The sequence below is a fragment of the Vibrio sp. 10N.222.55.C7 genome, from assembly GCF_041473335.1.
Lineage (GTDB): Bacteria > Pseudomonadota > Gammaproteobacteria > Enterobacterales > Vibrionaceae > Vibrio > Vibrio crassostreae_C.
The window spans coordinates 1-52,250 of sequence record NZ_JBFRSC010000045.1 but is presented as its reverse complement, the minus strand read 5'-3'; the positions used below and the strand labels follow the sequence as shown (position 1 = coordinate 52,250).

Genomic DNA, 52,250 nt, shown 5'->3' with positions numbered 1-52,250 from the left:
TGTGCTCGCACCCTGGGGTTTACACGCAAGTTACTACAAGTAGTGTAATAAAGGCTCCAGCAAAGCACTAGAGCCTTAAATACCATTAGAAATTGAATCTAATTAGTAGCCTCAAGCTCTTTCTCTGCAACCGACAGCATCTCAAACTCTTCCTCAGCGGTCGATGCGACCAATTTATTACGGCTATATAGGCCATAATAAGCACCACCAATCACAAAGAGTCCCATAGTCATAAAGAATGCAGATGGGTCAAAAGCATAAACACCCGTCATTGCAATAAGCGACAGCACTAGTGAAGTGCCGGAAGTCAGCATGCCACCCGGTGTTTTGTATGGACGGTGAAGCTCTGGTTGCTTGATACGCAACAATATATGACTAAGCGACATTAATGCATAAGACACTGTCGCCCCCACTACCGCCATCGCCAAGATCAGGTCGCCTTCTCCGGTCAATGACACAGCAAAACCAAACACACCCGGCACCACTAAAGCACGAGCAGGCACTTTGTTTTTGTTTGTAAGCGACAAGCTTTGAGGCAAGTAACCCGCACGAGACAATGCAAACACTAAGCGGCTATAACCGTAGATAATCGAGAAGAATGAAGCAATAAGTCCTGCAAGTCCTAGTATATTAACAGCCGTTGCAACGGTTGGATTACCGGTCAACTTCAAGGCATCGACTAGAGGAACGGCACTATTCGCAATCGCTTCAGAACCCACAGCGCCCGCAAGCAGCAGAACGACTAAGGTAGCGGTGACCAGTAAGAATAACATTGCGCCGATAATACCTTTGGGTACATCCTTGGCCGGGTTTTTCGCCTCTTCAGCAGCCAGTGGAACCCCTTCTACCGCAAGAAAAAGCCACATTGCAAACGGTAGTGCCGCCCATACACCATACCAACCAAAAGGAAGTAGTTCTGTGGCTTGTGCGGTTGCCGGAGCGATATCAAACAGATTATTAGCATCAAACTCACTAACCAATACGCCTGCTGTCATAAGAATTGCTAGTACGGCTAACCCACTGATGACCATCATGACTTTCAGAGCTTCTCCTACCCCTGCCATATGAATACCGATAAAGATGGCATAAAAGATCGCGTAAACAAGAGGACCATCGATACCCATTAGTTCATTCACCGCTGAGCCAATAAAAATGACAATCGCGGCAGGTGCAAGGGCATACTCAATTAAGACGGATAAGCCGGTAAAAAATCCCCCCGTTGGTCCCATGGCTTGTCGAGCAAAACTATAGCCACCTCCTGCAGCGGGAATAGCCGCAGACATCTCCGCCAAAGAAAGGACAAGGGTAAAGTACATCACCGCCATAGCAATTGCAGCAATAAGAAAGCCTCCCCAGCCAGCTTGACCGATACCAAAGTTCCAGCCTGCAAAGTCACCAGAGATCACGTATGAAACGCCTAACCCTGCTAGCAAAATCCACCCAGCAGTGCCCCTTTTAAGTTGTCTTTGCGCCAAATATTCCTGATGTTCTGACATTGTAAATCCCTCTATTTTTGTCTTTTATCCAATTAAAAAATTGCCTGTGTGCTTGTCTTCTAACTGCTCACCACCTTCTTCCTCGATACTCGAACGGTCTTTAAGGTTGACTCCTGAAAGCTCTAGCCGACGAGCTTCCTTCAATAGGTATACCGCTCGCTTACACGCATCTTCATAAGCCAACCCCTGTGGGCGAATATTAGAAATGCAGTTCCTATCAGAGTCTTTTGTTCCTCTTCTCGCCTGCCAAGTCAGGTACATACCCATGCTATCTGGAGAGGTCAGTCCCGGGCGCTCACCAATCAAAACCACCACCATCTTGGCTTGTAAGCACTCGCAAACATCATCTCCTATTGCCACTCGGCCCTGCCTCACAACAGTAATAGGAGCAACATGCCACGGCACTTCGTCTTCCCCTAATAAAGAAAGCAGATGCTCAATGACTGGATTTGCATGATTTTGAATGGCAATTGAAGACAAGCCATCAGCCACTACTATCGCGAGATCAAACGGGGGAGACTCTGAATGAAGAACGGCTTGCAACTGATTCCAACAGACGTCATCAAGCTCACGACCAAGATCCGGCCTTTGCAAATACATGAATCTGTCTGTCGCTTTGCTGTGCGCCTTAATTGGTGCCTGAGAAGTGTGTTGAATGACCGAGTTTGATTGAGCGATGAGCTCAACCAATGAATCCACATCTAAAGCACAATGAACGGCATCCATCGCCTGTGCATGGTCGAGTTGAAATGAAAGCAACTCTTTAGTTGGAACGCTATTTCCACTTCGACCCAGTGCAATACGTGCCGATGTAAAACCTTTAAGCTCGTGCCAAGGGTTTTGAGTTACCAACTTAGAAGCAGAATGTTTTGCCATAGAGACCACCTTACCCATGTGCGGGGCCTCCATTAAGTTGTGCTAGAGCGCCAGCAAATGAGCCGGAGAGTCGTTCATTTAGGCGCACATCTTTTACATCATCAAAAATCTGCATCTGAGTTAGCCACTCCTCAAACTCCGGCGCAGGTTTTAAACCCAACACCTTGCGTGCATAAAGTGCATCATGAAACGAGGTTGTTTGATAATTGAGCATGATGTCATCGGAACCCGGAATCCCCATAATGAACGAGCACTCAGCGACACCGAGCAATGTCAGTAAGTTATCCATATCATTTTGATCGGCATAGGCATGGTTGGTATAGCAGATATCACACCCCATCGGCAGGCCAAGCAATTTGCCACAAAAATGGTCCTCAAGCCCTGCTCGAATAATCTGTTTTCCATCAAAGAGATATTCAGGGCCGATAAAGCCGACCACGGTATTAACCAACAATGGATTAAAATGACGCGCTACGGCATAAGCCCGTGTCTCACAAGTTTGTTGGTCCACACCATGAAAAGCATTGGCAGAGAGAGATGTTCCTTGCCCTGTCTCAAAGTACATGACGTTACTTCCAACGGTGCCTCGGTTCAGCGAAAGCGCCGCTTCGTTTGCTTCTTTAAGGATCGAAAGGTTAATACCAAAGGTGTCGTTCGTACCTTGAGTGCCACCAATAGATTGAAAGACGAGATCCACCGGAGCGCCCATCTCAATCGCTTCAATCGTGTTTGTAACATGGGTTAATACGCAAGATTGGGTCGGGATCTGGTAGTGTTGAATGACCTCTTCCATCAGATTCATCAACTTAATTGCCTGTGGTACATTATCTGTTGCGGGATTAATGCCGATCACAGCATCACCATTGCCATACATCAAACCATCAAAAATACTGGCGGCAATGCCATTGAGAGAATCGGTTGGATGATTGGGCTGTAAACGGGTGGATAAACGACTAGGCAAGCCAATGGTGTTACGAAACGCAGTCACTACCCGACATTTTTTGGCGACTTGGATCAAATCCTGATTACGCATGATCTTACTCACTGCAGCCACCATTTCTGGAGTTAAACCAGGACGCAGCTTTGCAAGCGTGAGACTATCGGCTTCATCACTTAGCAGCCAGTTCCGAAAGTCTCCCACTGTAAGGTGATCAATCGCTTTAAACGCCTCTCTATCATGGCTATCAATGATTAAACGAGTAACTTCATCACTTTCATAAGGGATCACCGCTTCATTTAAAAACGTCTTTAGGGGCAAGTCTGCCAGTGTCATCTGAGCTACAACACGCTCTGCAGCAGAAGTCGCAGATACACCAGCCAAAACATCCCCTGAACGCTCTGGCGTAGCCTTTGCCATCAGATCTGCTAACGACTCAAAGTTAAAAACCAGGTGTCCTTGTTGTCGGCGATAAGCTGCTGTCATAAATTCCCTCTTCATAAACTGGTTCAGTTCTTGCTCAATAACCTTTTGTATATATGAGTAATTAAGCGATTTTTGAACCGAATGAATATCAAGAATCGGCAAACATAAAAAAGCATTAATAAACATAAACTTAAAGACACACTGTACTAATATGGGTCACATGGGTAGGTCATGGAATGATGAGAAAGGATGAAGAATTGATGCGTTATGCACCTAATTTGTGCACATTCAACACATTTGATGCAAATCAGCAGGCAGCCAGCCTCTTTAACTGGCAGCAAGAATATGACCAACTGAGTCAAGGAAGTTTTCTAGGTCAGATCCGTGAACGAAAATTTTCTCACGTGCACCTATTTCGAGAAGACAGCAACCGAAAACTCAAGCAGCAATGTCGTATTAATGAAGGGATTTGGTTAGGGATCAGTGCTAACGATAGACCTTTACACATCAATTACGCACAAGGTAATCCTGATAGTATTTTGATCCGTGAGGCTGGGGCGGATTTTGAGCTACTTACGCCAGAAACCTTTTCTATTTATGGGTTAGTCATAAGCCCTTCACTGGTTGAAATGATTCAGCAACAGCTAGAGATTGAATCATTAAACAGCAAGAGCCACTTTCTTGGTTGCTCTCAACACTACACCCAACAAATAAAAGCTTACTTGAGCTTACTACTCTCCCCGAGTCAATCTCGCTGGTCTTTTCAAACTCATCAATCCATTGTTCAAGATATGTTGGTCGAATTGTTCGCTCAATCGTCTAATCAAAATATGCAAAAAACCAATGCCTCACAGCGTGAGAACACAATGCGTCGAATTAGGCAGTACCTAGATAACTCGCAGTACCGTAAACCCGTCACCGTGTCTGAACTGTGCGATGCGGTTTATGTCAGTCGCCGTACGCTGCAATACACCTTTGAGTCCTGTTGTGACATATCACCAAAACAATTTATACAAAATGTACGTCTCAACCAGGTACGGCGCATTCTGCAAAATCCGAGCGAACAACGGTGCATCAATGAAATCGCCTTTGACTTTGGTTTTTTTCATCTGGGATATTTTTGCCAAAGCTACAAGCAGTTGTTTGGTGAGTCGCCCATGCAAACACGTTCTAATGTCTAAAACCCAAAAAGTGTCGAGGGACAACTTGAAAAAATGTAGTTAGACGATATGAAAGACGAATAGATTAGTTGACTATCCTGCCTCAAGATCACAACGCATGAACTTCACTTCAAGTGCCTGCCGCCATCAAGGTGCAAAGTCCTTCCTGTCATATAGTGACTAGCCAAAACAAACTTAATGCCATCTATCACTTCTTCAAAGCCTGCCTCTGCGGGAATCAGTGCTTTTTTCAGAGCTTTGGTTTTGTACGCCTCGTCATCATGTTCATTGAATTTTATCATGGCAGGAGAGACAGTATTGACTTTCACCTTGGGAGCCAACATCGCTGAGAACGACAGCGTCAGGTTGTTGAGTGCAGCTTTACTGGCCGCGTAAGCGATGTGTTTTTTACTGCCTTTTTCCGCAACGTAATCACTGATGTGGATGATGTCCGACGTTTTATCGCCAGACATTAATTGGTCTTTGAGCGTTAAGTTAACCAGATAAGGCACGGTAGCGTGAACCGTCATCATCTGGTTCATGATTTGTAATGCGTTTTCACTGGGATTTTTTTTGTTCTCCGGTTGCCAGTCGGAAGCGTTATGGATGATGGCTCGAATCGCCTTATATTCTTGACCAACATAATGCAAAAAACCCTCTAAGCTACTTTGTTGATAAAAATCTACCTGTTGCAAGTCGGCTCCACTGTCGCGCAGTATTTTCAGCTGGGGATAGTCGCTTCGGTAAGTGCCAACGACTTTGTATCCGTCAGATATAAGTTGCTGCGCCAGAGCGAATCCTAAACGCTTCCCCACTCCAGTTATTAGAATCGTTTCACTCATCGTAAAAACTCAGCTCTAGTTTGAGGGTTAGTTTTGAAACTGCCACCAAGCGCGGTTGTGGTGGTTTCAGAGTTAGCGTCCATAACGCCTCTCGATTTAACGCAGTAGTGAGTTGCTTTAATCGTCACAGCCACATTTTCTGTTTCAACCAGAGCCTGTATTGCGACCAAGATTTGTTGAGTAAGGCGTTCTTGAACCTGCGGACGCTGAGCAAAGAATCGAACAATACGGTTTATTTTAGATAGCCCAAGAATCTTGGATTCTGGGATATAAGCCACTTGTGCTAAACCATCGATGGTGATGAAGTGATGTTCGCACGTCGAAGTTAAATCTATATCCGATACCTTAACCATTTCATCAACTGACATTTTGTTGTCGATAACACTAATTTTTGGGAAGTTATTGTAGTCGAGCCCTGAAAATATCTCGTGAACGTACATCTTTGCAATGCGATGAGGTGTTTCAGCGAGACTGTCATCGGTTAAATCCAGCCCGAGCGTACTGACAACTTCCGTCAAAAGCCCTTTGATGCGGTTGTACTTCTGGTCGGGGTTCATTTCGCTCGATGTCATCGGGGTTTCTAGTCCCTTTTCGAGCAAAGCTTCTCTTACTTTTTCAGCTTCTGTGGTTAGCATTGAGTCGCTCCTTATGAGTTAATCTTCAAGTTCTGCTTCATAGCTCAGGGTGAGCGAGACGGAATCGGCGAAACGTAGAGCATGAGGCTTGTCAATTCTCACCTGAGCGTATCGGACCCATGAATGGTCGATACAAATACCGAGTACGTCGCTGGTTAACTTTTCTAAAAGCAGAAACCGTCCAGATTCAACATGTTCAATAATTTTTTTGCAGATATTTTTGTAGTTAAGTGCGTTCTCCACATCATCAGAGAGGCAAAGGTTGTTCGCGGGATAATGGATCTCCGCATTTATGACGATGTCTTGCTGCTTGGTTTTTTCTTCTTCGTTGAAGCCGATGAAGGTTCTTAATCTGAGATTTGTGATGGTGATAATCGCATTGTGATTCATAACAGTTTCCGATCCTTAGAAGGTAGAGTGAGTTACGTGCCTATTAGAGGAAAAGATCAATAAAGCTCAAGCGTTCTGTTTAAAGCAGTTACTGGGACTAAGTGAAGCTGACCTCGAACGGTATAAGTTCGGTTTTCTGACTCAGCTGATCGAAGTTGTTCCAGAGATGCTGAAAAGAGATGTCTAGAGTGGGATGACGTTCTTGCGCGGCAACATCAACTAACGGTCGAAGCACAAAAGCGTACTTAGTGATTTCACCTCGCGGCAGCTCTACTCCATCGATAGTGCCCACTTCGTTACCGTAAAGAAGGATATCGATATCCATAGTGCGCGAAGCATATTCTTTAGTCTCACGCTTTCGGTCATTTTCTAATTCGATTTGATGCAGAACCTTAGCCAGTTCAGCGATAGAAAGGTCACATTCAAACCCTACGACTAGGTTTAGGAAGTTGTCCCCTTCAAAACCAACTGGCTCACAATCGTAGAAATTAGAAATGTTCAGAGGTGCAAAGCGGCTATTCAATGCTTTGAGAGATTCTGTGATGTGATGTTCGCGGTTAATGTTGCTTCCGATGCTGACATAGACGGTGGCCATAATGTTTTCTCCCTTTTAACGAGCCTCTTACGTTGTAAGTCGCTAGGAAGATCAGCTATGCATCCGTTTGATGGGGGAAGGGTAAAGGAAAATATCCCGAAACTAATATAGAGATCGGTTCTAAGTTGGAAAGGGGGACTTTCGAACTAGGAAGTACCACCGGTAAAAATTCAGCTTATGAAGGTTCTGGACATAAATGAGTTTCGAAGAACCAAGTATTAGCAAATCACGAATTAGCATCAGTATGGAAAGTCACTAAGCTCACTGTCCAGTATTGTTTTTACACAAATCTGACATTGATGAATGCCATAAGCTATCGATATAAACATCAATATATTGTATTATTATATCCGTATTTATACTTATTAGGATTTTCTATGTTGATTCACGAATTTTCGAATAAGGACGTTACCGCTGAGCATGTAATTTTAGCTCAAGCAATACTAGCAGGGACTGCTCAAGGTGATAAAAATAAAGCACAGCGCTTTATGATTTTTGTAAATGAGATTCCAGATGCGCCGACTGTGCAAAACCTGATTCCACGCTTTAGTCAATTTATGAAGCGCTTTAAAGCCAGCTGACATTCAGAATACGTTACACAGGGATGTGTAATTAAGATCACCAATTCCCCCCTAAACACTACCTACTTTTAAACTCTATCTGACCCTATGCTCGCTCTATATCTAGCCATTGTTGTCGGAGGACAATAGAGTTTGATCAATTTTAAAAACGTTTCTGGACACTTCCATGTCAGTGAATCTACTAATTTAGATATTTACGAATTACTTCGAGTAAGGCGAATCGTGTCATAGTAGCTCGTCATACAAAACTTGCACCACAAGTAAATACATGCTATACAGAAGTTAATTTACACAACATTTTTGTTGGGAAAGGGTTTTGTATGATTCCAGATTTTGACAGTACGGGAAATTTACCAGAAGGGATCCACTTAGCTTCTATGGAAGAGCTAGTAGATCGCTTTGCCTATAACCCTAAGCGAGCATGGCTGATTGATGGTTTGAAGCTATTAATATGTGCTTTGCAGAAAGCTAACTGTCCGGTGGTATACATAGACGGGAGTTTTGTAACTTCAAAAGAGATTCCAGGTGACTACGATTTATGTTGGAGCCTTGTTGATGTGATTGAAGAAAAAGTAGATCCAGTACTTTTAGATTTTAGCCCTAAGGGGCGAGCAACAATGGAGCAGAAGTATCGCGGTGACATTTTCCCTGCGGAGCTTCCGGAAGGTGGTTCTGGCAAGTTATTCGTAGATTTTTTTCAGACGGATAAAAATACAGGCGAAAAGAAAGGCATTGTGGCGATTAAAATTGGAGGTTCATTATGATTAAGAATAACAAACAACTAGCATTAACAAGAAAACGTATCGAAGAGTTTTCTGGTGCTATTGAAAAGTTACAAGCAGAAGAACCAAGATTTTCTCCACTTTTAGCAAAAGCTCAGATTGACGCTTTAATTTGTCAACGAGACGAGTTAGTTCAGCAAGCCGAGGAATACGAACATTTATTGTCAGGTGATCTAGTCGTTTTTGATGTAAATAGCCTTTCTGATTTACCAAAATCTTTAATCATGGCTAGAATTTCTATGGGGTTAACTCAGAAAGACTTGGCTGAAAGACTAGGGATGAAAGAACAGCAAATACAGCGATATGAGAATACTGAATATAACTCAGCTAGCTTCAAAACATTAGTATCCATTGTAGAGGCACTAGATCTAAAAATTACTGAAGACGTATTTTTGCCTAAAGAATCTAGAGAGCAAAATATTCTTCTATCTAAATTAAGTGATGCTGGCTTAGATAAAACGTTTATTGAAAAACGCATTGCACCAAGAGATGTGATGCCATTTGATTACGGCTTATGGGTACAAAAGACCGTCGAGAAATTGAGCTCTGTTTTTGGTTGGACAAAAGAATTGCTACTTGGTGATGCACCTCTAGTTATTGGACGCGATGGTTCAATGGTTGCTCGATTTAAAATGCCAGTCGGAGCAAATGAAGCATATACAAGTGCTTATACCCAGTATGCATATTCTATTGCCAATATAGTAGCTAATAATTGCACTCTCGACATAAAAGCAATTCCGCAAGAGCATAATGTTGTTCGCGAGTCTATATTAGAAACCTACGGTGAGATTACATTTGAGTCTATTCTATCTTATGTAACTAGCTTAGGAACCCCAGTAATTTCATTAAATGATTCTGGTGCTTTTCATGGCGCAACCTGGCGTATTCAAGGCAGAAATGTAATCGTGTTGAAGCAAAAATCGAGACACACCTCTAAGTGGATGTTTGATTTATTGCACGAATTATATCATACAAGCCAATCGCCTGAACAAGAAGAGTTCTCTGTTGTCGAGTTAAGCGAAACTAGTGATGAAAGACGTAACGATCAAGAAGAAATTGACGCTAATAATTTTGCAGCTAAGGTTCTTCTTGGAGAGAATGCTGAATCATATATTGAAGAATGTTTTAAAAATGCAAATGGGAAAATTGCATGGCTAAAGGGTTCTGTAACTCAAGTTGCCGAGAAGTATCAATTAGACTGCGGTGTTTTGGCTTATCAAGTAGCTAATAGGCTCGATGCAATTTCAAAGAAAACAGGAAATAAAGTTAACTGGTGGGGAGCCGCTCATAACTTACAAACAAACACATGTGAGCCTAATATCTTATGCTTTGAAAACTTACTTTCTCATATCAACATCGAACAATTAAACACAGAAAATAGAGAGCTCATTGAGCAAATATCTACCGAATAATTTAAAGGTCAGCATTGGGATGCTGACCTTTTTTTATAACGCTTTATAGACAGACTTTTCCATATATGAGACTGAAGTACGGATTAGATTAACTTGGGCTATTGGTGTTCTGGCTAGGTCATCCAATCATTGGGTCTGAGAAGCTTTGGGGCACAAACGTTTTAGAGTCGTAGCACTAAGGTGTTCTTGTCCCGAAGCGACCTTATCAACATAAAAAACAGGTGAATGATCAGCACACCCGAAAGAATCAAAGCGATACCAATCACCGCGTAAATATCGGTTTTGCCCGTATACCAACCAAGACAACACGGCGACCAACAATATAGGTGCCCCATACTCGACGCACAAAAAAGCGCGAGAGACGGATGTCATTCTCGCGCTTTTTAGGACCGTATAACTTGAAGTTTACGGTTAGATCTTAGCAGTAAACGTACGGCTAATTACATCTTGTTGCTGCTCACGTGTTAGCGAGTTGAATCGTACTGCGTAACCCGAGACTCGGATGGTTAACTGTGGGTATTTTTCTGGATGTTCGACGGCATCCAACAACATGTCACGGTTAAGCACGTTCACGTTAAGATGTTGCCCACCCTCAATACGAATCGATCCTGCACTTTCCTCGTGGTGGAAGTAACCATCCATTAGTGCTGCTAGGTTCACTTTTTGGCTTAGGTCATCTTTACCCAGTGCATTTGGTACGATTGAGAAGGTGTAAGAGATACCATCTTTAGCGAACTCGAATGGCAGTTTGGCAACTGAAGAAAGTGAAGCCACCGCCCCTTTCTCATCACGACCGTGCATTGGGTTTGCGCCCGGGCCAAATGGCATACCTGCACGGCGACCATCTGGCGTGTTACCGGTTTTTTTACCATATACAACGTTTGAAGTAATCGTAAGGATAGATTGAGTTGGAACCGCTTCACGGTAGGTGTTCATTTTCTGAATTTTCTTCATAAAACGTTCAACCAAATCACAAGCAATATCATCGACACGTGAATCGTTGTTGCCGAATTTTGGATATTCGCCTTCAATCTCAAAGTCGACAGCGATGCCATCTTCGTTACGTACTGGTGTGACCTTCGCGTATTTGATCGCCGCTAACGAGTCAGCAACAACCGACAGCCCTGCAATACCACAAGCCATTGTGCGATGAACATCGCGATCCATTAATGCCATTAACGATGCTTCATAGCTGTAACGGTCATGCGAGTAATGGATCACGTTCAGCGCAGTCACGTATTGCGTTGCAAGCCAATCCATCATGTCATCAAAGCGAGGCATTAAGCGGTCAAAATCGAGAATTTCATCTTCGATACGAGCAACTTGAGGACCAACCTGCATGTTAGATTTTTCATCAACACCACCGTTAATGGTGTAAAGCAACGCTTTAGCAAGGTTTGCACGAGCACCAAAGAACTGCATATGTTGGCCAACCACCTGCGGGCTTACACAACACGCAATCGCGTAATCGTCGTTATCAAAATCCGCACGCATTAGATCGTCGTTCTCATACTGAAGTGATGAGGTTTCGATAGACACTTTAGCCGCGTATTGTTTAAACGCGATAGGCAGTTGTTCAGACCATAGAACCGTCATGTTCGGTTCTGGCGCTGGGCCCATCGTGTGCAATGTGTGCAAGTAACGGAAAGTCGTTTTGCTAACGAGTGTACGACCATCAACACCCATACCAGCCATTGCTTCTGTTGCCCAAATTGGGTCGCCAGAGAACAATGAATCGTATTCAGGAGTGCGTAGAAAACGAACCATACGAAGCTTCATGATGAAATGGTCAATCAACTCTTGCGCTTGTTTTTCATCAATCAGACCAAGTTTAAGGTCACGTTCGATGTAAACATCTAGGAAGGTTGATGTGCGGCCTAGCGACATCGCAGCACCATTTTGAGACTTAACCGCAGCTAAGTAACCAAAATAGGTAAATTGGATTGCTTCTTGCGCAGTTCGAGCAGGAGAAGACATATCAATGCCGTACTTCAAACCCATTTCTCGCATTTCATCAAGGGCACGAATTTGATCAGTAAGCTCTTCACGTAGACGCAATGTCTTATCTAAATCACCACCCGTTTCAAGCATCTTCTGAGTTGATTTGAACTGCTCATTTTTGTCTGATTTTAGGAAGTCGATACCGTACAAAGCAAGACGACGGTAGTCGCCAATAATGCGTCCACGACCATAAGCATCTGGCAGACCAGTAATAATACCAGAACGGCGACATGCTTTAATTTCGTCGGTATAAAGATCGAACGCTACTTGGTTATGCGTTTTGCGGTACTCAGTGAAGATCTTTTCGATTTGTGGCTCTAATTCACGACCGTACACTTCGCACGACGTTTTCACCATTCGAATACCACCATTGGCGATGATGCCGCGTTTCAGTGGTTTATCGGTTTGTAGACCCACGATTTTTTCGAGGTTTTTTACAATGTAACCGGCATCGTGTGAGGTGATAGTGGAAACGATATCAGTATCAAAATCGACAGGGGCATGAGTGCGGCTTTCTTCTTTAATACCTTCTAGCACCGACTCCCATAGCTGTGTCGTCGACTCCGACACGTCCGCAAGAAAAGACTCATCGCCTTCATAAGGGGTGTAGTTTCGCTGAATAAAATCACGTGCATTAACGGATGTTTGCCAGTCGCCAGCTTGAAATCCCGTCCAAGCTTCCATCATATCGGTTGTCGGAATAGTCATAATGACCCCCTAAGTTATTGATAAACAGATAATATCTATGATTATTTATAATCATTGGTTTCTGCTGGCTATACTAAACCGACCAATCTATGAGTAAAGTGAGCTGTTTTCATAAAATACATGCACAAAATGCATTTATTGGAATTACTATATTATATTCAATACCTTAAGTTGAAGGCTAACTACTCTAGATTCCAATTAGTTTGTTCCTTCAGAAGTAGGAAATAGACTCTTAGTGACTCACCGACGTTGAAAACAGGTTAATGACCACCACACCAGACAGAATCAAAGCGATGCCAATGACCGCGTAGATGTCTAGCTTTTGCCCGTAGACCAACCAAGACAACGCCGCGACCAACACTATCCCTGCGCCACACCAAATCGCATACGCCACACCCAAAGACATGGTTTGAACCGTGAGAGACAACAGATAAAAAGCAAAGCCATAACCGACGAGTACTGCGGCGGTAGCAGGAAGGGAAGTAAATTGCTGCGTTTTAGGCAATAAAGAAGTCGCGACAACTTCAAGCACGATGGCAAGTGACAGCATCACTGGAGGCGGAAGAGATAAAAGCATGTTTGAGTCCACAACATTAAATACGGCGCTCAGAATATTGTAGTTTTATTTCCAATTCATGTGATTTTCAGTAAGCAATTATTATGACGTACCTTAAAAATTCTTAAGTGTGACTTTCGGTTAACACGAGGAACCTAAATGCTCTATTATTACAAATACGTAATAATCATTTTCTATTTAAGGGGATTATCAAAACATGCACTCACACCTATACTAGCTCCAACAAAACGAGAGAGCGGAAACAATTAAGCTCAACTACGCTTAACGGGTTGAATTTAATTGCACAGTTATCCGCTGTACTGACATATAGGAAACATCCAATGACAATCGAAATTAAACCTGGTCAAACTCATATCAAATCAAAAGCAATGGTTGCATGGGCAGCTGGCGAGCCACTAAAAATGGAAGAAGTTGATGTACAACTTCCTAAAGCTGGTGAGGTTCTAGTTCGCATCGTTGCTACTGGTGTTTGTCACACTGACGCATTCACATTATCAGGTGACGATCCAGAAGGTATCTTCCCTTCAATTCTTGGTCACGAAGGTGGCGGTATCGTTGAGATGATCGGCGAAGGCGTTACAAGTGTTGAGATTGGCGACCACGTTATCCCACTTTACACAGCTGAATGTGGCGAATGTAAGTTCTGTAAATCTGGTAAAACTAACCTATGCCAAGCCGTTCGTGAAACGCAAGGTAAAGGCCTAATGCCAGACGGTACAAGCCGCTTCTCTATCAATGGCGAAACAATTTTCCATTACATGGGTTGCTCTACTTTCTCTGAGTACACTGTACTTCCAGAAATCTCTCTAGCGAAAGTAAGCAAAGAAGCACCACTTGAAGAAGTTTGTCTTCTAGGTTGTGGTGTAACAACAGGTATGGGCGCGGTACTTAACACAGCTAAAGTTGAAAAAGGCGACAACGTTGCTGTATTCGGCCTTGGCGGTATCGGTCTTTCTGCAATCATTGGTGCTCGCATGGCTGGTGCTAACCGCATCATCGGTGTTGACATCAACGAGAGCAAATTCGAGCTAGCAAAACAACTTGGCGCGACTGACTGCATCAACCCAACTAAATTCGACAAGCCAATCCAAGACGTTATCGTAGAGATGACAGACGGTGGTGTTGAGTACTCTTTCGAGTGTATCGGTAACGTAAACGTGATGCGTCAAGCGCTTGAGTGCTGTCACAAAGGTTGGGGCGAATCAGTCATCATTGGTGTTGCAGGTGCTGGCCAAGAGATCGCAACTCGTCCATTCCAACTAGTGACTGGTCGTGTATGGCGTGGCTCTGCTTTCGGTGGTGTTAAAGGCCGCTCTGAGCTTCCAGAAATCGTAAACCGTTACATGGCGGGTGAGTTTGGCCTTCAAGAGTTCATCACTCACACAATGGGTCTGCAAGACGTAAACGAAGCATTCGACCTAATGCACAAAGGTGAATCTATCCGTACTGTTCTACACATGGATAAGTAACACATCTTGGCCTCGATTCTTTCGAGCATCGAGGCCACAGCTACAAATGAATAGCAACAAACTGTCTTCACCACCTCCTGCCCGGTGGGTGGTGAAACTTTATGTAATATAGACAAATTTACTCCCAAACCATCAACCTAACGGAGCACAATAGATGACAATCGAAAACATTAGCCAAGCAAAGGTTGCTGGTGGTTGGCACAAACAATACACCCACTTTTCTGCAACGCTTGACTGCAACATGCGTTTTGCGATTTTCTTGCCACCTAACGCAAGCAAAGAAAACCCAGTTCCTGTTTTGTATTGGTTGTCAGGCTTAACCTGTACCGATGAAAACTTCATGCAAAAAGCCGGCGCTTTCAAAGCCGCGGCTGAGCAAGGCATCGCGATTGTGGCACCAGACACTAGCCCACGTGGCGAAGGTGTTGCCGACGATGAAAATTACGATCTCGGCCAAGGTGCAGGCTTCTATGTGAATGCCACTCAAGCGCCATGGGACAGCCATTACCACATGTACGATTACGTGGTAACAGAGCTCCCTGCATTACTTGAGTCGTTCTTCCCTGTTACATCCGTAAAATCGATTTCTGGTCACAGCATGGGCGGACATGGTGCCCTAACGATTGGCATTAAAAACGAAGATAGCTACCGTTCTATCTCTGCATTCAGCCCAATCACCAACCCAATGCAATGCCCTTGGGGACAAAAAGCCTTCAACCAATACCTAGGCTTGGATATTGAAGAGTGGAAACACTACGATGCCTCTGAGCTTCTAAAAACCAAAGGCACTAAACTGCCAATGTTGGTCGACCAAGGTGAAGCCGATAACTTCCTGATTGAACAGCTTAAACCTGAGCAATTAGTCGAAGCCGCTAAGGTAACCAATGCCGATTTAGATCTACGTATGCAGCCTGGTTACGACCACAGCTACTACTTCATCTCTAGCTTTATTGATGAACACATTGAGTTCCACGCTGCTTACTTAAACAAGTAGCCAGATGAATTTAGCCCGCACTTTGTAAACGCAAGGTGCGGGCTTTTTTATGCCTACTGATTTTATAACGGTTGCTTTTATAACTGCTTAATACGCTGCTTTAACGCTTCTAAATCTATATCATTGCCAACAATTCGTAATCGAACATACTCTTCAGTCATCGCGTCGCACGTAATAGCAAAATCGACACCCGAACATGTCTTAATACCGATACTCTCAAATAGCTTTGAAAGGTGAGTTCCTCTCTTTTTCAACAACATAATGGGCGTCGATATTGACGTGCCAACCACCTCAATATTGTTCTCAGACAACAAGCCGATCATTTGCTGCTTAAAGTATTCAGTTTTGCTGCGGTTCATTTCTAAGAAGTGTTTTGCATTGGGTAAGGTCGCCGATGCGATTTTTATTGAGGGGTAAGTCGGCGTAAACACACTCACCGCAGCTTCGATTGCAGAAGTCAGGTTTTCACTGCTGGCTAAGTAACCGAGTCGAATCCCAGCGAGCCCTAAACCTTTAGAAAAGGTTCGTAAAACTATTAAGTTGTCCAAGACTAAGGTCTGATCGAGCATAGACTGCTCAGGGGTCAGGTATTCACCATATGCCTCGTCGACAATCAAAATAGCGCCAGAACGCTCACATACTCTCGCTATCTCGACCAGATAAGCTCTGTCGTAGATTCGACCCGTTGGGTTGTTGGGATTATCGATATACACCAAGGCAGGATTTTGACTGCTTATTTTTGATGCCAACACACCGAACAGATCCGACTTGTTTTGATAATCAAACATGTTGATGGACTGGTACTTCCCGCCCACCAAAGTGAACTCTGATACTGCTTCAACAAACTGAGGGCCAATGCCTATCATGGTGCGATTGTTGTGATCGATAAGTTTATTGAAGATAAGTTCTAGCGCCCCAAGAGAGCCCGTGGTGTACGTAATACGACAATCTTCAATCCCAATAAACTGGCGAGTCAGATAAGTCAGCTCCGAAAGCTCCCTGTGGCAATAGTACTTATCAATACCGTAGATAATATCTTTGATCACATGTTCAGGAATTTCTGGTGCGCCAAATGGATTGGAGCCAAGTGAACAATCGATACAAAATGAGTGATCGACATAAGAATGGTATTCGCCACTTAACCGTGGATTTAAATGCATAAGAAAACGCTCAAAAAATATTCATGCGCTATTCTTATCGTACTGAATTTTATCTATATAGGTCATTTCGCGACAGTTCTTCGCCTTGTTTCGAGAGACTGGTTAAAAACCAAGATTGGTTCAAATAACGAATTCTCTTAAGCCATAATCAAGAGTTAAGCACTCGTGTTTACATTTCGAGTTAACCGAACCGCTTTCTTTGCGCTAGATTAAGCTGAGATAAGATAGGGTAATAACAGAGCTTGCATCTTTACTCTCCCTAGTTACCATAGCCCCATTAACATCCCCCATATTTTGAAGGTTGCTATGAAAGCAATTAAGACTCTTTTCTTCCTGATGGTTTTATTGAGCGGTCTGTTTACCGCTTGGCTGTTTATTCCAATTCCAGCGACCATGGACAAGCAAACGCTCGACGTTCCATTAACGGAACCATTCAAGCTTGTTGCGTATCGCAGCAACCCGAATGATGCGAGCAAGCCGCTGACTTACCACTACTATGTGATTTCAGATGTGGTTGGTGTAGACGACATGGACCCATTCCTGATTACCACGGACCAGTTCGTGAAGCTTGGCGAATTCGACGAGAACACATTCAACCTTACGGTTAACGGCAAGATTGATAGCTACACCAACGATTTGTGGATCAAGAAATCTGATGGCAAGCTTCAACACTGGTACGTGAGTATTAACGCGAACTATATTCGTTAAAATCGAACTGCAATAAACCTCATTTTAAAACTGCGCTTTGGCTTCCAAGCGCAGTTTTTTTTTCTAGCAACACCCTCCACTTATCCCGACCCGTTCGACATAAACTGCATTGCCTACTTTTGATTCACTGCTGCCCTTGCTCTCAAGGTGTTATAAGCTCTTTAGATACGATAAGCTCAGACCATGCTCGACGCCCAATAAATCAAAATAATAAAGGATCACCCGTGGAATTTACGCTCGACAAATTTAACGGCATCATCATTGACCCAGCAACAGCCCCTCACGATGTTGACTCATTCAATGCCGAACTCAGCGAGATCACCGAATTTTCAAAGCAGAATAGCAAAGGCATTATTTGGATTAGCTTACCTATTTCACTCTCGCACCTTATTCCGGTGGCGACTGAGCTTGGCTTTGTGTTTCACAACTGCTTAGAAGACGAGATTACGCTGATCCACAAATCCGAGATTGTAGAGTTTGTGCCTTTCATTCCGACCCACACCTTGGGTGCTGGTGCGTTAATCACTAACGAACACAATCAAGTTCTGATGATCAAAGAGCACGGCATGACGGGCTACAAATTACCGGGCGGTCATATTGAGTTGGGTGAAGGCATTGAAGAATCGGTGGTTCGTGAAACCTTGGAAGAAACCGGTATCGAGGCAACGTTCGTTTCTGTGGTTGGCATGGCGACAAGACACCCGTATCAATTCGGTAAATCAAACCTCTACTTTATTTGTCACCTTATCGCTCAAACTCAAGAAATTGCGATTCAAGACACTGATGAAATTGCAGAAGCTAAATGGATAGATGTTGAAGAATATATTAACAACCCCGACAGCTACCCGTTTAACCGCCAATTGGTCGGCTCTTTGATAGGCAAACAAGGATTAGAACTTACCCAACTAGAAGGCAACTATGGCCCGAACCATAAGCCAGAGATCTTCTTTTCGAAAAACTAAAGCGATTCAAACATAAAAACGCCAAGCTCATAAGAACTTGGCGTTTTGCTTTTCATTTTACTTATATTGTTTAAGCCATCTCGTTGCTAGTGACTTCCTAATTAGACTGTTCTAGAACCTATCTATTTTAGAAAAATCCTAGTGGGTTAGTATCGTAGCTGATCAACAGGTTCTTAGTATTTTGGTAGTGATCGAGCATCATCTTATGTGTCTCACGGCCGATGCCCGACTTCTTGTAACCACCAAACGCGGCATGAGCTGGGTAAGCGTGGTAGCAGTTCACCCAGATACGGCCGGCTTCAATGTTGCGACCCATTCGATACGCGAGGTTTGCATCACGCGTCCACACGCCTGCACCCAAGCCATATTCGGTATCATTGGCTATCTCGAGTGCTTCTGCTTCATCTTTAAACGTCGTCACCGCGATAACAGGACCGAAGATCTCCTCTTGGAATACTCGCATCTTGTTGTGCCCTTCCAACATTGTTGGCTGGATGTAATAACCATTACCGAGATCATCAGATTGCTGCGCAACTTCGCCACCTGTCAGCACTTTCGCACCCTCTTGACGACCGATTTCAAGGTAACTCAGAATCTTATCGAACTGCTCTTTTGAAGCTTGTGCGCCAACCTGAATATCAGTATCTAGCGGGTTACCTTGTTTAATAGTTTGAGCACGCTCGACCACCTTGGCGATGAACTTGTCGTACACCGATTCATGGATCAGCACACGTGATGGACAGGTACACACTTCACCTTGGTTGAAGAACGCCAGCAACATGCCTTCGACACACTTATCAAGGTATTCGTCTTCATGGTTAAAGATGTCTGGGAAATAGATATTTGGAGACTTACCGCCAAGCTCAACCGTTGATGGAATCAAGCTTTCAGCCGCACATTTCAAGATGTGGTGACCGACTTCTGTCGAACCGGTAAAGGCCAATTTCGCTAAACGATCGCTGGTTGCTAACGCTTGACCCGCTTCGTTACCAAAACCATTGACGATGTTGACTACGCCTGCAGGTAGAAGATCAGCGATCTTCTCCATCATCACTAAGATCGATATCGGTGTTTGCTCCGCTGGCTTCATCACAACACAGCAACCCGCAGCCAGTGCTGGCGCCAATTTCCAAGCCGCCATTAAAATCGGGAAGTTCCAAGGAATGATCTGCCCCACCACACCGATGGGTTCTGGGAAGTGGTAGCTCGCGGTGTTTGAATCTAGCTCGGCTGCGCTGCCTTCTTGCGCCCGAATACAGCCTGCAAAGTAACGGAAGTGGTCAACAACTAACGGGATGTCTGCCGCTAGAGTTTCACGCACAGGCTTGCCGTTTTCCCACGTCTCCGCCACCGCGATTTCTTCTAGGTGCGCTTCAATGCGATCGGAAATTTTAAGTAGGATATTGGAACGTTCTGTCACACTGGTCGCAGCCCAACTAGCACGAGCCGCATGCGCCGCATCGAGTGCCAAGCTAATGTCTGCCTCTGTTGAACGTGCCACTTGGCAATACACCTGACCATTCACTGGGGAAGTGTTATCAAAATACTCGCCGCTGACAGGCTTCACCCACTCGCCACCGATAAAGTTATCGTATTGAGCTTTAAAGTTCACCACTGCGTTGTCACTACCCGGCTGTGCGTAAATCATAGTTAGATCCTTCTTCGATTTGATATTCGTTATTGAGCTAGAGCTGTCTTATTTTTGTGGCGGCTCCCCTTGAGAAAAGAACTCATGGCGAGACGCCCATGTTTATGCTTTCTGTTTAAAACACTGATACTTCGTGTTTTCTTCACAACAGTAACAACGCAAATCACACGCCAGAACTTCAAAACTTGTTGTTAATAAATTGTAAAACCATGATTACCAAACGTTTACAACCCAAAGTGAGTTGGCATTGAACGGACGTATGGAAACCACTCCAATGTTCAACTGTTCCAATTTGGTACACTCTCACTGTTACGACATGGAACAGTCATGCACCTTCAACAAGCAAACACCTCAGATTGGCTTTCATCGTCTTGGCACCGCAGCACAGAAGCGGGGCTAAAACAGAGACGACTTCCCGAAGATATTCGCCTGCCACAGTCGATTCTGAAGCAGCGACGTCATCAATCATCGAGCTTGATTCAAATCGTCGAACGTAATGCACTGCCTCTGTTCAACCAGATGTTTGCACGTACCGACAGTCGTTTGATCTTGACCGACATTGAAGGGGTGATTCTGGCTAGTTGGGGACAAGAGCGGTTTAAGGAGAAACTGACTTCGATTGCACTCAGCTCTGGTGCGTGTTGGCAGGAGCAACTCAAAGGCACCAACGCCATTGGCACCGCGATAGTAGAAGCTAAACCAGTATCCATCATTGGTGAGCAGCACTTCATCCACCAGCATCGATTTATCAGCTGTTCAGCAAGCCCTGTGTTTGATCACCAAGGGAACATGGTTGGCGTATTGGACATTACCAGTGAGCAGCAACAGCACGACAGTTCGGTGCAGCTACTGGTTCAAAATATGGTTCAGCTTGTTGAAAACCAGCTACTGAGCCACATCCCACAAGGCACCACTCGCATCGACCTCGCATGTGAGAAATCGTTATTACACAGTGGTTGGCAAGGGGTTGTAATAGCCAATGAAGCTGGTGAGGTGGTGGCACACAATCAGGTCGCCTCTCAACTATTGGATCAAACCTCGATCGTCGGTGAGAGTATCGATACCCTCTTCAACCGAACCTCATTAGACACGCCTTTTGTATTTGAGAAACAACACCTCAAACAACCAACCACCAAACGCACGCGCTCCATTTCAGCATCGTGTGATTTGCACCATGGCGAGCAACAAATCGAACACGCTTGGCAGCAAGCCAACAAGGTAATCGATAAAGGGATCAGTTTGTTGATCTTAGGAGAAACAGGAGTTGGCAAAGGCGAGTTTGTTAAAGCGCTGCACAAGCAAAGCCAGCGTAAGTCTTCGCCCTTGGTAGCGGTAAATTGTGGCGCGCTGCCTAAAGACCTTATCGAATCTGAACTGTTTGGTTACGCGCCGGGCGCCTTTACGGGAGCAAGCCACAAGGGCTTCCAAGGTAAGATCCGCCAAGCGGATAAGGGAATTCTGTTTCTAGATGAGATCGCCGACATGCCATTAGAGGCTCAATGTCGATTGCTGCATGTTCTGCAAGACAAATCCGTTGTTCCTGTGGGTTCCAATCAGAGCTACCAAGTCGATTGTCAGATCATCGCTGCAACTCACAAAAACCTCGAGCAGTTAGTCGCAACAGGTGAGTTTAGGCAAGACCTGTATTACAGACTCAATGGCTTAGCCTTCACCTTGCCAAGCCTACAACACCGACAAGACAAGCACGCTTTAATCGAGCACATTCATCGTAAATACGCCGAAGACGAACAGACAATCTGCCCGCACTTGATGAGCTTACTGTGCGCCTATTCTTGGCCGGGTAATATCCGCGAATTAGACAACTTACTTAAGGTTGCTGCTCTATTAGCAAGTGATGAACCCCAACTCACACTCGAGCATGTGCCCAGCCACCTTGCTCAACATCTCACGTCATTAGCACACGATAATCAGCATCAGCTAATGACTTCTAATGCCATAAAAGGTACAGCGAGTAACGATTTAAGAAGCACCGTTGAAGAAACCTTGCTGCAAACCTATCAAGCCAACCAAGGCAACATAAGTAAGACTTCGAGAATACTCGGTATCAGCCGCAATACCATTTATCGAAAATTGAAAAGCTTGGGAATCCTCCAATAGGAAGATGAACCTAAGCTACTCAGAACCCAGCTCCACAAGTTGATTGAGCACTTCTTTATCCAATACCGGGTGATGCTTACTCGCTAGGATAAGCACAATATCGACCGAAGGCAACGGTGGCATATCATCAAGAATTTTCAAATCTGAAGTCACGCTTAGCTTACCCATCGCACCAATCGCTAATCCTGCTTTCACGATTGCACGCTGCGCTGAAGCGGTATTGCTACACGCCAATAACTGATAAGGCGTGCCCTGCTTGGTTAAGCCATTCACTGCCGCTGCGTGGTACTTACAATCGGTCTGAAACAAGGCTAGTGGGACTGGTTTAGACTCATCGAATGCATAGTCAGGGCTGCTTATCCAAACACCCACATCATGTGTAAGCCAGTAACCCTCTTCACTATCAGGCGCTCTGGTGACAATCGCCGCATCTAAACGGCCATCATCTAACCACTCTCTGAGGTTAATACTTGGTAGGCTAAATATTTGAATGGAACAGGTAGGTTCTGCTTGCTGTAACAGGCGAATCACTTTTGGAAGAATGGTGTCGTTGTAGTCTTCAGGGCAGCCGAGTCGCAGAGGTTGTTTGTCTTCATAACGCTTTACTTGCTTGAGGGCGGTGTTGTGGAGGGCGACCAACTGTTCGGCATGAGAACGCAGCGCTAAGCCAGCTTCAGTCAGTATTAAATTACGTCCTTCTTTCTGGAAAAGAGTGACGTTGAGTTCTTCTTCCAACTTACGCATCTGAGCACTGAATGCCGATTGGGTACGATTTATCTGTTTCGCTGCACGAGTGAAACTACTGGTTTCCACAAACGCGAGAAAGCCTCGCAAAGCATCAATATCCATATTGAAATCACCACCCATCGTTTTTATTAATGTATTGCATCAAAATTATCCGTTAGTGCTCCGCAATACAATCCCCTAAGCTCAAAAGCATACTCACCAAACGCAAGGAAGCAACGATGCAGCTTTATATTGGAAACCAGAACTACTCAACTTGGTCACTGCGCGCATGGCTAATATTCGACAACTACAACCTGAATGCAGAAGTCATCAAGCTCAAGCTGTTCACCTCTGATTTTTACGACACTCTGGCGAAAGTGACGCCAACGGCCAAGGTTCCAACCCTAGTTGATGGTAATGTTGCGGTGTGGGATTCATTGGCGATTCTCGAATACGTTAACGATGCCTATTTGGACGGTGCAGCGTGGCCTAGCTCAGTGAAAGAACGCGCCCATGCCCGAGCAATTTCCGCCGAGATGCACTCTGGGTTCTTTGCCGTCAGAAATGAAATGCCGATGAACTGCCGCGCACAACGAAAGCTCACACTGAGTGAAGACGCACTGAAAGACATCGCTCGTATTGATGCAATATGGTCTGCACAAATGGAACAATACCCAGAGGGATGGTTATTTGGTGAATGGTCGATTGCCGATGCGATGTTTGCACCCGTCGCATTGCGCGTAGAAACCTATGGAATACAACTTTCCGAAAAGGCATCGCAGTATCAACAACGTGTGCTTAACAGTCCATCAATACAAAAATGGCTGGCAGAGGCAAGCTTAGAAACCGATGTGGTTGAAGAAGATGAGGCGGGCAAGCCAGTATAAAATACAAGACACCCTTCCAAAGCTCACTAGTCTGTGAGCTTTTATCTAAACCTTATTAATTTGGTCGATTGTGATCGCCTAATCACAATGTGCAGATGTGATTGTTTATATTCAAAGAAATTCAAATAGTTAAGATAAACATCATGTTACGAGCAACGATCGCATTACTCAGTATTACTAGCTTCGCCGTATCTGCCAACGCCCATCTTCCTTCTGGAGAAGAGTGGCTCAACCATGCGACTGAAGGGCTTGCACCTTACTGGTTGATGCCTAGCGCTCAAGGGGATCCGATAGGCAACTTCCCTACTTTCCGCTGTGATGACGGTACCTTGCTCGATGTTTCTGATGTGTGCCATGAACTAAACAAAGGCTGGATCACGCCACACTTTGGCAAAGAGTTTACGCGGATGAAGTCACGTCAAACTTATGCCTATGGCGTGCTCTACCACCTTAGTGGCGATAAGCAGGCTTTAGCGCTTGCCAAGCAAGGAGCCTACTACATCATTGACCAGCTAGAAGATAAGCAAAACGGCGGCTTTATCGGCTACACAAAAGAGGGAAAAGTAGGCCAGAATTGGCAGCAGCGTACTTCTCAAGATCAAGCGTATGCATTAGTTGGCCTTGCCATGTACTACTACCTGACTCAAGACAAAAAGGTAGAAGAAGCACTCATCGCACAACAAGCTTTTATCTTTGATAAATATCGACTTAGCGACAACAGCGGTCTTGCTTGGGTACTTGCGGATGGTGAAGATGGCAAAGCCACACAGCGTGAACTGGTCGCACAACTTGATCAGATTAACGGTTACATGCTGTTAGTCGCTCCCCTGCTAAAAGAGCCCACCAAGACAAGATGGCTTGATGATCTAAGTTGGCTGACACAAACCATGGTCGAGCACTACCACTCTGAAGATGAACAACGCTTCTACGGGGCCATTCACAGCAAAGCCGCCAAGATGCCGAATGCTAATCACAACGATTTTGGGCACACCATCAAAGCGTATTGGATGACTTACCTTACAGGCCAAACATTGAATAACTCTGAATGGAAAGAGTTTGGCATCAAAGGGATGAAACACACTCTCGTTCATGCGCAATATCAGAAAAATTTCGTGAGTGTATCCCAATATTATGGCGAAGAACTTCAGAAAGCGTGGAAAGGACAAGAGATAACTGGCTGGCAAAGCAGACCAAACACAAATTGGGCTTCATCATGGGAATGGGCGGAGCTTGATCAAGCAGCAATGACGGTTTCACTTGTCGATGATTCAATGAAAGACGTCCTGCAATACACCCTACCCACTTTTCATGATGTATGGGTCGACCATAAATACGGCGGTGTCGGGCTTGAGCCAAAACGCACCAAAGCTTTCCATTGGGGCAACGGTTATCACCAGTTTGAACATGCGCTGATTGGCTATCTATACGCACAGCAAGTTGACGCGAAGCCAGCAGTATTGCATTACGCAAGGCCGACCAACAGCGAGATGCCAATGGAACCGTATTACTATCAAGGCGATGTGGTGGAGCTATTGAATAAAGATGACGGAACGCAGAAGGTCAGTTTCAATAACATTCGACCTTAGCGTTGGTTGTTTGTTCTAAATGGACTTGAGATTCAGGGCTACGGGGAATGGACAAGGTCAAAGAGTTAGCACAATAGTGATGTCGCAGACCAAACAAAAGCCGCTGTTGATGATCAGCGGCTTTCTTGATGGAGATAAGCGGAGGTTAGTTGTCCAACCCTTTAATTGGGTTCATCGAGTGATAAACGGTGTTCACGTCACCAGTCATCGACAATGAACTCAAGTCATCAATGAAGAAACGGCTGGTCATTGTGTGCTTACCGCCATTGATAAAGATTTCGATCACTGACTTATCAACATAAACCTCGATGATTTGCTTGGTGCTCAACCTCGGTGCTTTTCTCACTGAGCCAAACTCTTCCGCGTAGAGCTGAGACATCTTACTGCGATCAAGCATGAACTCCTTTTCTGTAGCACTGAATACGATGTTATCACCCGCAACGTTAGTAAGTGTAAACTCAAACTCGTCAGTATCCGTTTCGAGCTCAACCATGAAGCTGGTTGTATCCAATTCAAGAGCATTTTCAACCACCACAGCTTCACCCTGTAGCGCTTTCAATTCAGGTAAAGCAGACTGAACAAGATAGCCATCTTGGATTTGAAGTTCGCGTGGTAACGACAACATGCCCGCCCACTGATACTCATTAGATGGTGTATCAATCTCAGGCAGACCAATCCAAGCAATCAGAATACGGCGGCCTGTATCATCTAAATAAGTCTGTGGTGCATAGAAATCGAAGCCATAATCTGGCTGCGCAATATCTTGGTGGTTTTCCAGTTCTACCGAATCGAGATTTAAGCGGTCACCGACGATATAAGCCACCGAGTAGATATTTTTGAAATCGTATGCATTTTCGCTAGACACACCTTGTGGAGAAAACAGCATCACCGACTGATTCTCTATTTCAAAGAAATCTGGGCATTCCCACATATAGCCAAGGTTGTTGTAACGAGTTTGAATTGGACCTTTGTGCTGCCAATTCATCAGGTCTCGGCTGCAATATAGCGCCATAGAGCCAGTATTTTGAGGCGTTTGAGCACCCACAACCATCAGATAATCGCCGCCCTGTTTCCACACTTTTGGGTCGCGGAAATGTTCGGTGTAGTGATCGTTTTCGATAACCACGCCGTGCTTTTCTATTTTGCCGTCAGCAGTCATCTTGGCAAAACATTGAGTTGGCACTCGCAACCAATTTCCGTCGCGCTTGTTACCTGTAAAAAACAACAATGCATTGTCGTTTTCAACCAATGCACCACCAGAGTAAACACCGTGAGAGTCGTAATCTTGGTCTGGGTGCAAGCCAATGCCGTGGTCTTCGAAATGAACGAAGTCTTTGGTAGAAAGGTGGTACCAGTACTTCATACCATGGACGGGGCCAACTGGCGTCCATTGGTAAAATAGGTGGTGTTCACCATTAAAGAAACACAGACCATTCGGATCATTAAGCAGACCAAACTTAGGCGCAATATGGTAGCTTGGATAGCCAGAGTCTTGTTTGCGAAGCTCTACCATCGCATCAATACTCTCTAGAGAAATATCTTCTATACGGCGATATCTTTGCTCTACTGTCCAGTTCGAGTTCAAACTCATACACTCTCCTCTACGGCATTCGTATTTGAAGAGTCTTTTTGAATAAACTGAGTAAGAGCTTCTTGCGTTGGAAGTGCGGTCATTGCGCCTTTTTGCGTGGTCGCCAGTGCACCACACCCATTCGCCCACTGAATTGCAGAATCGACGACTTGTTGATTGTTCCACTCATCATCTTGAGAAAGCTTTGCAAGCAAACCGCCAACAAAAGCATCGCCTGCACCCGTGGTATCCACTGGCGTCACTGAGCGACCTGAAATCAACACACCTTGGTTTTCAAATACTCGCCAAACGCCTTTCGCGCCCTGCGTAACCAGAACAAGCGTGTTGTTAAGATCTGCAATGTTAGCCAAGCCTTGTTCCATCGAAGTTGAATCGGTTAAGAAGTCCAGTTCTTCTTCTGAGAATTTAACCACATCCGCCAACTCAACCGCTTTCATGACCACAGACTTAATTTCAGATGGGTTTTGCCACACTTCATCACGAAGGTTTGGATCGAAGCTGATGTAACCGCCCGCGGCTTTCATACGTCGGATCGCTTCGAAGGTACTGCTTCGGCTTGGTTCATTAGCCAAAGAGATCGAGCAGACGTGTAGCCACTCGTTTTTCTTAAATTCGGGAATGTCTTCAACAGACATAAACTGGTCGGCACTTGGCTTAACCATAAACGTAAAGCTACGCTCGCCTTGGTCATCAAGATCGACCACCACGGTTGACGTGCGTTGTTCAGGGTCCTTCACCAAACGCTCGGTATTCACACCTTCCTTTTGCAGAGTCACTTCCATAAAAGTGCCAAACGGATCGTTACCCACTCGGCCAAAAAATGCGCTTTTGCCTAAAAGGCGAGAAATCGCTACCGCGACATTAGCAGGCGCACCGCCCGGACATTTCAATAATGTCGCGTCAGTCTCCGGAATGAGGTCGACGACGGCGTCTCCAGTTACCCAAACTTGATTCATCTTTCTTACCTTAAAACTGAAAATCATGACAACCGAAAGCGATGGCAATCGAAAGCAGTAGCAACCAAAAGCAAGGTGACACTTCACGCTGTCATGTAAAAATATAAAAAGGCTAGCTAAGCCAAATCACCTAGCTAGCACCCCAAAGCTTAGGAAATGAAGTGAAAAGGGGGGCTTCACTTCTAGGGAGAAACGTTAAGCTGTTGCTTTAATGTTTTGCTTGCTGCGCTCGCGCAGACCTAAAACAACGGTCAGAGCAAAGGCAGTCACGAACGCGATAATCATACCTACCACGTAGTAGCCAATCTTTTCTGGTGATATTGAGATGATGCCAGGAATACCCGCCGCACCCAGTGCTTGTGCTTTCACATTGAACATCGTGATAAACGCGCTTGAAATCGCAGCGGCACAAACCGCAGCAATGAATGGATAGCGAAGCTTCAAGTTCACACCGAACATTGCAGGTTCAGTAATACCAAGCAAGCCAGTCACACCAGAAGGAATCGCGATACCTTTCATTTTCTTATCTTTACTCATGAAACCAACCGCCAGTGCCGCTGCACCTTGTGACACGTTAGACATCGCCGCGATAGGGAAGATGAACGTACCGCCAGTCGTTGCGATATCCGCAAGCAGCTGAGTTTCAATAGCAATAAAGCTATGGTGCATACCAGTGATAACAAACGGCGCATAAATCAAACCAAACACCGCACCGCCAATGAAGCCAGCACTGTTGTATAACCAATTTAGGCCGTCACCAAGCAGGAAGCCGATATCACGAGTAAATGGACCAACAATCGTGAATGTTAACAAACCAGTTATGAAAATCGCCAATAGCGGCGTTAGCAAGTTATCCAGAACCGAAGGAATAACTTTACGCAGCCCAAGCTCAACTTTCGCTAGAATAAACGCAGAAACAAGAACGGGTAGTACTGAACCTTGATAGCCTACTTTCTCGATTTCGAAACCTAAAATGTTCCAAACCGGAATGCTGCCCGACACTGATGCGCCACCGAAGCCCCAGCCGTTAAGCAAGTCTGGGTGAACCATCAACATACCTAAAGCCGCGCCAAGGTATGGGTTACCACCAAACTTCTTACTCGCTGAAAATGCTAATAAAATAGGTAAGTACACAAAAGGAGCATTAGCAAATGTATTGATCATGTTTGCTAAGTCGGTCAAACCCGGATTAGCGTCGATTAAAGATTTGCCATCAATGAATAAGCCTTGAGCCGTCAATAGGTTGTAGATACCCATCAACAAACCACCAGCAACAATCGCCGGAATGATTGGTACAAAAATATCAGACAGGCCTTTCACCGCGCGTTGCAGGATATTTTGGTTGTCAGCACCTGCAGACGCCACATCGTTGGTCGACATTTCCGTCATTTCAGTCAGCTTAGCCAACTCAGCATAAACTTGGTTTACGATGCCTGAGCCAAAGATGATCTGATATTGACCTGCCACTTTAAACTGGCCCTTAACCCCTTCTAGGTTATCAATCGCCTGTTCATCAATTTTATCTTGGTCTGCAACCGCAAGACGCAGACGAGTCGCGCAGTGTGCGAGTGCGGTGATATTACTTTTACCACCTAATAGAGAAAGCAGCTCTTTTGCTATTTTTGGATAATTCATTACATACCCCATTGGATTATCATTTGAGCTTTTGAATTTTCGGGAACGTTTGCAAAACAAATTTTGCCTAGAAATAACAAATGATCAAAGATAACTGCTCAATAGTGTGAGAATGATCTTCAAATTATCTCCCTAGGATAAGAAGACAGGGTTAAAATCCCCTAATAACAGGTAAATTTGATGCTCTGTTTGCAAACAATCCCAAAACTAAAATTACAATTGGATAATGAATAATGGCTAGTCTTCATGATGTCGCTCGTCTCGCTGGAGTTTCCAAGTCGACGGTTTCAAGAGTAATCAATGATGAGTATGGCGTAAAAGACGCGACCAAGGTGAAGGTGCGTAAAGCGGTTGAAGAGTGTGGCTATCTCCCAAACCAAGTCGCTAAAGACTTAAAGTCCCAAAAAACCAACCTGGTTGGCGTGATTGTTCCTAGGGTTTCTTCCCATGCCACCTCTCAGGGTGTCGATGGTTTAACCGCCGTATTAGAGCAAGCGGGCAAGCATGTATTATTAGCGAGCACACACCAAACACACCATAAAGAACTTGAATATATTCAGATATTTAATCAGAAGCGTGTTGAAGGAATCATCCTGTACGCGACCCACCTCGACAACCAATTAGTCAAAGCGATTCAAAGCTCTGCCGTACCCGTGGTATTGGTTGGTCAAGACGGGTCAATGTTTAACATCCCAAGCATTGTGCACGACGACACTCGCGTAGGGTTTGAAGCGGGTAATCGCCTCATAGCGAAAGCTTGTAAGCATATGGGATTCATCGGTGTGCAAGGTGATGATATTGCGGTTGATAAGATGAGATCGGAAGGCTTCGCTCAATCGCTTCAATTTAACGACCTCACACTGCAATTTCACGCCCGTGGCGACTTCACCATAGAATCAGGTTACCAACTGGCGAAGCAGTATCTCAAGGAGCACACCAAGCTCGACGGCCTATTCTGCGCCACTGACCGTATCGCAATCGGTGCGATCAGAGCAATTCAAGAAGCGGGCCTCGTTCCAGGAAAGGATGTCTTGGTACTCGGCGTGGGTGATGATGAACTTGCTTCAGTATGCACACCAACGCTGTCTACGTTTAACTATGCGTTTGATAAAGCGGGAGAAAATGGAGCCAAGCTGCTACTCGACCGTATTGAGAAAAAAGGCTTTGAAATGAGCAAGATGGTGTTGACCTTCACCACTATTGACCGAGAGTCTTGCTAGCGATTTATTTCAGAGATCAGGTTATCCCAAGATAAAAAATGCCAACCTTCGAGTTGAAACGATAAGGTTGGCATTTGGTGATGCGACTATCACATCATGAGTAACACTCTCTATCTAAACGATATATCAAGCAATTAGAACCAAGTTTCCATCTGCAGTGCAAACAGAACCTCGCCGCCCTCTCCCATCGTTGCAGCATCTGCTTCAGTGCTGATCGAGTAACCATTTAGGTCTTCACTCCAATCCACATAGCTCACAGCGAAACGCAGTTCTGGTCGGTCAAAGAAACCAGTGCTAGTTGAAAGCTTGAGTGTTGGTGCAACTGTCGCTTTGTAGAAACCGCCGCTCGCTTGCTCTGTCGAGTTGTCTAAATCCATGTATTGCAATGAACCTTCGTAAACCATCTCAAAGTTCTCTGTGAACTCTTGAGCTAATCGAACGTTTAAAGAAGCCCATGTGAACTCGTCATTCTTCTTCAAACGGTCTTGGCTATGCTCTGCCATTAATGCAGGTGCTAAGCGCCAGTTGTCGCCAATGCGAGTGACACCGTAGCTAAACAGGCGAACGGCTTTCGCGTCATCCAGTAGATCACCATTTGAACCGATGCCTTTTAGCTCTGCACCTAGGCCACTACCCACTAACATACCCGTTTTAGAGAAGCCTTCGCTCAGACCAAAGAAGTTGTCTCCATGGTACGCAAACATTGCGTGTACACCGCTTTCAGCTGCGCCATTTAGGCGGCTATCGTTGTCTGCTGAGGTCATACCGCTCAACATCACTTGCCATTGGCCAATACGGTTATTCATGGTTGCAATGTAGTTTTCTACATCTGTTGACGAGCTATCAATCTCACCAAAATCTCGGCCATAAATAGAGAAATTCGCTTTCCAGTTGTCGCTCATCTGAACGTCATAAACGCCCGCACCAGTACCTGATAAGAAGACAATATCCGAATCGAAAAAGTGAATATCAAAGTTGTCGCGATCGAATCGTTTACCCGCCCAAAACGTTGCTTCAGAAAACGCTTCAGATTCAGAGAACATGCTCAGACGGTTCAGTTCTGAATACACTTGTCGCACATTCAACTGGCTTTCGCTGGCAGTCCACTCGTTATTTGTCTCAGTACTGTCGGCCAACATGATGCGAAACAAAGCACTAGAGCCATCGTCTGCAAATCGCTTATGAATCAAGTTCGCTTCAACGTAATGATCATCTTCAACACCAAGACGTCCAATTGGAGCTCCAATGGCACCCGCCGCTGTCATGTAAGGACCAGTACCTGTCGCGCCGTTTAGGTCGTCGTTGATCAATAACCCAGAGCGAGCATAGCCGTGAAACTCAAACGAAGAAGCCTTTTCATTGGCCTCGGTAGAGACCTGCTCTGTTTGTGCAACCCTTTGTTCTAATTCATTAATACGTTGCTCTAATGCTGCAACGTCTTCACTTGCTAATACCGATGTAGTCATTAGCCCCATTGTTACAGCAACCGCTAAAATGTGTCGTTTCATTCTGATGTTCTCACGTTAATTGTTTTGGATTATTTGCAAACGTTCCCAAAACAATTCGTAAGCACATTTCGGCTTATACTTTTGATGTATAAGCTCTATATCGAAGAAGAAATAGAAATCAGTCGTGTTGATTACTTCACTTTTGTATCTGAGTGGATGATAGATCGATAATTTAGGGAACGTTACCGAAAATGCATAATTCTGATAACTTTGTCACAAGTGAAATTGATTAATGGGCGAAAAATAGTGTATCGCGCACATTAGATATCTCAGAAAAATAGAGAGAAAATCCAGTACGAGAATTAGGAAAGGCGCTAGAAAATGCAACAGGTTGGCTATAAAAATTAAAGCCTGAGAAGCGATTTTTCAGGCTTTAGAAAGGCGTTCATTGATAACAATAGGTCGTTTTTTGAAAAGTGTATGACATTAACTAACGTGACAGTTTATAGAAGAATAAAGCGTTTAAAAGACTACTTTCTCTTACCCTGCTCCACCAACTTTTCATTCCATGCCGTATTGCCGTCACGCTTAGAGACATCGTACTCCGCACAGAACTGAGATATGGTCATATTGTTATCGCCAGTGGCAAGCTTGAGAGCCAACTGAACTTGTTGAAGCTTGCTTTGCAGTCGCAAGATTTGACCAGCATTTGGGCTTTTCTCTTTGGCGTATTTTAAAGCCGCATGCTTACGTTCTGCCGCGCCCGCTCGGCGATCTGCTTCTGATAACAGATACTTGAGTTGAGCAACACTCTTGCCTTTCTTGAAGGCAGGATCAAGCAACTCAACGCATTCATCAAACGATGGATCGATAACGTATGGGTCAACTTTATGAGCTTGTTGGCGCATCCATTCGAGTGCGAGTTTTTCATCTGACATAATTACATCTTTACCAAAGAAACAGCCCTATATGGTATCGCTCAATAGCAAACCGCTGCAATAACAAATTGAGTGACTTTACGCCTTTTTACACTGTGCCGATTGACTAATTTAACAATCACAGCTCCAATAGTTGGCTTTAACGCATCACAAACAGCTCTTCGTGGTAGTGCTTTTCAATATCAAATTGATAGGTGTCTAATTCTTTTTTCAGTGATGTAGAGAACAACTCCGGCCCGCAGAAATACATCTCGTACTCGTTGAGGTCGCCACATTGATTGACAATTCTTCCGGCGTTTAGCCGCGGTGAGTGCAAGGTATCTATCACGGTCAACTTCACACCAACCGCGTGTGCTAGGTGCCACAACTCATCGATTAATTGCTTATCAACACCGCGAGTACAATAAAACAGTTGAATACGAGGATGATCTCGTTCTGTTTTGAGCGCTTCAAGTGTTGCAAAAAACGACGCTATCCCGACACCACCAGCAACCCAAATTTGTGGCTTGCTTAGGTCAAAATAAAGTCGACCATAGGGTCCTTCAACCGTAACCGCATCGCCCGCTTTCACTCGTTCATATAGGCCATTAGTAAAATCACCCAGCTCTTTGATCAAAAAGCGCAGCTCTGGATCATCACTGCCAGAAACAATGGTAAACGGATGCGGGTCTTCATTACCGAAACGCAAGTACGCAAACTGCCCAGCTTTGTGACCTTGCCAAGATGCCTCCGGTTTTAACACCAGCTCCATCACTTCAGCTTGTGGAAAATAGCGAGTCGAGATAATCGTCGCTGAGTGACGATTACGACGCCCAACCAAGCCCAACAAACTGTAAATCGCTGCGATAGACCCAGCCAAAGCAAATGCCACAGTTAGATAATAAATAGGTTCTCCCCAATACGCTCGTTTAAGCAGGATTACTGAGTGGAAAGCGATAAACAGGTACGCAACCGACATCAGACGGTGCGACAATTTAAACGGTTTGTACTTCACTGCCGCCCATAGTGACGCCACCAGTAAAATGAGCAACAAGTAGAAGCCCCACTCGCCAATACTCTGAGCAATACCGCGTAATTCATTGACCCATAACTCCCATCCAGTCAAAACAGCTTGCGGCCCTGAACCATCGTGTCGAACAGGCTTATCTAACACACCAGACACCACCAATGACTTAGGTATTTGGTACCACAACCAGTGTGTCACACCCAGTGCAACACCACCGATACCGAGCCATTTATGGACTCGATATGCTTTATCCATACCTTTCAGCCAATTCTCAACCATAGGCAAACGCATCGCCAAGATCATTGTGATGGACATTAACACCAGAGACAAAATACCTGAGTACTGAATCATGGCTGAGCGCCATTCAAAGACATCGCTTGAAGCGAATAATTGCGGTTCCATCGCAAACCAAAAGGCTGACATTGTGGCAATCATTGCCCAAATGATATTGCGGACTGTTTTCATTTGTTAACACTCATAAAGACGACATCATTACTTTAGCTCCTGTGATGTAAAGGGACGTCAACGTACGTAAATCTATGCAAAGGATCTCGTTCATTGTGCTGTAACAGAGATAAAAGAGACAAACTGCCCACGGCCAATAAGCGCTCTTTGATCGATAAAAGCGGATTCTTCGTACATATAAGTCCGTTAGTGAGCATGCTCGAAGATAACAATAAATGAGAAGAAGAGAAGATATGAAGGACATGACCCTTTCTAAACAAGATATCCAAACAATGGACCCGCGCCACCGCATTCGTTTGGTTAACTCCCTATCTGGATTTAAAAGCGCCAACCTAATTGGTACTTGTGATAAACAGGGGCTTGAAAACCTTGCGATAGTGAGCTCTGTCATTCACCTAGGGTCTGATCCCGCGCTGCTTGGTTTTATTGTTCGCCCAGATAAAAGCCGACGTCATACGCTAGAAAACATCCTAGAAACTAAGTACTTCACCGTTAACAGCATTGGTGCTGACTTTGTTAAAAAGGCCCATCAAACCTCGGCTCGCTACCCTAAACCAGTCTCAGAATTCAACGCGGTCGGCTTAACGGCCTATTATGACGACACATTCCCCGCTCCCTTCGTCTTGGAGAGCAGTTTAAAGATAGAGTTAGCGTTCAAAGAACAGATAACAATCGAAAGCAATCAAACGCAAATGTTGATCGGTGAAGTTATAACGATTCACGCACCCAAACGCGCCGTGATGCCGGATGGCTACCTTGATTTAGAAGCGTTGGATTTGGTCACGGTATCAGGGCTTGATAGCTACCACGTAACTCAAAGACTGCACCGATTAAGCTATGCAAAACCACAACAGCCACTCTTTCCACTCACTCGTGAAGGTAACCCAACTTCATGGGAAGCTTTCGAACTCAATCTAAACTAATTTTGTTCGGCAATTTGCTATCAAAAGTGCTAACGTCCTTTAATTCCAAGAGATGCATCTCACACAGGCGCATCTCACTGAGCACACTATTGATTCTTACGTCTGTTTCCAAGGACCCTTTTGAAGTTAACTCACTTTAAATACAAAACGCGCGAAGGCCCAGACTACCGACATGGCGATCAGGTGTCATTCATGGACATCAAACAAACCTTCGGTACGGGCAGCATTCGTGTGGGTGCTTGGGTGACGAAAGAAGAAAAAGAGTTGGCCGCAAATCTGATATTCGATTCGCTAGCCGACTTGGCTTACATCTTGGCTTTGCCACCAGAAGCGATTGGCCTTCGCGGCACATTAGGCTTAGCGTTCGGCAGTGGCGGCAGAAAAGGCTTAGCGTTCGGCAGTGGCGGCAGAAAAGGCGTACAAGCACACTATGCCCCGAACCAACGAGAATTAGCCCTCGCGAAGAATGCCGGAGCTGGCGCGCTCGCTCACGAGTTTTGGCATGCATTTGACCACTATATCGCTGAGAAAGCGTTTGAAATCGGCGATACCTCTGGCCCTCGCAAGCAGATCCTGTTCGCCAGCGACTGTTGGTTGCACGATAGAACGGTGCGACCTCATCCATTAAACGAAAGTTTGATGTCTCTGTTTGATGCCACACTGCTTAGCGACAATAACTTGGACAAACACGATTATGTGGCTCGCAGTGTGATTGCCGACAAAGCGATGTCTGCCCGTTACTTCTCACTACCCACAGAGATGATGGCGCGCGCTTTTGAATCCGTGATTGAATCGTGTTCCGATATCAAGAACGCTTATCTAGTGGATGGCACAACCAAGCCTGATATGTACCCCGTGTATCCTGATATGGCGCACCGAGAACAGATATACCAAGCCCTGCAAGGTTACTTCGCACCATTAGGCCGATCTTTGAGTAAATAGCATTTTGAGTCAGTAACTCTCTGCATATTTACAATGAATGACATGTACCATAAGTTGATCATGTGTAAGCTCTGATATAACATGTACAACAAGCGGAACATGTAGAATAGTTAATTCATGAATGATTAACTATTCTGTGTATATAGAAAGATTAAACATATCCAAAAACAACAGGGTAAATAAGTGATGAATATTGTTTCTTTTACTGAGGCCAGAAATAGCCTTAAGTCTGTGCTCGATAGAGTGGTAGACGATTCTGATGTTACGGTAATAACCAGACGAGATTCAGAAGATGCAGTGGTCATGTCTCTTGATCATTTTAATTCAATGCAAGAAACCTTGTACCTAATGAGCTCGCCTAAAAACGCTGAAAGATTGGCTGAATCTATTGCTCAACTCGAAGCCGGAAATACAACCGTTCGAGAATTGAATAATGACGAATGATCGAAAGATTGTATTTACAGATAATGCTTGGGAAGATTACCTATACTGGCAAACCCAAGACAAGAAAACGCTCAAGAAACTAAATAAGTTGATTGAAGCCGCCAAAAGAACGCCCTTTGAAGGGATTGGAAAGCCGGAGCCACTAGTCGGCAACCTGTCTAGCTTTTGGTCAAGACGAATCGATGACAAGAATCGATTAGTGTATAAAGCAGATGACGATAACTTTTACATAATTGCTTGTCGTCACCACTATTAAAAGCAGTAAGCAGCACATAGAAAGAGCAGTAATGATCAGTTGGCCATCTTTGGTAAAACTCGACGGTGACGATGAGCTTATTTACGTCGCGTCAGAACAAGATTTTCAGGCAGAATGCTCAGACATGATCTTGGGTGAAGATGATTACCTCATCGATTCTGAAGGTGACAGTTACGCACTTCAATCGAACTCAAATCAACTGTCGCTAGCGAAACGAACTGAGCAGTATTCAGTAGAAAGCGTGACTAAGCTGATACGAAATCATGAGTTCCAGAAAGCCGAAGTGTGCCTGATGAAGATCCACTTCCTGACGATTGAAGAAGCGATTCAGTCTTTGGCTTTTGAGCCACGTTAATAGTTCATTTAAAAGCTAATAAACGAAACCTGTTAAAACAAAAACAGCGCCAATTTAGGCGCTGTTTTTCGTTGTTGTCTTGGCTATTTCAAAAAAAGAGTTAATACATTAAGCGATAAAAATCTGAGCCAGTGCATAACCTAAGCAACATGCGCCGACCACACCAATTAAACCAACCGACATGAATGAGTGGTTGAAGTACCACTTACCAATCTTGGTAGTGCCAGACACATCGAAGTTAACTGTTGCGATGTCTGATGGGTAGTTCGGGATGAAGAAGTAGCCGTAAACCGCTGGCATCAAGCCGATAAGCAGTGCTGGATCTAATCCTAAGCCAAGGCCAACCGGTAGCATCATACGTGCAGTTGCTGCTTGAGAGTTCACCACAACCGATACGATGAATAGCGCTAGTGCGAACGTCCATGGGTAGTTAGTCACCATTTCCACGATGCCAGACTTGAACTGAGGCATTGCGTATTGGAAGTAGGTATCCGACATCCAAGCGATACCGAAGATCGCAATCGCCGCCACCATTCCCGATTTGAATACCACACCGTTTGGCACATCTCGCGGGTCAGTTTTAGTCGCCAGCAAAATGATACCGCCGAAGCAGAGCATCATCATTTGGATGATCACCGACATCTTGATTGGCTTGTCGCCGTCTACGATAGTTCTGATCTCAGGCACCATCGCCACGATAACAATCACGACAATCGACAATAGGAAAATCAATACCGCATTGCGAGCCGAAGTAGGCAGTACTTCATCCAAAGACGTTGCTGTGGTGCTTTCGATACGCTTTTTCCACTCAGGATCTTTTAGACGCGCTTGGTATTCAGGATCATCGTTCAGCTCTTTACCGCGTTTCAAGCTATACAAAGAAAGTAAGAACGTACCAAACAACGTTGCAGGCACCGTCACCATCAAAATAGAAAGCAGAGTAATAGAATGTTGAATATCAGAAAGCTGCGCGAGGTAATACACCACAGCAGCTGAAATTGGCGAGGCAGTAATAGCCAGTTGAGACGCTACAGACGCCGCCGCCATTGGGCGCTCAGGACGAATCCCGTTTTTCAATGCCACATCACCGATGATAGGCATGATGGAATACACCGCGTGGCCAGTACCCAATAGGAAAGTCATCGAATAAGTCACAAACGGGGCTATCAAGGTGACGCGTTTCGGGTTCTTTCTCAGCACCCTTTCCGCCACTTGCAGCATGTATTTTAAGCCACCAGCCGCTTCGAGTATCGAAGCACAAGTAACAACGGCGAGGATGATCAACATTACGGTGACAGGTGGAGACGTTGGTGGCATCTTGAAGACAAACACCTCGATTACCAAACCAATACCAGAAACAACACCTAAGCCAATACCGCCATACCGAGACCCGATATAAAGGACGACTAATAAAAATAGAAACTCAAAATACAACATAAGCAACCCTGCTAAAAATGTGGACTAATGTTATTTTCTCCCTAAGCTCAGCCATTTACTTATTGCTTGGTCACACTATGATTGCAGGCTCCCGTTAATTGTTTTTTATAAGATTATGGTCACGCTAACACGCCTGTAAGTTTATGAAATGTAATAAGAAGCCAGGCACAAGACCTAGATTTGTTATGTGGGATAATCACAATTGTTTCTATTAGATCTGGATGGCCTATAAAACACAAGGCTCATAACTGAACGATATTATTTCAACCACAATCAATCACATTTAAAGTCATGCAGAAGCATATTGCCGAGCCGATTGGATATATTCTTACTGAACGTTGACTCGCCTATCACTAGACACTATGTCAAAATACCCGCCCTCACGACGACAACACAGAAAGAACCACGTATATGAATTTTCAAGCTGCTATTTTTGATATGGATGGACTGCTGCTCGACACCGAGCGACTTTGTATGCAGGTATTTGAAGAAGCATGTCACGCGCAAGGTGTTCCGTTTTTGCAGGATGTTTACCTAGGCATCATTGGCTGTAACGCAAAAACCATCGAACAGATTTTTCGAAACGGTTACGGTGAAGGGCTAGATTACCCAGCGCTGAATAATGAATGGCGCACCCGCTACAGTGCAATTGTTAAAAACCAAGCAATCCCAGTAAAAGATGGCGTGATTGAACTGCTTGAATGGCTAAAATCGAATGACATTCCAATCGCGGTGGCGACCTCCACTCAGCTTGATATCGCGAAGAAGAAGCTTGAGCTGGCTGGCCTAGATTCTTACTTCACTTCATTAAGCACAGGCTGCGAAGTGACTCACGGCAAGCCTCACCCAGAGATTTACTTGCTGGCGGCTGAACGCCTAGGTGTTGCGCCTGAAACCTGCCTAGCGTTCGAAGATTCGAACAACGGAATTCGCGCTTCTATGGCAGCCAACATGATCAGCTTCCAGATCCCTGATTTAGTAGAGCCATGTGACGAAGTGAAAGCGCTTGGACACACGATCAGCCCATCGCTGCATCATGTATTGGCGCAGCTGCAACAAGCCGCAGCTTAAAAGCCAATACAACAAATAAAGACCAATATTAAGCCGACTCACAGAGTCGGTTTTTTTGTTGATATACTTTGTATAAAAGATAAAAACTCGCGCTTGAAACTGTTACAGTCGATGTGAATAAATGCTAGATAATAAGCAACATCATTAACGGAGACAGAGACGCGTGAAGGAAAAGTTTGAAGACCAACTGCTTGAGTTTGCACAGCAAGAAATGACACAAGATGCAGCACACGACATCAGCCATATTAAGCGTGTCGTCAAAACCGCAAAAGCTTTGTGCGATCAAGAACAAGCTAAGCTTGAAGTCGTATTACCTGCTGCTTATCTTCATGATTGCTTCACCTTTCCTAAGAACCACCCAGACAGGGCCCAAAGCTCAACAATGGCAGCAGATAAGGCGATCTCTTTCCTCAAATCTATCGACTATCCCGCGTCCTATCTTGATGAGATCCATCATGCCATTGTCACGCACAGCTACAGCGCCAACATCACACCTGAAACCTTAGAAGCTCAGATCGTCCAAGATGCGGATCGCCTTGATTCTCTCGGTGCAATTGGTATCGCTCGCTGTTTGTATGTGGGTCAGAGCTTTAACGCCGAGCTGTATAACCACGAAGACCCGTTCGCTGAACATCGTGACTTGGATGACAAGCATTACAGCGTCGACCACTTCTACGTGAAGCTGTTTAAGCTAGCAGAAACCATGAATACAGAATCAGCCAAGTTAGAAGCCAACAAGCGCACCGATTACATGCGTGGCTTTCTTGAGCAGTTGGGCACGGAAGTTTAGCGGTTTAGAAAAAGAGACACGCGATAAGGAAGAGACAAGGATATGGAAATAAACCGCTTTAAAGCCTCCGATGCCAATGAGATCGTCACTTGGTTCACATCACTCGAAGACTATGTACTGTGGGGCGGACGAACCTTTGGTTGGCCGTTAGAAGCCGCCTCCATCATCGAACGCTCTCAAGAGCCACATGTCGAGCTCTATACCTTTTCTGCACCTAAGTCATACTCTGAACCGAACGCCGATTCAAACGCCAGGGACTTGCTTGGCTTTATGGAATTTCAACGCATGTCAGACAACGAACTTCGTTTCTGCCGAGTTGCGATTCACCCAAACCTTCGAGGCAAAGGGTTAGGACAATCGATGCTTGAAACGGCCTTAGAGGCTGCGAAAGAAATACCGAATGTCACCACCATCACCTTAGCCGTATTCAAGCAAAACCACGGCGCAAAACGCTGCTACGACAAAGCGGGCTTTGAGGTGGTCGACAAAGAGCCGAGCGTGAAAGAGTTCAATGGTAAAATATGGCCCTTGTATCAAATGGAATTAAAGCTCAGCTAGCGTGTTTTACTCGGCTTGATCGTTTTAATTAACAGACTTACTTTAGTTAACAGAATCGTTTTAATTGCCAGATTCGACCCCATATCATTAAGCATTGGCTACACAGATGTAATTTGGAACCTTCAATGACCCAAGAAAAATTCGACACTATTTATCAACGTGCAGCCCACCGTAAAGGCGGAGCGGCCGAGCTCGAAAAGATTGTTCGTGCGCCCCTTTCACAAGCTGAGCTATCACAAATCACAGACGATCGTTGGCTAGCCGCCTTTACCGAAAAAGTATTCCAGTGTGGGATTTCATGGAATGTGGTGAGAAAGAAGTGGCCGCAATTTGAAGAAGTGTTCTTTGAATTCAATATCGAAAAAATGCTGATGCTGCCGAACGAGATGTGGGAACAGAAAGCACAAGACCCGCGTATTATTCGTCACCTTACTAAGGTGATGACCATCCCTGCCAATGCCACCATGATTCACAACGCCAAGCGTGAGGCCGATTCGTTCTCGCAAATGGTTGCCGACTGGCCATCAGAACGCATCACCGAACTTTGGGATTATCTGAAGAAACACGGCAAGCGACTGGGCGGTAACACTGGCGCTTACACCTTACGCCAAATGGGCAAAGATACCTTCATCTTGTCATCGGACGTTGAAGCGCATTTGCGCAGTACCGATGTGGTGGATAGCGGTCGTAACACCAAGCGAGCACAAGTCGCGGCGAGTAAGGCTTTCAACGAATGGCAGCAGCAATCAGGTCGTAGCCTCAGCGAAATCAGCCAGATCGTGGCATACAGCTGTGGCGACAACCGCGTCTAGTTCAAGAAGAATGGCTTAAAGCTTTAGATTGCACACAGTTCCCTGCAAACTAAATGTTATAAGTCATTAACAAATAAGCGTGCATCGCACTTTCATCCAGTGGCATTGTATAGATAAATGTATACAATATAGAGTAATACTCATGAATTATTCTCGACCAAGCCAACTCGACTAAACAAGGGTCCTTATCTCTATGACAGTTCTCAAAAACTCTGTCTCCAAAGGTGTAAAAACGAAAGTAACAGGCCAGACTCAAGACGATGTTGTTTACTGCCATATCTTCGATGCGATACTAGAACAAAGGCTGCCACCAGCCACCAAATTAAGCGAAGAAGCATTAGCAGAAATCTTTGGTGTTAGCCGTACTATTATTCGTCGTGCCTTGCTGCGCCTATCTTTAGAACAAGTTGTGGTGATCCGTCCTAACCGAGGTGCCGTGATTGCAGCACCCACAGTAGACGAAGCCAAACAGATATTTAAAGCACGCGAAGTGATGGAAATTGCTATCACAGAGCTAGCGGTTAAAAACGCGACCAAAGCTCAAATCGAAGAGTGTAGAAAACTGGTCGCGAAAGAGAACTGCGCCTTCGACCAAGGTGACTATGGTTCTGGCTTACGTTTGTCTGGTGAGTTCCACATCAAACTGGCTGAAATGGCTGAGAACGCGCCACTGCTGGCTTTTCAACGCAGCTTGGTATCGCAAACTTCTCTGCTTATTGCCCAGTACGAAACCGGCAGCCACTCAAACTGCTCTCTAGATGAGCATGAAGGATTGCTTGATGCGATAGAGTCTGGAGATGAAGAGCAAGCCGTTGACCTAATGCGAGAGCATTTAAGCCACATTCGCTCTAAGCTAAACCTAGACAGCAGCACCGCATCGAGCGACCTGCATGTTGTGTTCTCAGATCTGCTTAAGAACAAGTCATAATCGCTTCTATAAGCTATTAATGACTAACTGCTAATAGTTTCTTGTTGGCAACTATCAGTTAACAACTTTTTGTTAACAAGACGGGAGAGAAGTAAGCCTCTGCGATTACTTCTCTTTTTTATACCCTCCACATAATGATAGACGCGAAGATCGACTCATTTCACCTCAAAACACTCTCGTTTCTGAGCAGAATAGTGCTCTTAGCCTCTATAACATTTACTCCCTAAAGCCAAAATTATTGTCTTTATTTTGTATACATAGCCATTAATTCATTCACACCACAAAACTCAACACTTCCAATTTAAATCCCAATAAAACAAACAACTACATCCAAAATTAAATTGTACACAATTCACCAAAGTGCAATGTTGTTGCATTTTTGTAAATAAATAGTTGACCACAGGGTCAGGATGGATAATTATTGACCTAGAAGTCAAAAAGAATACACATGGAAATATGTCGATATACAAGGAGGTCTCTTGATTACTTTTTTGCTCAATCAGGAAATAAGACGTGAAGACAATCTGTCGCCAAATATGACAGTGCTCAACTACCTTCGTACCAAGATAAATAAGACGGGTACAAAAGAAGGTTGTGGGTCGGGCGACTGTGGTGCATGTACGGTAGTTCTGGGTGAAGTGGTTGATGGACAACTGCAATACCGCTCGGTGAACTCTTGCCTTACGTTCGTTTCAGCGCTGCATGGCAAACAACTGATCACGGTAGAAGATCTGCAAAACCGAGATAAGTCATTGCACCCAGTCCAGAAGGCAGTAGTTGATTTTCACGGTTCACAGTGTGGTTACTGCACGCCGGGCTTCATCATGTCGATGTTTGCACTAGGCAAAAACAAACCCGATGCGAGCAAAGAAGACGTAATGGAATCACTGGCGGGTAACCTATGTCGTTGTACAGGCTACCGACCAATTGTTGATGCTGCGATGTCGCTTTCAACAGACCAACCTTTGATCGACCAGTTCGCTGAGCTTGAACGCAACACCATCAAGAAGCTAGAAAGTATTCAAGACACCGAGGCCAACTTACGCCTTGGTCACCTCACCGCTTTTTCCCCGAAAAGCACTGATGAGCTGGCCAAGCTTTTTCAAGCCCACCCGAACGCTATGCTGGTTGCTGGCGGTACGGATTTAGCACTGGAAGTGACACAATTCCATCGCGAGATTGAAACACTGATCAGCGTAAACCTTGTTGAAGACATGAAGGTATGCGAAGAGACCGACACCGATTTAATCATTGGTGCCAACCTACCTATCAGCGATTCTTACTCACTACTGAAAAAACACTACCCAGATTTTGGGGAACTATTGCACCGCTTTGCTTCACTTCAAGTTCGTAACCAAGGCACCATCGGTGGCAATGTTGCCAACGCTTCACCTATCGGTGATACCCCTCCTCTACTGATTGCCCTGAACGCGAAGATCAAACTTCGTTGTGGTGATGAGTCACGCACCATGCCGATTGAAGATTACTTCATCAGCTACAAAGTGACAGCGCAAAAAGAGAGTGAGTTCATTGAACAGATCATCATTCCTAAGCCAACCAACGACAGCTTCCGAGCTTACAAACTGTCTAAACGTTTAGACGATGATATCTCTGCAGTGTGTGGTGCGTTTGATATTCAAATCGAAGACGGCAAGGTTTCTTACGCTCGTATCGCCTTTGGCGGTATGGCTGCAACACCTAAGCGCGCGGCGCGTTGTGAAAATACGTTATTAGGCAAACCGTGGACAGACGCTAATATTAAGTTAGCGATGCAGGAACTGTATAACGACTTTGAGCCGCTCTCTGATTTCCGTGCAAGCCAAGAATACCGTTCATTGTCGGCGGCCAACATGCTGCGTCGCTACTTCATTGAACAACAGAACAAAAACAACCAAATCGAAACAAGGGTAACGTCTTATGTCTAAATCAAATTCCTCTGTTCACAAGAGCAATGCGATGACCCACGAAGAGATGGTTACCATTGCAAAACAAGACCTAAAAACTGGCGTAGGTAAAAGCGTAAAACACGACAGTGCAGCCAAGCAAGTCACGGGCGAAGCGGTATACATTGATGACCGCCTAGAGTTCCCAAATCAACTGCATGTCTACGCTCGCCTGAGCACGCAAGCACACGCCAACATCACCAAAATAGACCTGTCACCATGTTACGAATTCGAAGGTGTGGCAATTGCCATTCAAGCCAAAGACGTACCGGGTGAGCTGGATATCGGTGCGATTCTTCCGGGTGACCCACTGCTTGCAGACGGCAAAGTTGAATACTACGGCCAACCCGTGATTGCTGTGGCAGCCAACGATTTAGAAACGGCACGCAAAGCCGCACATGCAGCCATTATTGAATACGAAGAGCTACCTGCGATTCTTGATGTGAAAGAAGCGCTAGACAAAGAGCACTTCGTCACAGAAAGCCACACTCAACAACGTGGCGACTCTAAAGCTGCACTGGCAAAAGCAAAACACGTGATCTCTGGCGACCTAGAGATCGGCGGACAAGAACACTTCTACCTAGAAACTCAAATCAGTAGCGTGATGCCAACCGAAGACGGCGGCATGATCGTTTACACCTCGACACAAAACCCGACCGAAGTTCAAAAACTGGTTGCGGAAGTGATTGGCGTACCGATGCACAAAGTCGTGATTGATATGCGTCGTATGGGCGGTGGTTTCGGTGGTAAAGAGACTCAAGCGGCCTCTCCAGCATGTATGGCTGCGGTTATAGCCCACCTTACAGGCCGACCTACCAAAATGCGTCTGCTGCGTAACGAAGACATGCAGCAAACCGGTAAACGCCACCCGTTTTACAATCAATACACGGTCGGTTTTGACGACAATGGTGTGATTCAAGGTGCCGACATTACCGTTGCAGGTAACTGTGGTTACTCGCCAGACTTATCAAGTTCTATCGTCGATCGTGCGATGTTCCACTCAGACAACGCTTATTACTTAGGCGATGCAACTGTGGTCGGTCACCGATGTAAAACCAACACCGCATCGAATACCGCTTACCGTGGCTTTGGTGGCCCGCAAGGCATGATGACCATCGAGCACATCATGGACGAGATTGCGCGTTACCTGAAAAAAGATCCTTTGGAAGTACGTAAGGCGAACTACTACGGCGAAGAAGGCCGTAACGTAACCCATTACTACCAAACCGTTGAAGACAACTTTTTACCTGAGATAACCGAACAGCTTGAGCGCAGCAGTGACTATCACGCACGTCGTAAAGAAATCGCTGAGTTCAACAAGCAGAGCCCTATCTTGAAGAAAGGCCTTGCTATCACACCCGTGAAATTCGGCATCTCGTTTACTGCGACTTTCTTGAACCAAGCAGGTGCGCTCATCCATATCTACACCGATGGCAGTATTCATTTGAATCACGGTGGTACGGAAATGGGGCAAGGCTTGAACATCAAAGTGGCACAAATCGTTGCACAGGAGTTCCAAGTCGATGTCGAACGTATCCAGATCACCGCTACAAACACAGACAAAGTTCCGAACACATCACCAACCGCAGCCTCATCGGGCACCGACCTCAACGGTAAGGCCGCGCAAAACGCCGCAATGACCATTAAGCAGCGCCTGATTGACTTCGCTTCTTCGCACTTCAAAGTGTGGCCTGAAGAGGTGGTGTTTAAGAACGGCATGGTGCAGATTCGCGACGAGATCATGACCTTCAACTCATTTGTTGAACTGGCTTGGTTTAACCAAATCTCGCTATCGAGCACTGGCTTCTATCGCACTCCGAAGATCTATTACGATCACGAGAAGGCGCGTGGTCGTCCATTCTACTACTACGCATACGGAGCATCTTGTTCAGAGGTTATCGTCGATACCCTAACCGGTGAAAACAAGATTCTACGTGTCGATATTTTGCATGACGTGGGCGCTTCATTGAACCCAGCAATTGATATCGGCCAAGTCGAAGGTGGCTTTGTGCAAGGTGTCGGTTGGTTAACGACGGAAGAGTTGGTTTGGAACCAGCAAGGCCGCTTGATGACCAATGGTCCTGCGAGTTACAAGATCCCGGCGATTGCTGATATGCCAATTGATTTTAGAACGCATCTTTTAGAAAACCGTAACAACCCAGAAGACACCGTCTTCAACTCGAAAGCTGTGGGTGAACCGCCTTTCATGTTGGGTATGTCGGTATGGAGCGCACTGAAAGACGCAATCAGCTATGTCGCCGTCGATGGCGCGATTCCTAAGCTCAACACACCTGCAACGCCAGAACGTATTCTGATGGCGATTCAGGAAGTCACTGAAACGGCTCCGACTTCGGTCGATGCTCAATCAGAAACGGCTTAGGACTCATATCGTTCGTTTAGCTTGGGAAGCATAAAAAGGGATTTAGGAGGACATATGTTTAAGGATAATTGGATTCACGAACTGGCAAAACTGGAAGAGAACTACGAACCGTGTGTGATGGTGACGGTGCTCGAAGACAGAGGTTCCGTTCCACGCGATGCGGGCACCAAAATGCTTATCACTCGTGACCGAATCATCGCTACGATTGGTGGTGGCCACCTTGAACATGTGGCCACTAAAATGGCGCGTGAGATGCTGATTGCCAGCGAGAAATCACTCAAAGTAGAACGCTTCAACCTAGGTGCTCGCTTAGGCCAGTGTTGTGGCGGAATGGCAACGTTAAGCTTTGAGCCGATTGGCACTCAGCAGAACCATCTTGTGCTGTTCGGCGCAGGCCATGTTGCCAAAGCGCTGCTGCACATTGTCGCAACCCTGCCCTTCCGCGTGACCTGGATTGATGAACGTGAAGAAGTGTTCCCTGAAACGCTACCACAGGGTGTGAAAAAGCTTGTCTCAGACGATCCAGTCGGTGAAGTGAAACACATGCCACCGAACAGCTACTACCTAGTGATGACGCACAACCACCAGCTCGATTTCGATTTAACCAAAGCGATTATCGACCGTGAAGACAGCCGTTACTTCGGCATGATTGGCTCGCTTACTAAGCGCAAGAAGTTCGACTTCCGCTTAGAGCAACGCGGCTATAGCCAAGAACAAATTGAAACCATGCTTTGCCCGATTGGTATTAGTGCGGTGAATGGCAAACATCCTGCGGAAATCGCAGTATCGGTTGCCGGTGAACTGATCGCACACTATCAAGGCCAAGCACTTGAACAAAAGCGCCCAACCAAACAATATCGAAATCAGGATTTGACCGATCAACACAGTCAACCAAGCGACGTAAGCGAACCACCATTGGAAGAGAAGATCGCCTAATAAAAGTCGCAAAGCTTCAGTGGCCATAACGTCGCTGAAGTCATTAAAAGGAAGTAAACATGACAACGCAACGCAAAGCTTATCGCGCCAGCATTTTACACAGCGTCGCCGACCCAAAAGACGTCGGTATCGATGAGTCTTACGACTATTTTGAAGACGGTGTTTTAGTGGTTGAGAATGGCCACATCGTCGACTTAGGCCATGCCGATGACGTATTGGCGCGTCAGCCTAAAACACTCGAAGTAAAAGAATACAAAGACAAGCTGATCACCTCTGGTTTTATTGATACGCACATCCACTACCCTCAAACGGGGATGATCGCGTCTTACGGTGAGCAGCTTCTTGATTGGTTAGAGAACTACACCTTCCCAGAAGAAAAACGTTTCAAAAACCCAGTCTACGCACACAAAGTGGCAAAGCTATTTCTAGACGAACTGGCGAGCAACGGTACCACAACAGCTCTTGTATTCGGCACGGTACACAAAGAGTCAGTGAACGTGTTCTTTGAAGAAGCTGAGAAACGTAACCTACGTATGATCGCAGGTAAGGTTTTAATGGATCGCAATGCACCCGATTACCTCACCGACACTCCAGAATCTGGCTATGAAGATTCAAAAGAACTCATCGAGAAATGGCATAACCGAGGTCGCTTACACTACGCAGTAACACCACGTTTTGCACCAACCAGTACGCCAGAACAGTTGGCGACGGTTGGGAAATTACTCGAAGAGTATCCAGACGTATACATGCACACCCACCTTTCTGAAAACGAGAAAGAGATTGAATGGGTAAAAGAACTGTTCCCAGAGCGCGACAGCTATTTGGATGTGTATGACCACTATGGCCTACTGCACAAACGTTCGGTTTTCGCCCATGGCATTCACTTGTCTGATTGCGAATGTAAGCGCCTAGCCGACACGGAATCTGCCATTGCTTTCTGCCCGACCTCTAACCTGTTCTTAGGCTCAGGTTTATTCCGATTACCAGAAATGGAAGAGCACGGCATTCGTGTTGGTATGGGGACTGATGTCGGCGCAGGCACTAGCTTCTCAATCCTACAAACCATGAGTGAAGCCTATAAGATCATGCAGCTTCAACATAAGAAATTGCACCCAGCTAAGTCGCTATTCTTAGCCACATTAGGTGGTGCACGTTCACTGCATTTAGAAGACAAGATTGGCAACTTGGAAGTAGGAAAAGAAGCCGATTTCGTGGTGTTGGACTTACACGCCACACAATTGATGCGCTTTAGAATGGAACAAGCGACCAAGCTTGAAGAGAAGCTATTTGTATTGATGAGCCTGGGTGACGACAGAACCGTCAGCGAGACTTACATCTACGGCGAGAAAGCCTACGATGTGAATTTCAAAGATTATCAAAAGCTCGTTAGCTAGACTGAAAACCGAGTAACAATCGCTAGACAGCGACAGCCGTCGTTAATTAAAAATCCGTCCAGATTTATCTAGCCTTGAAAGACCAGTTGCTGATGCCACTGGTCTTTTTTGTGCTTCATTCAAAGAAATATAAATTAACCGTTCACAAACAACGATCTTCGGTGACGCCAAGTCATTATATTGATAGGTTAATGTTTATACATATCGACTTCATACTTCACTTTAGCGTCTCTCTAAAACATTCGTTTCTCAGCTAAATGGAAGCACTCAATCTAGAAAGGAATTCTATGTTCGAACAGGTCGTCAGCATTCTGTTTCCCGTTTTTGCTTTAGCCAGTGCTGGCTTTGCGGTGGGTCGTTGGCTCAAGCCCGATTTCAAACCGATCAATCGCATCAACATGGATGTGTGTATTCCTGCGCTAGTGTTTGCCTCGCTGACCACCATGCCTCTCGACACCGAACAACTGCCACTCATCACCGCCTCTTTGGTCGCGGTGTTGGTGCCCGCTTTATTGATGATACCAATCTGTAAGATCTTTAAGCTCAACTTCAAAGCTTGGGCGCCGCCACATATGTTCCGCAACAGTGGCAACCTGGCCATTCCCCTGTTCACCTATACCTTTGGTGAGAGTGCATTAGCCCCTGCGGTATTGCTGTTTGTGGTATCGGCATGCGTGCACATTAGTGTCGGTTTAGCGCTACTAAGCGAAGGTAATCCGATCAAACAGATCCTCAAGATGCCGATATTCTTAGCCGCAGCATTAGCGATGACGCTCAACCTGTCTGGCATTGCAGTATGGAATCCAATCTACGAAGCCACTTCACTGCTTGGACAAGCTGCTGTCCCAATTATGCTGTTGTCGTTGGGTTCGCAAATGGTGAACTTGAAGCTAAGCGGACTCAAAGTTGGCTTGCTGTGTACGGCTCAATCGCTGTTTACTGGTGCCATCGCCTTCGCCATCATCTACTTCTTTATCCCGCTGCCAACGCTGCACCTACAAATGATGGTGCTGTTCACCATGCTGCCACCTGCCGTGATGAACTACCTGTTCGCTGAACGGTTCAATGTCGAGCCGCCTAAAGTCGCATCTATGGTGTTGTTCGGCAACTTCCTAAGCGTGGTCACCTTGCCTATCTTGCTATCATTCGCGCTGTCTATGTCGAGTTAATTGTTTACGCACTTATCCAGTTTAAGCTCTGCCGTCACTTTAGTAAGGCGCAGAGCAATAGCGAAACAGACTAAGTAAGGACTCACATACCAGAAGAGGCTTTCTAATGGCTGCTTCACCTGCGCTTCTCTGGTTTTTATGTATTGGTTTTTCTGCATCTCATACTGACTCAGCATACCATCCACCCACACGGCATCACTTTCCACCAGCGATACACTAGGCGCAGGAACTGTAAAATCCGATGCGTTGGGTAACAAGGTGAAATCAACGTCTTTGAACGTGATCGCCGTATTCAAATACCACAAACACGCTTCATGGTGCTGAGCGTGATTATCCAAAGATGGTTGACCTGTGCAGGTATCACTTCGCAGCTTATCCAAAGAAAACTGCTGAACCGATTCTAAAATCGCCACCGCTCTGGTTTGTTCGGTTTCAACCCAATCGCCCGCTACTTTCGCACGAATCTCAGACACCGCACCCAGCATCCCGATACCCGCCAAGAACGGCCATAAATAATCCATGAGCTTCCATTTTCGTCGGCTCAAGTTGAACCCACACCAAATCGGAAGATGAAAAAGGAGCGTTAGCCCAAGCGATAGCAAAACGAAATTCAAAGAGCTAGAGAGCATGAGTTCGCTATCAAAGAAGTTCTTCATAATGAGAGACTTGCCTGTATAACAAAGAGAAATTTGATACTAAATTCGATATTTGAAAAGAGTGTAAGAGGAAAGTAAAAACTGACCAAAAAGTAGTGTAATAAACAATAGAGCGATATTCCTCCCTACACCTCTCAGATTAAACCATAAGCCAAACACAACAAAACCACCAAACCCATTAATACGACAAATATCAGATCATAAAACAATCAATCAAATCAAATATTTAACTAAATCCTTGACTAAAAATAAGATAAAGATAGAGTGCACAAATAACAACTAAATGCATAAGGAAGCATCGTTATACCAATCCGGAAAACT

The 52,250-nt window shown here is 45.2% G+C and carries 47 protein-coding genes; 27 read left to right on the top strand and 20 right to left on the bottom strand.

Going from position 1 to position 52,250, the window contains the following annotated elements; all coding sequences use genetic code 11:
• Positions 1–98: 98 nt before the first annotated feature.
• The 3 genes from eat to AB4482_RS16210 are packed head-to-tail and all read right to left on the bottom strand — an operon-like array spanning position 99 to position 3,795.
• Complete coding sequence (gene eat / locus AB4482_RS16220) at positions 99–1,496, bottom strand: ethanolamine permease (protein WP_017061647.1); 1,398 nt, start codon at positions 1,494–1,496, stop codon at positions 99–101.
• 24 nt (positions 1,497–1,520) lie between these two features.
• Positions 1,521–2,390 carry an ethanolamine ammonia-lyase subunit EutC gene (gene eutC, locus AB4482_RS16215; RefSeq protein WP_136974151.1) on the bottom strand — a complete coding sequence of 290 codons (870 nt, stop codon included), beginning with the start codon at positions 2,388–2,390 and terminating at the stop codon, positions 1,521–1,523.
• Entirely contained in the window at positions 2,383–3,795 is a 1,413-nt protein-coding gene (locus AB4482_RS16210; protein WP_017061645.1) for an ethanolamine ammonia-lyase subunit EutB, read from the bottom strand. Before AB4482_RS16210 ends, eutC begins: the two co-directional genes overlap by 8 nt.
• Positions 3,796–3,995: 200 nt before the next feature.
• Here AB4482_RS16210 and AB4482_RS16205 point away from each other — a divergent pair, with 200 nt between their 5' ends.
• Complete coding sequence (locus AB4482_RS16205; RefSeq protein WP_017067657.1) at positions 3,996–4,916, top strand: helix-turn-helix domain-containing protein; 921 nt, start codon at positions 3,996–3,998, stop codon at positions 4,914–4,916.
• Between the two features lie 104 nt (positions 4,917–5,020).
• On the opposite strand, the gene folM is transcribed toward AB4482_RS16205, so the two are convergent.
• The 4 genes from folM to folK all read right to left on the bottom strand — a co-directional run bounded on the left by folM (position 5,021) and on the right by folK (position 7,357).
• Positions 5,021–5,737, bottom strand: a complete 717-nt coding sequence (gene folM / locus AB4482_RS16200; RefSeq protein WP_017061643.1) for a dihydromonapterin reductase — start codon at positions 5,735–5,737, stop codon at positions 5,021–5,023.
• Positions 5,734–6,372, bottom strand: a complete 639-nt coding sequence (gene folE / locus AB4482_RS16195; RefSeq protein WP_048611743.1) for a GTP cyclohydrolase I FolE — start codon at positions 6,370–6,372, stop codon at positions 5,734–5,736. The genes folM and folE overlap by 4 nt, the downstream gene beginning before the upstream one ends.
• A gap of 18 nt (positions 6,373–6,390) precedes the next feature.
• The gene (gene folX, locus AB4482_RS16190; protein WP_017067658.1) at positions 6,391–6,762 is read right to left on the bottom strand and encodes a dihydroneopterin triphosphate 2'-epimerase; all 372 of its coding nucleotides are present in this window, start codon (positions 6,760–6,762) and stop codon (positions 6,391–6,393) included.
• 97 nt (positions 6,763–6,859) lie between these two features.
• Positions 6,860–7,357: a 2-amino-4-hydroxy-6-hydroxymethyldihydropteridine diphosphokinase gene (folK, locus tag AB4482_RS16185; protein ID WP_372181204.1), complete on the bottom strand. Its 498-nt coding sequence runs from the start codon at positions 7,355–7,357 to the stop codon at positions 6,860–6,862.
• Positions 7,358–7,734: 377 nt separating this feature from the next.
• On the opposite strand from folK, the gene AB4482_RS16180 reads away from it, so the two are divergent.
• From AB4482_RS16180 to AB4482_RS16170, 3 genes are all read left to right on the top strand, one after another.
• On the top strand, positions 7,735–7,938 hold the full coding sequence (locus AB4482_RS16180) for a pyrophosphatase (protein WP_145563178.1): 204 nt from the start codon (positions 7,735–7,737) through the stop codon (positions 7,936–7,938).
• Positions 7,939–8,258: 320 nt separating this feature from the next.
• Complete coding sequence (locus AB4482_RS16175) at positions 8,259–8,702, top strand: DUF6932 family protein (protein ID WP_372181202.1); 444 nt, start codon at positions 8,259–8,261, stop codon at positions 8,700–8,702.
• On the top strand, positions 8,699–10,132 hold the full coding sequence (locus tag AB4482_RS16170) for a helix-turn-helix transcriptional regulator (protein WP_372181200.1): 1,434 nt from the start codon (positions 8,699–8,701) through the stop codon (positions 10,130–10,132). Before AB4482_RS16175 ends, AB4482_RS16170 begins: the two co-directional genes overlap by 4 nt.
• 411 nt (positions 10,133–10,543) lie before the next feature.
• On the opposite strand, the gene pflB is transcribed toward AB4482_RS16170, so the two are convergent.
• Together pflB and AB4482_RS16160 are read right to left on the bottom strand one after the other, a co-directional pair.
• A complete protein-coding gene (gene pflB, locus AB4482_RS16165) occupies positions 10,544–12,841 on the bottom strand; it encodes a formate C-acetyltransferase (RefSeq protein WP_372181199.1) in 2,298 nt (765 codons plus the stop codon).
• Between the two features lie 232 nt (positions 12,842–13,073).
• Positions 13,074–13,418, bottom strand: a complete 345-nt coding sequence (locus AB4482_RS16160) for a multidrug efflux SMR transporter (protein WP_372181198.1) — start codon at positions 13,416–13,418, stop codon at positions 13,074–13,076.
• Positions 13,419–13,738: 320 nt separating this feature from the next.
• On the opposite strand from AB4482_RS16160, the gene AB4482_RS16155 reads away from it, so the two are divergent.
• Positions 13,739–14,887, top strand: coding sequence for an S-(hydroxymethyl)glutathione dehydrogenase/class III alcohol dehydrogenase (locus tag AB4482_RS16155; RefSeq protein ID WP_017076927.1), 1,149 nt, complete (start codon positions 13,739–13,741; stop codon positions 14,885–14,887).
• A 154-nt stretch (positions 14,888–15,041) separates the two neighbouring features.
• A complete protein-coding gene (fghA, locus tag AB4482_RS16150; protein WP_104216026.1) occupies positions 15,042–15,881 on the top strand; it encodes an S-formylglutathione hydrolase in 840 nt (279 codons plus the stop codon).
• A gap of 77 nt (positions 15,882–15,958) precedes the next feature.
• Here the strand turns inward: fghA and AB4482_RS16145 are convergent, their stop codons facing one another.
• Positions 15,959–17,041: an aminotransferase class I/II-fold pyridoxal phosphate-dependent enzyme gene (locus AB4482_RS16145; RefSeq protein ID WP_372181197.1), complete on the bottom strand. Its 1,083-nt coding sequence runs from the start codon at positions 17,039–17,041 to the stop codon at positions 15,959–15,961.
• A gap of 306 nt (positions 17,042–17,347) precedes the next feature.
• On the opposite strand from AB4482_RS16145, the gene AB4482_RS16140 reads away from it, so the two are divergent.
• Together AB4482_RS16140 and AB4482_RS16135 are read left to right on the top strand one after the other, a co-directional pair.
• Positions 17,348–17,749, top strand: a complete 402-nt coding sequence (locus AB4482_RS16140) for a hypothetical protein (RefSeq protein WP_017061631.1) — start codon at positions 17,348–17,350, stop codon at positions 17,747–17,749.
• A gap of 224 nt (positions 17,750–17,973) precedes the next feature.
• On the top strand, positions 17,974–18,711 hold the full coding sequence (locus AB4482_RS16135; protein ID WP_104216025.1) for an NUDIX domain-containing protein: 738 nt from the start codon (positions 17,974–17,976) through the stop codon (positions 18,709–18,711).
• Positions 18,712–18,838: 127 nt separating this feature from the next.
• Here the strand turns inward: AB4482_RS16135 and AB4482_RS16130 are convergent, their stop codons facing one another.
• Positions 18,839–20,359 carry an aldehyde dehydrogenase family protein gene (locus tag AB4482_RS16130; protein WP_372181196.1) on the bottom strand — a complete coding sequence of 507 codons (1,521 nt, stop codon included), beginning with the start codon at positions 20,357–20,359 and terminating at the stop codon, positions 18,839–18,841.
• A gap of 327 nt (positions 20,360–20,686) precedes the next feature.
• Between AB4482_RS16130 and AB4482_RS16125 the strand changes: the two genes are divergently transcribed.
• Complete coding sequence (locus AB4482_RS16125) at positions 20,687–22,477, top strand: sigma-54-dependent Fis family transcriptional regulator (RefSeq protein ID WP_372181195.1); 1,791 nt, start codon at positions 20,687–20,689, stop codon at positions 22,475–22,477.
• Positions 22,478–22,492: 15 nt separating this feature from the next.
• On the opposite strand, the gene AB4482_RS16120 is transcribed toward AB4482_RS16125, so the two are convergent.
• Positions 22,493–23,344, bottom strand: a complete 852-nt coding sequence (locus AB4482_RS16120) for a LysR family transcriptional regulator (RefSeq protein ID WP_017067473.1) — start codon at positions 23,342–23,344, stop codon at positions 22,493–22,495.
• Between the two features lie 98 nt (positions 23,345–23,442).
• On the opposite strand from AB4482_RS16120, the gene AB4482_RS16115 reads away from it, so the two are divergent.
• Entirely contained in the window at positions 23,443–24,090 is a 648-nt protein-coding gene (locus tag AB4482_RS16115; RefSeq protein ID WP_017069761.1) for a glutathione S-transferase family protein, read from the top strand.
• A gap of 143 nt (positions 24,091–24,233) precedes the next feature.
• Positions 24,234–25,676: an N-acylglucosamine 2-epimerase gene (locus AB4482_RS16110; protein WP_372181194.1), complete on the top strand. Its 1,443-nt coding sequence runs from the start codon at positions 24,234–24,236 to the stop codon at positions 25,674–25,676.
• A gap of 145 nt (positions 25,677–25,821) precedes the next feature.
• Here AB4482_RS16110 and AB4482_RS16105 read toward each other — a convergent pair whose 3' ends face one another.
• From AB4482_RS16105 to AB4482_RS16095, 3 genes are all read right to left on the bottom strand, one after another.
• Complete coding sequence (locus AB4482_RS16105; RefSeq protein WP_372181192.1) at positions 25,822–27,267, bottom strand: sucrose-6-phosphate hydrolase; 1,446 nt, start codon at positions 27,265–27,267, stop codon at positions 25,822–25,824.
• Positions 27,264–28,223 carry an aminoimidazole riboside kinase gene (locus AB4482_RS16100; protein ID WP_017061624.1) on the bottom strand — a complete coding sequence of 320 codons (960 nt, stop codon included), beginning with the start codon at positions 28,221–28,223 and terminating at the stop codon, positions 27,264–27,266. The genes AB4482_RS16105 and AB4482_RS16100 overlap by 4 nt, the downstream gene beginning before the upstream one ends.
• A gap of 195 nt (positions 28,224–28,418) precedes the next feature.
• Entirely contained in the window at positions 28,419–29,858 is a 1,440-nt protein-coding gene (locus AB4482_RS16095) for a sucrose-specific PTS transporter subunit IIBC (RefSeq protein WP_017064972.1), read from the bottom strand.
• A 233-nt stretch (positions 29,859–30,091) separates the two neighbouring features.
• On the opposite strand from AB4482_RS16095, the gene AB4482_RS16090 reads away from it, so the two are divergent.
• The gene (locus AB4482_RS16090) at positions 30,092–31,078 is read left to right on the top strand and encodes a LacI family DNA-binding transcriptional regulator (protein WP_017067468.1); all 987 of its coding nucleotides are present in this window, start codon (positions 30,092–30,094) and stop codon (positions 31,076–31,078) included.
• Between the two features lie 134 nt (positions 31,079–31,212).
• Here AB4482_RS16090 and AB4482_RS16085 read toward each other — a convergent pair whose 3' ends face one another.
• The 3 genes from AB4482_RS16085 to AB4482_RS16075 form a co-directional block, all read right to left on the bottom strand.
• On the bottom strand, positions 31,213–32,586 hold the full coding sequence (locus tag AB4482_RS16085) for a carbohydrate porin (protein ID WP_102320859.1): 1,374 nt from the start codon (positions 32,584–32,586) through the stop codon (positions 31,213–31,215).
• A gap of 470 nt (positions 32,587–33,056) precedes the next feature.
• Entirely contained in the window at positions 33,057–33,464 is a 408-nt protein-coding gene (locus AB4482_RS16080) for a hypothetical protein (RefSeq protein ID WP_017054885.1), read from the bottom strand.
• A 139-nt stretch (positions 33,465–33,603) separates the two neighbouring features.
• Positions 33,604–34,935 carry a ferric reductase-like transmembrane domain-containing protein gene (locus AB4482_RS16075; protein ID WP_372181191.1) on the bottom strand — a complete coding sequence of 444 codons (1,332 nt, stop codon included), beginning with the start codon at positions 34,933–34,935 and terminating at the stop codon, positions 33,604–33,606.
• Positions 34,936–35,168: 233 nt separating this feature from the next.
• Between AB4482_RS16075 and AB4482_RS16070 the strand changes: the two genes are divergently transcribed.
• The 5 genes from AB4482_RS16070 (at position 35,169) to AB4482_RS16050 (ending at position 37,855) form a co-directional block, all read left to right on the top strand.
• Positions 35,169–35,858 (top strand): flavin reductase family protein, encoded by a 690-nt coding sequence (locus tag AB4482_RS16070; protein ID WP_372181189.1) that lies wholly within the window; start codon positions 35,169–35,171, stop codon positions 35,856–35,858.
• 120 nt (positions 35,859–35,978) lie between these two features.
• Complete coding sequence (locus tag AB4482_RS16065) at positions 35,979–36,800, top strand: LPD1 domain-containing protein (RefSeq protein ID WP_372181188.1); 822 nt, start codon at positions 35,979–35,981, stop codon at positions 36,798–36,800.
• Between the two features lie 186 nt (positions 36,801–36,986).
• Positions 36,987–37,244 carry a type II toxin-antitoxin system Phd/YefM family antitoxin gene (locus tag AB4482_RS16060; protein WP_017061616.1) on the top strand — a complete coding sequence of 86 codons (258 nt, stop codon included), beginning with the start codon at positions 36,987–36,989 and terminating at the stop codon, positions 37,242–37,244.
• Entirely contained in the window at positions 37,234–37,500 is a 267-nt protein-coding gene (locus AB4482_RS16055) for a Txe/YoeB family addiction module toxin (protein ID WP_017061615.1), read from the top strand. Before AB4482_RS16060 ends, AB4482_RS16055 begins: the two co-directional genes overlap by 11 nt.
• A gap of 31 nt (positions 37,501–37,531) precedes the next feature.
• The gene (locus AB4482_RS16050) at positions 37,532–37,855 is read left to right on the top strand and encodes a DUF4144 domain-containing protein (RefSeq protein WP_017071657.1); all 324 of its coding nucleotides are present in this window, start codon (positions 37,532–37,534) and stop codon (positions 37,853–37,855) included.
• A 108-nt stretch (positions 37,856–37,963) separates the two neighbouring features.
• On the opposite strand, the gene AB4482_RS16045 is transcribed toward AB4482_RS16050, so the two are convergent.
• Complete coding sequence (locus AB4482_RS16045; protein ID WP_010432780.1) at positions 37,964–39,292, bottom strand: anaerobic C4-dicarboxylate transporter; 1,329 nt, start codon at positions 39,290–39,292, stop codon at positions 37,964–37,966.
• A 411-nt stretch (positions 39,293–39,703) separates the two neighbouring features.
• On the opposite strand from AB4482_RS16045, the gene AB4482_RS16040 reads away from it, so the two are divergent.
• The 10 genes from AB4482_RS16040 (at position 39,704) to AB4482_RS15995 (ending at position 51,273) form a co-directional block, all read left to right on the top strand.
• Positions 39,704–40,363, top strand: a complete 660-nt coding sequence (locus AB4482_RS16040; protein ID WP_372181186.1) for an HAD family hydrolase — start codon at positions 39,704–39,706, stop codon at positions 40,361–40,363.
• A gap of 163 nt (positions 40,364–40,526) precedes the next feature.
• On the top strand, positions 40,527–41,153 hold the full coding sequence (locus AB4482_RS16035; RefSeq protein WP_372181185.1) for an HD domain-containing protein: 627 nt from the start codon (positions 40,527–40,529) through the stop codon (positions 41,151–41,153).
• Between the two features lie 42 nt (positions 41,154–41,195).
• On the top strand, positions 41,196–41,711 hold the full coding sequence (locus AB4482_RS16030; RefSeq protein ID WP_372181184.1) for a GNAT family N-acetyltransferase: 516 nt from the start codon (positions 41,196–41,198) through the stop codon (positions 41,709–41,711).
• A gap of 125 nt (positions 41,712–41,836) precedes the next feature.
• Positions 41,837–42,523 carry a DNA-3-methyladenine glycosylase I gene (locus tag AB4482_RS16025; RefSeq protein WP_017101307.1) on the top strand — a complete coding sequence of 229 codons (687 nt, stop codon included), beginning with the start codon at positions 41,837–41,839 and terminating at the stop codon, positions 42,521–42,523.
• Positions 42,524–42,716: 193 nt separating this feature from the next.
• Positions 42,717–43,451, top strand: a complete 735-nt coding sequence (locus AB4482_RS16020; protein WP_048669449.1) for a GntR family transcriptional regulator — start codon at positions 42,717–42,719, stop codon at positions 43,449–43,451.
• A 479-nt stretch (positions 43,452–43,930) separates the two neighbouring features.
• Positions 43,931–45,376: a xanthine dehydrogenase small subunit gene (xdhA, locus tag AB4482_RS16015; RefSeq protein ID WP_372181183.1), complete on the top strand. Its 1,446-nt coding sequence runs from the start codon at positions 43,931–43,933 to the stop codon at positions 45,374–45,376.
• On the top strand, positions 45,369–47,774 hold the full coding sequence (gene xdhB, locus AB4482_RS16010; protein WP_372181182.1) for a xanthine dehydrogenase molybdopterin binding subunit: 2,406 nt from the start codon (positions 45,369–45,371) through the stop codon (positions 47,772–47,774). The genes xdhA and xdhB overlap by 8 nt, the downstream gene beginning before the upstream one ends.
• A gap of 54 nt (positions 47,775–47,828) precedes the next feature.
• Positions 47,829–48,710 carry a xanthine dehydrogenase accessory protein XdhC gene (xdhC, locus tag AB4482_RS16005; protein ID WP_372181181.1) on the top strand — a complete coding sequence of 294 codons (882 nt, stop codon included), beginning with the start codon at positions 47,829–47,831 and terminating at the stop codon, positions 48,708–48,710.
• A gap of 59 nt (positions 48,711–48,769) precedes the next feature.
• Positions 48,770–50,104, top strand: coding sequence for a guanine deaminase (gene guaD / locus AB4482_RS16000; protein ID WP_372181179.1), 1,335 nt, complete (start codon positions 48,770–48,772; stop codon positions 50,102–50,104).
• A gap of 287 nt (positions 50,105–50,391) precedes the next feature.
• The gene (locus AB4482_RS15995) at positions 50,392–51,273 is read left to right on the top strand and encodes an AEC family transporter (protein WP_004732869.1); all 882 of its coding nucleotides are present in this window, start codon (positions 50,392–50,394) and stop codon (positions 51,271–51,273) included.
• On the opposite strand, the gene AB4482_RS15990 is transcribed toward AB4482_RS15995, so the two are convergent.
• Positions 51,270–51,794 (bottom strand): hypothetical protein, encoded by a 525-nt coding sequence (locus tag AB4482_RS15990; protein WP_102320850.1) that lies wholly within the window; start codon positions 51,792–51,794, stop codon positions 51,270–51,272. The two genes, AB4482_RS15995 and AB4482_RS15990, sit on opposite strands and share 4 nt — an antisense overlap.
• Positions 51,795–52,250 lie beyond the last annotated feature (456 nt).

Bases quoted from the DNA above. Each gene is read 5' to 3' on its own strand.
- eat (WP_017061647.1), bottom strand. From the start codon at position 1,496: ATGTCAGAACATCAGGAATATTTGGCGCAAAGACAACTTAAAAGGGGC.
- eutC (WP_136974151.1), bottom strand. From the start codon at position 2,390: ATGGGTAAGGTGGTCTCTATGGCAAAACATTCTGCTTCTAAGTTGGTA.
- AB4482_RS16210 (WP_017061645.1), bottom strand. From the start codon at position 3,795: ATGACAGCAGCTTATCGCCGACAACAAGGACACCTGGTTTTTAACTTT.
- AB4482_RS16205 (WP_017067657.1), top strand. From the start codon at position 3,996: ATGCGTTATGCACCTAATTTGTGCACATTCAACACATTTGATGCAAAT.
- folM (WP_017061643.1), bottom strand. From the start codon at position 5,737: ATGAGTGAAACGATTCTAATAACTGGAGTGGGGAAGCGTTTAGGATTC.
- folE (WP_048611743.1), bottom strand. From the start codon at position 6,372: ATGCTAACCACAGAAGCTGAAAAAGTAAGAGAAGCTTTGCTCGAAAAG.
- folX (WP_017067658.1), bottom strand. From the start codon at position 6,762: ATGAATCACAATGCGATTATCACCATCACAAATCTCAGATTAAGAACC.
- folK (WP_372181204.1), bottom strand. From the start codon at position 7,357: ATGGCCACCGTCTATGTCAGCATCGGAAGCAACATTAACCGCGAACAT.
- AB4482_RS16180 (WP_145563178.1), top strand. From the start codon at position 7,735: ATGTTGATTCACGAATTTTCGAATAAGGACGTTACCGCTGAGCATGTA.
- AB4482_RS16175 (WP_372181202.1), top strand. From the start codon at position 8,259: ATGATTCCAGATTTTGACAGTACGGGAAATTTACCAGAAGGGATCCAC.
- AB4482_RS16170 (WP_372181200.1), top strand. From the start codon at position 8,699: ATGATTAAGAATAACAAACAACTAGCATTAACAAGAAAACGTATCGAA.
- pflB (WP_372181199.1), bottom strand. From the start codon at position 12,841: ATGACTATTCCGACAACCGATATGATGGAAGCTTGGACGGGATTTCAA.
- AB4482_RS16160 (WP_372181198.1), bottom strand. From the start codon at position 13,418: ATGCTTTTATCTCTTCCGCCTCCAGTGATGCTGTCACTTGCCATCGTG.
- AB4482_RS16155 (WP_017076927.1), top strand. From the start codon at position 13,739: ATGACAATCGAAATTAAACCTGGTCAAACTCATATCAAATCAAAAGCA.
- fghA (WP_104216026.1), top strand. From the start codon at position 15,042: ATGACAATCGAAAACATTAGCCAAGCAAAGGTTGCTGGTGGTTGGCAC.
- AB4482_RS16145 (WP_372181197.1), bottom strand. From the start codon at position 17,041: ATGCATTTAAATCCACGGTTAAGTGGCGAATACCATTCTTATGTCGAT.
- AB4482_RS16140 (WP_017061631.1), top strand. From the start codon at position 17,348: ATGAAAGCAATTAAGACTCTTTTCTTCCTGATGGTTTTATTGAGCGGT.
- AB4482_RS16130 (WP_372181196.1), bottom strand. From the start codon at position 20,359: ATGATTTACGCACAGCCGGGTAGTGACAACGCAGTGGTGAACTTTAAA.
- AB4482_RS16125 (WP_372181195.1), top strand. From the start codon at position 20,687: ATGCACCTTCAACAAGCAAACACCTCAGATTGGCTTTCATCGTCTTGG.
- AB4482_RS16120 (WP_017067473.1), bottom strand. From the start codon at position 23,344: ATGGGTGGTGATTTCAATATGGATATTGATGCTTTGCGAGGCTTTCTC.
- AB4482_RS16115 (WP_017069761.1), top strand. From the start codon at position 23,443: ATGCAGCTTTATATTGGAAACCAGAACTACTCAACTTGGTCACTGCGC.
- AB4482_RS16110 (WP_372181194.1), top strand. From the start codon at position 24,234: ATGTTACGAGCAACGATCGCATTACTCAGTATTACTAGCTTCGCCGTA.
- AB4482_RS16105 (WP_372181192.1), bottom strand. From the start codon at position 27,267: ATGAGTTTGAACTCGAACTGGACAGTAGAGCAAAGATATCGCCGTATA.
- AB4482_RS16100 (WP_017061624.1), bottom strand. From the start codon at position 28,223: ATGAATCAAGTTTGGGTAACTGGAGACGCCGTCGTCGACCTCATTCCG.
- AB4482_RS16095 (WP_017064972.1), bottom strand. From the start codon at position 29,858: ATGAATTATCCAAAAATAGCAAAAGAGCTGCTTTCTCTATTAGGTGGT.
- AB4482_RS16090 (WP_017067468.1), top strand. From the start codon at position 30,092: ATGGCTAGTCTTCATGATGTCGCTCGTCTCGCTGGAGTTTCCAAGTCG.
- AB4482_RS16085 (WP_102320859.1), bottom strand. From the start codon at position 32,586: ATGAAACGACACATTTTAGCGGTTGCTGTAACAATGGGGCTAATGACT.
- AB4482_RS16080 (WP_017054885.1), bottom strand. From the start codon at position 33,464: ATGTCAGATGAAAAACTCGCACTCGAATGGATGCGCCAACAAGCTCAT.
- AB4482_RS16075 (WP_372181191.1), bottom strand. From the start codon at position 34,935: ATGAAAACAGTCCGCAATATCATTTGGGCAATGATTGCCACAATGTCA.
- AB4482_RS16070 (WP_372181189.1), top strand. From the start codon at position 35,169: ATGAAGGACATGACCCTTTCTAAACAAGATATCCAAACAATGGACCCG.
- AB4482_RS16060 (WP_017061616.1), top strand. From the start codon at position 36,987: ATGAATATTGTTTCTTTTACTGAGGCCAGAAATAGCCTTAAGTCTGTG.
- AB4482_RS16055 (WP_017061615.1), top strand. From the start codon at position 37,234: ATGACGAATGATCGAAAGATTGTATTTACAGATAATGCTTGGGAAGAT.
- AB4482_RS16050 (WP_017071657.1), top strand. From the start codon at position 37,532: ATGATCAGTTGGCCATCTTTGGTAAAACTCGACGGTGACGATGAGCTT.
- AB4482_RS16045 (WP_010432780.1), bottom strand. From the start codon at position 39,292: ATGTTGTATTTTGAGTTTCTATTTTTATTAGTCGTCCTTTATATCGGG.
- AB4482_RS16040 (WP_372181186.1), top strand. From the start codon at position 39,704: ATGAATTTTCAAGCTGCTATTTTTGATATGGATGGACTGCTGCTCGAC.
- AB4482_RS16030 (WP_372181184.1), top strand. From the start codon at position 41,196: ATGGAAATAAACCGCTTTAAAGCCTCCGATGCCAATGAGATCGTCACT.
- AB4482_RS16025 (WP_017101307.1), top strand. From the start codon at position 41,837: ATGACCCAAGAAAAATTCGACACTATTTATCAACGTGCAGCCCACCGT.
- AB4482_RS16020 (WP_048669449.1), top strand. From the start codon at position 42,717: ATGACAGTTCTCAAAAACTCTGTCTCCAAAGGTGTAAAAACGAAAGTA.
- xdhB (WP_372181182.1), top strand. From the start codon at position 45,369: ATGTCTAAATCAAATTCCTCTGTTCACAAGAGCAATGCGATGACCCAC.
- xdhC (WP_372181181.1), top strand. From the start codon at position 47,829: ATGTTTAAGGATAATTGGATTCACGAACTGGCAAAACTGGAAGAGAAC.
- guaD (WP_372181179.1), top strand. From the start codon at position 48,770: ATGACAACGCAACGCAAAGCTTATCGCGCCAGCATTTTACACAGCGTC.
- AB4482_RS15995 (WP_004732869.1), top strand. From the start codon at position 50,392: ATGTTCGAACAGGTCGTCAGCATTCTGTTTCCCGTTTTTGCTTTAGCC.
- AB4482_RS15990 (WP_102320850.1), bottom strand. From the start codon at position 51,794: ATGGATTATTTATGGCCGTTCTTGGCGGGTATCGGGATGCTGGGTGCG.